Below are 57,383 nucleotides of genomic sequence, written 5' to 3' on the forward strand. Positions count from 1 at the left end.
ATGGCAACACCTACTCACGTGCGGGAGCCGTCAGCACGCGCCGCGTGCCACCCAGCCCGCCGGGCGGCGCGAATGCGGACATCGGCTTTGACGTGGGCGAGCGAGTGATGAGTGACAAGTTCGGTATGGGCAAGGTGGTGGGCACGGAAGGTGCAGGCCGCAATGCCGTGGTCAAGGTGGACTTTGGATCAGAAGGCGTCAAGCGTCTCGTATTGCGATTCAACTCGATCGAAAAGCTGTAACTGACCCTCACGCCTGGTGGACCGTGGCTGCCCTCCCGGCACGCGCATCGGCCCGCTAGGCTTGCCGCAGGCTTGACCCGAACCCCAGGGAGAGAAACGTGGAAACTAAGACCTCGAAGGTATCGATCGTTGGCGCTGGCGCCGTGGGGTCGACCCTCGCCTATGCAGGCCTGATGCGTGGCTTCGCGCGCACGGTGGCCCTGTTCGACATCAACAAGTCCAAGGTTGAAGCAGAAGCGCTGGACCTCGCTCAGGGCATCCAGTTCATGCCGGAGGCCACGGTGCTGGGCTCAGACGACGTCAGCGTTGTTGAGGGCTCCGATGTGGTGGTCATTACGGCTGGTGCCAAGCAGCAGCCCGGACAGTCCCGCATGGACTTGGCGGGAGCCACCATCGGTCTGATGGACAAGGTGCTGCCGCCCCTCCTGAAGGCCGCTCCGGACGCGATCTACATTCTGGTGACCAACCCGGTGGATGTGGTGACGCTCGCCGCGATCAAGAAGTCGGGCATGGACCCGGCTCAGATGTTCGGCTCCGGCACGGCGCTGGACACGTCGCGTCTGCGCCACCAGATTGCCGCCCAGTGCGACATCGCGGTCGGCAATGTGCACGCCTACATCGCGGGCGAGCACGGCGACTCTGAGGTTGCGCTGTGGTCGTCGGCCACGATTGGCGGACAGCCGCTGACCGAATGGCGTGGCCGCGACGGTGAGATCGTGATGGATGAGAAGTCGCGTGAGCAGATTCACCATGACGTGATGCGGTCCGCGTACACGATCATCGAAGGCAAGGGTGCGACCAACTATGCGGTGGGTGCCGCCGGTGCCCGCATCGTTGAAGCCGTGCTGGGCGACCAGCGCCGCATCATGCCCGTGTCGACCCTGATCGACTACGAGGGCGTCGGCGAAGTGTGCATGTCGCTGCCGGCCGTCATCGGTCGCAACGGCATTGAGCACCACGCTACGGTGCCCATGAACGACGAAGAACGCGCAGCGCTACTGGAATCGGCGCGTTCGATCCGCGCGACTGCAGACAAGTTCGGCGTGTAACACCACGCTCACCGCAAGGCCGGTGGGGCGGACACTTCACGTGTTCGCCCCACCGGCCTTGTGCGTGGTGGGTGTCACCACGGCAAGCCGCGTTCCGGCCCCGAGAAGGGTGAGGCCGGAGCGCCGCGCTTAGGTCAGGGAAGGTACGGGCTCGCGTTCATCCTTGCTCGCGCTGGTCCCGGAGCCCGATGCCAACGCGGCGGGCGACGGTGCCTCGATCGTGACGTGGGGGAGCCACTGCAGCCAGCCTGGGAGATACCAGTTGTGCTTGCCCAGCATGGTCATGACTGCCGGCACCAGGATCGAGCGGACCACGGTGGCGTCGATGATGACGGCGGCCGCAAGTCCGAAGCCCATCTGGGCGAACTCCGCTAGGTCGCTGAGGGCGAACCCTGCGAACACGGCCACCATGATCAGTGCCGCGCCAGTGATGAGTGAACCCGTGTGCGCAAGGCCGTAGGCCACGGATTCGCGAGTGTGCGCACCGGAGTCGTGCTTTTCCTTGATGCGGCTGAGCAGGAACACGTGATAGTCCATCGACAGTCCGAACAGCACGGCAAAGAGGAGCAGCGGGATCCAGGGGGCAATCCCGTCAACCTGGGGGAACCCGAACAGCGATGCGCCCCAACCGAACTGGAACACGGCCACCAGCATGCCGAACGCGGCCCCGGTGGAAAGCAGGTTCAGCACGATCGCCACCACGGGTACCACGACGGACCGGAAGGACACCATCAGCAACAGGAAACTGATGCCCAGCACGGCCAGGAGCACCCAGGGTGCGGAGTCCATGATGATGTCGGTGAAGTCCACCTGCTCGGCTTGTGCACCGCCGACGTAAGCAACGGTGTCGGTGTCGCCCAAATACTGCGGGATGGTGGTGTCGCGTAGGGCCACGATGGCATCGGATGCTTCGGGATCGGCGCTGTCGTACAAGCTGGTGGCGTCGATGATGGCGTCGGGGCCGATGTACTCCACGTGGGCGTCCGCAAACGCGGGGTCGCGGTTCATGTCGGCAACGAGGTTCTCCACCTCCGCGGTGTAGGACGCTCCGTCATGGATCGCTACTACAGTGTCACCCTGACCGATCCCGTAGTCCTCTCGCAGAGTGTCAACAGCGATGCGTAGGTCGTTGTCTTCTGGCAGGGAATCAAGTCCGGGAAACGCAAGCCTCATCGACGCAATCGGGGCGGCGAGGATCGCAAGCAGCAGGAAGCCCGAGACAGCCCAGGTGACGGGGCGGCGGCTCACGGCGTGCGCAATCGAGGTCCAGGCTCGCGACTCTCGTCCGGGATGGGCGGTGGGAACACGGCCCTTGTTGACGCGGTGTCCCAGCAGGGCCAGGATCGCGGGCAGCAGCGTGAGCGCGGCGGCGACGGACATGAGTGCCACGACGATGGCGCCCGCGCCCAAGGAACGCATGATCGTGGAAGGCACGAGCAGCAAGCCCATGAGCGAGATGACGACGGTCAGCCCGGAGAAGAACACCGCGCGGTTGGCGGTGCTACCAGCGATGGTGACGGCGTCCCGGACCTCATGCCCGGCGGCCAGTTCCTCCCGGAAGCGTTGCACCATCACGAGTGAGTAGTCGATGCCGAGCGCGAGTCCCATCATCGTGATCATGTTGACCACGAAGAACGACAGTTCGAAGGCTTGGCCGACCACTGCGGTCGCACCGATCGAGGTGATGATCGACACGATGGCGACCAGGATGGGGATTCCGGCGGCTGCGAGTGCCCCGAAGACGACCACCAGGATGACCAGAGCCACGCCGATGCCGATTGCTTCGCCGCGGATCAGTCCTTCCTCCGCGAGGGTGTCGAACACGACTTCTCCGGAGGCGTCGCCTACGGTGCGGACCTCGAACCCTGCGGGCGCCGCTGACTCCAGGGTGTCGAGGTAGTGCTCGACGAGCGTGCCGTCATCGCCCGGTTCGATGTCCACGCTCATCAGTGCGGAGTGGAGATCGGCTGCGACGGGGACGGGCGCATCGGCGGTAGGTGCAGAAACGGTGCCGACTCCGTCCAGGTTCTCGATGGCGGCACGGATGCCCGCCAGGGCTTCGGTGAAACGGGGGGAACCGAACTCGTGGTCGGCGGAGGCCACCACAATCGTCTCGGTGTCCGGTCCTTCGTCGGGACGATGCTCGTCAACCAGCGTGGTGGCGTCACCGGACTCGGTGGCGACCTGGACGGAGTCGTCTTGGGTGAGAACGTCGTCCAGTCCGCTTGCGGCGGCGATCGCGGCGGCCATGGCGATGAGCCATGCGGTGATGGTGAGCCACGGCCTTCGCGCGGCTGTGTGGGCTATGCGCCCCGTGAATCCTGTCGACATGCTTCCTCCTCGATGCGGGTACATGACCGAAGGTAGAAATGGGGTGGGGGTGCTGTCTGCGCGCAGGAGGGGGATTGTGGGTGGCTGGAAGAGGGGAATCGTGGTCACTCCTGCGAGGGTTGGGGCTGGCGTTGTCCCTCGTGAGGGGGAGGTGCGGTTCGGTCCCGGGAGTGTAGGCATGTCAGGGATGTCCACGGCAGGATGGGGGCTATGCGCGCACTAGGTCGGTACTTCGCTGCGACGTGGTCCCCGGTCACGTGGCGCGAAGTGACGTACATGCTTGCGGGCTTGCCCCTGGGGATCCTCTGGTTCACGTCCATGGTGACGATGTACGCGTTGGGCATCGGTTTGCTGATCGTGTGGGTGGGAGTTCCGATCTTGGCGGTCGCGCAAGTGAGCATCCGCCCTATCGCTGGGATCGAGCGGCGCTTCGCTAACACTGCGCTGTGTTCTCAGATCGAGGACCCAGGCCCCCGGCGTTACCGGGTTCACGAACCCGGCGAGCCGCCCACGTTCCAGACCATCAAACTCTGGGCTCACGAGCTGCTCCACGACGAAGTGTCGTGGAAGAACCTGGCGTGGATCATGGCGCGAGTCGTGTTGGGGCCGGTGGGCTTTGCGCTCGCGGTGTGCGCAATCGTGGTGCCCGTAGCCCTGGTGGGCGCGTGGCTGATCTCGTTCGTCGTGGTGTTGGGCATTTTCCCCCAGAACGATCCGGCGGACGCAGCCGTGATGGACATCGTGGAAACGACTGCGTTCTGGACCCTGGTGGGGACGCCGGTCGTGCTGTTCGCGGTGCCGATGTTCGCTTGGGTCAACCACTACTTTGGCTGCCTGATGTCGCTGTTCGGGCGCTGGTCCCTGGGGCCGCGTGAGGCTGACCGAACTGCCGCTGCTACCGCGCGAGCCGAACTCGCGGAAACGCAGGTGCGGGTCGACCAAGAGTTGCACGACTCGATCGGCCACATGATCACCATGAACATCATTCAGGCGGGGGCCGGGGCGCACGTGTTCGACTCTGACCCGGAGTTCGCCCGTCAGGCGTTGAAGAACATCGAGGAACGCGGGCGTGCCGCGATGGGCGAGCTCGACCGCATCATCGCGACCATCCGTGGTGACGACCCGCAACCGCGTGCACCATTGCCGGGTATCGCTCAACTTCCCGACCTCATCGCGTCCGCAAGGGCAGCCGGAATGGAAGTCGACGACCGCATCGGCCCTGCGGACGTTCCTGTCGCGCTTTCGCGCGCCACGTATGCCGTGGTCCGTGAGGCCGTGACGAACGCCGCCCGGTATGCGCCGGGCGCGCAGGTGACCGTTCGTGTCGAGAAGGTCGCCGATGCGTTGGGTGTGCAAGTCGTCAACGGTCCAGTGGAGCCCGGCGCCGCACCCCTGTCGCGCACCCGCACAGGGGAGGCGGCACGTGGACGCGGGCTTGCAGGGATTCGTGACCGTGTGGGCCTCCTGGGTGGGGTAAGCCGGTCCGGTCCTACCGCGCAGGACGGCTTCGAAGTCCTCGCGCTCATCCCCGTGGAGATGCGGTTGCGTCCCCACCCCATCGCCGACCCGGACAGCCCGTGGGCGTCCCTACGTGACAAGGTGACGACGTGAACCTGCTCATTGTTGATGACGATCCGCTGGTGCGGATGGGGTTGCGTGCCATCCTCAGCTCCGTCGCCGGGTGGACCGTGGTGGCGGAAGCGGGGGACGGGGAAGCCGCCATCGCGGCCGTGCTGCAGCATCGGCCCGATGTAGTGCTGATGGACGTACGCATGCCCGGCACCGATGGACTCGCTGCCACCCGCTCCATCGTGGATGCAGGGATCGAGACTAAGGTGCTGGTGCTCACCACCTTTGAAGTCGACGAGTACGTGTTTGAGGCGATGCGCGCCGGCGCCGCCGGCTTTGTACTCAAACGAGTGCCGCCCACCGAACTCATTGAGGCCGTACGCGTGGTCGCCGCCGGCGAGTCACTGCTGTTCCCCAGCTCCACGCGAGCCGTGATCGAACGCTTCTCCGAACCCCAGCAGCGCCACCTGCCCGACCTCACGGAACGTGAACAGGACGTGCTACGCCAACTCGCGCGAGGCCGGTCCAATCAGGAGATCGCAGGCAGGCTCTACGTTTCGGTTGAGACAGTGAAGTCCCATGTGGCGTCAATCCTCACCAAACTGGGAGTGCGCGACAGGACGCAGGCCGTGATCGTGGCCTACGAAAGCGGATTCGTCCAGCCGGGAGACGCCGCCGACTTGTAGCCCCGACGCCAGACCAGAGGTTACGAATCAGACACCTCAAGGGACTAGGCTGTGGCGAACGAACCCCGGCACGCAAAACCTGCGTGACGTTCGCGACAAGCAAGGACGCACATGGATCTCTACGAGTACCAAGCGCGCGATATGTTCGAAAAGCACGGCGTACCCGTGCTTCCCGGCATCGTCGCCGAAACCCCTGCGGAGGCAAAGGCCGCCGCCGAGCAACTGGGCGGCGGAACAGTCGTCGTCAAGGCTCAGGTCAAGACCGGAGGCCGCGGCAAAGCCGGCGGTGTTAAGCTCGCGCACTCGCCCGCTGAGGCTGAGGCTGCCGCTGAAGCAATCCTCGGGATGGACATCAAGGGCCACACCGTGCACCGCGTGATGATCGCCGCGGGCGCCAAGATTGCCGAGGAGTACTACTTCTCCGTGCTGCTGGACCGCGCCGAGCGCCGCTACCTTGCGATGTGCTCCGTTGAAGGTGGCATGGAGATCGAGCAGCTTGCTGTGGAACGCCCCGAGGCGCTCGCTCGTGTCGCGATCGACCCGCTTGTGGGCATCGACGCACCCCAAGCACGCGACATTGTCGAGGCTGCCGGCTTCCCCGCGAACCTCAAAGAAGCTGTCGCAGAAGCGCTGATCAAGCTCTGGTCTGTCTACGAAGAAGAAGACGCCACGCTGGTCGAGGTCAACCCGCTGGTGCTGACAGAGGACGGCGAGATCATCGCGCTGGACGGCAAGGTCACGCTCGACGAGAACGCCGCGTTCCGTCACGCCGACCACGAAGCACTCGAGGACAAGGCCGCCGCAGACCCGCTCGAGGCGAAGGCCAAGGCGCTCGACCTCAACTACGTGAAACTCGACGGTGCCGTGGGCATCATCGGTAACGGTGCAGGTCTCGTGATGTCCACCCTCGACGTCGTCGCGTACGCAGGCGAAGCCCACGGTGGTGTGAAGCCCGCGAACTTCCTGGACATCGGTGGTGGCGCATCGGCCGCTGTGATGGCCAACGGACTTGATGTCATCCTCAACGACCCGCAGGTCAAGTCCGTGTTCGTCAACGTGTTCGGCGGCATCACCTCATGCATTGAGGTTGCCAACGGCATTGTGGGTGCGCTGGAAACCTTGGGCGATGCAGCCACCAAGCCGCTCGTGGTGCGACTCGACGGCAACTCCGTTGAAGAGGGCCGTGAAATCCTCGCCGCAGCGAACCACCCGCTTGTGACCATCGTCGAGACCATGGACGGCGCCGCGGCCAAGGCCGCCGAGCTGGCCAACGCATAAGGGAGCAGCAGACATGGCTATCTTCATCAACTCTGACTCCAAGGTCATCGTCCAGGGCATGACTGGCTCCGAAGGCCAGAAGCACACGGCCCGCATGCTCGCCTCCGGCACCCAGATTGTGGGCGGCGTGAACCCCCGCAAGGCCGGCACCAGCGTCGACTTCGATGGCACCTCCGTGCCGGTGTACGGCTCCGTGGCCGACGCGATGGCCGCCACCGGCGCCACAGTGACCGTGCTGTTCGTGCCGCCGGCCTTCACCAAGGCCGCCGTCATTGAGGCTGTCGATGCTGGCGTCGATTTGGCCGTCATCATCACCGAGGGCGTGCCCGTCGCTGACACGGCCCAGTTCTTCGCCTACGCCCAATCCAAGGGTGTCCGGCTCATCGGCCCCAACTGCCCCGGTCTGATCAGCCCCGGACAGTCCAACGTGGGCATTACCCCTGCCAACATCACTGGTGCTGGCCGTATTGGCCTGGTGTCAAAGTCCGGCACGCTGACGTACCAGATGATGTTCGAGCTGCGCGACATCGGCTTCACCACTGCCGTGGGCATCGGCGGTGACCCGATCATCGGCACCACGCACATCGACTGCTTGGAGGCGTTCCAGAACGACCCCGAGACGGACGCGATCGTGATGATTGGTGAGATCGGTGGCGACGCAGAAGAGCGTGCCGCCGCCTACATCAAGGACCACGTGACCAAGCCGGTCGTCGGCTACGTCGCAGGCTTTGAGGCTCCTGAAGGCAAGACCATGGGCCACGCAGGAGCGATCGTGTCCGGTTCTGCCGGTACCGCGCAGGCCAAGAAGGAAGCGCTGGAAGCTGCAGGCGTCAAGGTGGGCAAGACTCCCACCGAGACCGCCGAGCTGATGCGTCAGATTCTGAACGGCTAGCGTTACCCGCCCACCCGCCCACCCGCGCGACAGTGGGACATAGGCGCCCGATGTGAACGTTCGGGCGCACCGCCATGTCCCACTGTCGCATCGGCTGAGTGCGGTCCCCAGGGGCCGCGCCAATCGTGCTCGTTCCCCAGATGCCACATGCGGGCTGGTTCGGGCCTGCCGGCTTCAGTGCACTTGTCTGGTGGCGATTGCATCTCAGTGGGCTAGTAAGGCGAGGCTGCTGTCGGGCTATCTCGATGCGCAGCCTCGAGTGTTGACGCGTGCTGCGGCCATCGGGCAATGGGGTAGGCGCGCACTGGAGGCGACAGTCGCGGCAGGCGATGTCATCCGGATCCTGCCCGGCGTCTACTGTGGCGCCCGCCACCGGGATGAACCCGTCGCGTGGGGGCTAGCGCTCAATGCGTGGCACCCCGCAGGCATCGTGACAGGGCCGCTCGCACTCCATCTCATGAATCCGCGACTCGCGCTGCCGGAGTCGGCAAGCATTCGAGTCTCCCCGGGGCTACGGCCTCGCATTCCCGTTGGGGTGTCCTGTGTGCAGGGGACGGTGACTCCGGCGCGGGCTCTTGCCCGTGGAGTGCGGACTGCCACTCCCGCCGTTGCGTTGGTGGATGCGTGGCGGTTCACTCCCGCGCCTATGCGGTCGCACCTCTTCTATGAGGCCTTGTGGGCGGGCGTGATTGCTCCCGGTTTGGTGCTCCCCGAGGTCGAGGCGTCGACGCGGCTTCCCGGCAGGGCGGCCTTGCTGCGGTTGGTTCGTGCGTGCGAGGAAGGCATCACTTCGCCGCTGGAGCGGATCGCCAAAGAAGAGACGTTCGTGGGTGCGCTGTTTGCTGAGTTTGAGTGGCAGGCGACTGTGGATCTTGGTCACCGTCGGGTGCGACCGGACATGCTGCATCGGGCAGCGAAACTGATTGTCGAGTTGGATGGCGCTCGTTATCACGGCAGTCCGCAGGCTCGAGAGGCCGATCGTGAACGTGACGTTGACCTGGCTGCGGCGGGCTTTGTGACCTTGCGATTCACGTGGAGAGACCTGACCAAGCGCCCGGCGTGGTGTCGTGCCCGGGTACGTGAGGTGATGCGAGTCCGGAGCCGGAGTCCCGACACAAGGACATGATCGACCCCGGAACGTTCACATCGAGCGCCCATGTCCCACTGTCTGGTTGGGGGCGCGCCGATCCCGGGAAACAACCCCGTTCCAGGCGACCATGGAGCCATGCCGCGTTCCTTCTCTCACGACATGCGCGCGCTTGGCGGCAAAGTCAAGCAGCTTTTTGTGGGCTACCCGGGGTGGGTAGGCGGTGTGATCGCGGGCATCCAGGGTGCACTGATGCCGTACCTGGTGGTCGTCATCTTGTCCCTCGCTGTCATCGCTTCTGACCCTGGCGCGACCACGTCGAACGGCATCGAGTGGGGCTCTGCCTTCTCCGTGGCGACCTCGGTATGGCTCATGGCGCACGGTGTGCCAGCTACCGCATCGGGTGTGACGTTCACGCTGCTACCTGCAGGGTTGACCTTGCTATGCGGGTTCGTGACTGCAGCCGGTGCGCGGCGTTTCGCTACGCGGTCGTGGATGAGTTGGGGGCTTGCGGTCGGGTCCTATGTGGCGACCGTCATCGTGATTGGCTCGTTCACGCTGGGGTCTGAACCTGATGGCGGCAGCTTGGTGGTGCGTGCTGCGACGGTGGCGGCACTGATCGCTGGGGCCGCCACTGCGGCAGGTATCTGGCGCGCCTACGGTGCGTCGTTTGAATGGGCGTTGCAGTTGCCGGATTACGTGCGCAGGGGTCTGCGCCGTGGCTTCGGCACGTTGGCGTGGGGTGTGGCCGCCGCGTCCTTGGTGTCCATTGTGGCGGTGGTGATGCACGCCGATGACATGGCCACCTGGGCAACAGGGCTGGGCGTTGACGCCATTGGGGGAGTGGTGTTGGCCATCGCACAGTTGGCGTATGCACCCACGTTCGTGGTGTGGATGTTGGCGTACCTGACGGGGACGGGATTCTCCGTGGGGGTAGGGACTGCATACTCTCCGGGCGTCGCTCAGGCTGAGGCGTTGCCCCAGGTGCCGTTGTTGGCGGCGCTGCCGGATGCGACGTGGGGGTGGCTGGCGTGGGTGCCGCTCGTCCTGGTCGCGGTGGGGGCTGCGGCCCGGTGGGTGACCCGCACTCGGGAGCGTCTGGCGTGGGCTGATGCTGCGGCCGATGCTGTGGCGCTGTCGCTCGTGACGGTGGTAGCGGCGGGTATGGCAGCGACGGCTGCTGGTGCGGTGGGGCCAGGGCGCTTGGCGCAGACGGGCCCCGATGTTCTGCCGGTGACCGCAGCGATGCTGGGGCTCACCTTGGCGGGTTATGCGGTGGTGACGGTAGTGATCGCCATCATTGATCTGTGGGCGCGACGGTCAGGTGTTGTGACGGAGTCGCGGTCGCCTAGTCAGTCGGGGATGACGACGGAGACGGTGACGACGAAGTCGGGGACGTAAGCCCGAACCGTTCGTAGATCTCTTCGACCTTGGCGTTGAGTCCGTCCTCGTAGTCCGCGTTGCACGCTTCCACGGCGGAATGCGTGACGGCCCGCGACATGCAGGTGCTGAGGTCTGTCACGATGTCGTGGAACAGCAGCAGCCCCGCGCCCACAAACATTGCGAAGCCCGCCATCGCCAGTCCGAACGTGATGGACAGGCGGAACACTCCCAGTTCTTTCTCGCCTCGTGTCAACACCAGGATGCGGATGCCGTAGAAGATCGCCACCGGCGCCGTCACGAACATGCCGTAGGCCAGTGGAATGGAGAACAGGTACAGCACTACGGTCACGCCCAGTGCGAGCATGAACATGGTGACGCTCTTGCGTGCCTTGTCGGGCACCGCAGAACGGGGAGTCTCGTCGTCGGCCACATCGCTCCTGAGGTAGGTGGTGTGACCAGCATGCCGATAGGCTCGCCTCCGTGACAAACCGGCACGTCCCCCAGCGCCTCGCCATTCTCATCTCCGGAGCGGGTTCCACCATGCGCGCAGTGCTCGATGCCGCGCAGGCAGACGAGCACTACGGAGCCCAGCCTGTGGTGGTGATCTCAGATAAACCTGACGCTGCTGGCCTGGCTATTGCGGCATCGGCCGGTGTGCCCACCGAGGTGGTGAATGTTGCTGACTTCCCTGACCGTGAGGCGTGGAACCAGGCGCTTGCCGCCACCATCGCACGCTATGAGCCTGATCTGGTGTTGTGCGCGGGGTTCATGCGGATCTTGGGCGCTCCGGTGCTGGAAGTGTTCGGGGGCAGGATCATCAACACGCATCCTGCTTTGCTGCCGTCCTTCCCGGGCGCGCACGCCGTACGCGATGCGATCGCGCACGGCGTCAAGGTGACCGGTTGCACGGTGATGATGGTCGATGCCGGAGTGGATACCGGCCCGATCATTGCTCAGGCCGTGGTTGAGGTGCGGGACAATGACACACAGGATTCCCTTCACGACCGCATCAAGGCGGTGGAGCGCGATCTTGTCGCGACGACTGTTGGCCGGATGGCTCGTGAAGGTTGGACTATCAATGGACGTCGAGTAGAGCTCGGTGGAAGGGACTGATATGACGCAGCAGGCGGTGCGCAGAGCACTGATTTCCGTATACGACAAGACGGGTATCGAGGAGCTCGCGCAGGGGCTTGCCGCTGCTGGCGTGCAGATCGTCTCCACCGGTTCGACGGCTTCACGGATTGCCGATGCTGGCGTGGAGGTGACCCGGGTTGAAGAGCTGACCGGTTTCCCCGAGTGCCTCGATGGTCGTGTGAAGACGCTGCACCCGCGCGTGCATGCCGGCATCCTTGCGGACCGTCGTCTCGACGACCACCGCGCCCAGTTGACGGATCTGGGCATTGAGCCTTTCGATCTGGTGGTGGTGAACCTCTACCCGTTCACGCAGACGGTTGCCTCGGGCGCCGGCCAGGACGATGTCATTGAGCAGATCGACATTGGCGGGCCTTCCATGGTCCGTGCCGCGGCCAAGAACCACCCCTCTGTTGCCGTGGTGGTGGACCCTGCTCGCTACACGGACGTGCTGACGGCCGTTACCGCCGGTGGTTTCACACTGGTGGAGCGGCAGGCGCTCGCCGCTGCGGCCTTCCGCCACACCGCCGACTACGACATCGCGGTCGCATCCTGGATGACGTCCGTGGTCGCTCCTGAGGAAGGTGCTGCGTTGCCGTCGTGGGTGGCTGCGTCGTTTGAGCGCGAGAACACGCTCCGCTACGGCGAGAACCCGCACCAGGCTGCGGCCGTGTACACGGATCCGTCGGTTGCGGGTGGCCTGGCCCAGGCGCGGCAGCTCCACGGCAAGGAGATGAGCTTCAACAACTACGTGGACGCCGATGCCGCCTTGCGTGCCGCGTATGACTTCAGTTCTCCTGCGGTTGCGGTGATCAAGCATGCGAACCCGTGTGGCATCGCGGTGGCGGACACGATCGCTGAGGCTCACGCGAAGGCCCACGCGACGGACCCGGTGTCCGCTTTCGGTGGTGTGATTGCCGCGAACCGTTCCATCACGGTGGAGGCCGCGGAGCAGATCAAGGACATCTTCACCGAAGTGGTGGTGGCGCCAGGCTTCGAGGACGGCGCTGCCGAGGTGCTGCAGGCCAAGAAGAACATCCGTTTGTTGGTCGTGGAGCCGCAGCCGCAGGTTGCTGAATGGCGCCGCATCACGGGCGGGCTGTTGGTGCAGCAGGCCGATGCCGTCGACGCCCCTGGTGACCCGGCCACCACCTGGGAACTGGTCGCGGGTGAGGCCGCTGACGAAGCGACGCTGGCGGACCTCGACTTTGCATGGCGTGCCTGCCGTGCCGTGAAGTCCAACGCGATTCTGTTGGCGAAGGACGGTGCTGCTGTGGGCATCGGCATGGGCCAGGTCAACCGTGTTGACTCGTGCGGTCTGGCGGTGTCGCGCGCTGGCGACCGGGTCGAAGGGTCCGTTGCCGCATCGGATGCGTTCTTCCCGTTCGCGGATGGACTGCAGACGCTGATCGATGCCGGGGTGAAGGCCGTGGTGTCACCTGGTGGGTCCGTACGCGACGCAGAGGTGATTGAAGCCGCGAATGCTGCAGGCATCACGCTCTATCACACGGGTACTCGGCACTTCTTCCACTAATGACTGCCTCGTCTGCCTCCACGCCGCCCCAGGACTCGACTGAGCCTGAGGGTGGTGTGACGGACGCCTCCGACGCCACGGTCAGCGATGAGCCGCAGTCCTTGTCGGAGTCCGATGGTGGTCCGCCCAAGATTGCTCAGACTCGACGGGCCACGGCTCTGATCGTTGTTGCGGTGATCGCTGCATGTGTGGCGGTGGGCGCGCTGTGGAATGCGCAGGCGGGCACGTTCTTGTTGGCCGGTGCCGCGTTCCTTGGCGCTGCGTTGCGGATGACGCTGCCGGCTGGGGTCGCGTTCTCCGTTCGTCGCCGGGCGGTGGATGTCGCGATCATGCTGGGGTTCGCTGCCACGCTGGCGTTCCTTGGTCTGACGACCTCGCTGGGGTAGTTTGCTGGGTCGTCCCCGCCAGCCCCGCGTTAGTTGTCGAACAAGAACGGGGCTTGCTGTCTTAGCTGTTGTTCCACCGCGGGGGTGAGGGAGCGCACATAGGTGGCGGTCAGGTGGTCGTCATCGCGGTACATCAGCACATTGCCTTGGATCACGGGGCACATGTCGAAGTTGGGGCAGATGTACTCGGTGAGATCAATGGGGAGAACCCCGTCTGGCACCGCGGGGTCTGTGAGCAGTGGGTTTTCTGCTGCGAGCACGTCCGCGGCACGCACAGAGCACGGATCATCAGTGGACCCTTCTGTGACGTCATGGGTGCCTACGCAGGTGGGGACGTCTTCCACGAAACGCGGCACGTCGCGGAACGCGATGACAGGAACGCCCGCGTCCAACACTGTCTCCCACAGCGTTATTTGGGATGGCCACACGGACTCCAGCGGGCTTGCGGGTTGAGTTTCTGTTCCCACAGTGATGAGGGCGTCGGGTTCGCGGTCAAGGATCGCGGCTGGAGCGGACTCGTTCCAGGTGCGGCACGTGCTGCTGCCGCTGAAGTTAGTGCCCGGGTCCTGCAGCCTGCAGCCGTCTTTCTCGATGACGATGAGTTCCCAGTCGTTCGCATCCGCAATGATGTCCACCGCCGTGTACCACTGTTGGATGTGGGAACCGCCGGAGATCACCACTAGGCGGGAGGGCTCCTCTGGGGCGTTCATGTCCTCGCAGTGGAGGACTTCCTCCATGCCGGGATAGTCCTGCCAATTCTGTAGGCATCCGCGTTCGTAGATGCCTGGAGGCAGGTCGAAGTAGGCATCCTCGACGGAAGGTCGGAATGGCGCGGTATACGCCTCCAGGTCCAGTTCCGGATTGTTGAGGACGGCAGCACCAGGGAGGCTGGTGGACGGTTTGACCAGTGCGTCGAGTTGCGCTTGGCGTTCCCGTTCCAGGCTGTCGGCTTTGGCGGCCGAGGGCACTGCGACTGCGGCCACCGCCAGCGCCAACACCAAAAGGGTCGTGACCGTTCTGCGACTGGGGGCGCGCAGCCACCGTGTCGCGGCATCGGCCACGGTGCGGGTGAGCACCGCGAGTCCGTAGGCCACGCCCACCACCACTATGGCGCCCACAAGGTCGATGTCGCTCTGTCCCTGCCAGGTGAGGTAGGCGATGAGGAGCGGCCAGTGCCACAGGTACAGCCCGTAGGAGTTGTCGGCGAGCGTCCGGAGCGGGCGGGCGGCGAGCGCGCGGCCAAGCGACCAGCGGGAGTCGTCCAACGCGGAGATCAGGATCAGTGCGGTCGCAGTCACCGGCACCAGGGTGAGCGCGCCCGGAAAGTGCACGCCTCCATCGATGAAGAACCCAGAGGTCACGATCACGGTGACGCCCACCCAAGATGCCGTTGTCGCGAGTGGGCCGCGAAGGTGCCACCGCATCGGCAGGAGTGCCAAGAGGACACCCACGCCAAACTCCCACAGGCGTGCGCCCATCGAGAAGTACGCCTGGGTTTGGTCGACCTGGACCGCGTACAGCGCGTATCCAAAGGAGAGGGCCGATGCCGTGGCGACGAGAGCGACGACCACGATCTGACGTATGCGGGCCGTTGTGCGGCGGGCGAACCACACCACGAGCGCTAGCGCCACGGGCCATAGCAGGAAGAACTGTCCCTGCAGCGACAGCGACCAGAAGTGTTGCAGCGGGCTGGTGTCGACTGATGCCGCGTCGTAGCCGGCTTGGGTCCGGGCAAGCTCGATGTTCTCGAGGTACAGCGCAGATGCGGCGACCTCGCGGAAGATTGACTGGGTGTGGGGAGCGGCAAAGACCCACGGAGTCGCGACGGCAACCACGGCGAGCGTGAGGAGTGCCGGGGGAGCGAGGCGAGCGAAGGTCCGAGCCCACCGCCGAGCCACCTGCCGCGCCGGATGATCGAGCGGAGTGCGGCGCATCGAACGAGTGATGAGGAAAGCGGAGATGACGAGGAAGACGTCGACGCCACCAGAGACCCTGCCGTTGCCGAACAGGTGATAGACAACCACCAGTGCAAGTGCGAGCCCACGCACGCCATGGATGGCAGGCAGGAACGTGCGATCAGCGACGGGAAGCCACGTGGCTGTTCCCTGTGCTGTGGCGGTCATGCGATGAGGCCCCCTCGCATTCGAAGGCGATGTGGTGCTTTTCTACCGTCGCTCGTGAACCTGGCGTCAGCGGGATGCTAGCAGCGCATTCGGGTCCTGCCTAGACCCTTGGGAAGAAAGAAAATGGTCCCGCACAGTGATCACTGTGCGGGACCATTTCTCCAGGCTGAGTGGCTAGCCCTCCGTGACGATGACCGTCTCTTCGATCCGTTCCACTGCGATCAGATCCTCGGTGGGTCCGAGCACGCGGTACAGCAGGCCAGCGATCGCAGCACCCACGAGTGGTGCGAGCCAGAACAGCCACACCTGCTGCAAAGCCCAGATGTCAGACCAGACGGCGATGCCGGTGGCACGTGCTGGGTTCAGTGCACCGTTGGTGAAGGGAACGGCGACCAGCACCAGGAAGCCCACCGTGAGGCCAATCGCGAACGGTGCAGCAACCGCGCCATCCTTGGCGAACACTGAGGTCACGGCCAGCACCACACCCACAAGCAGGGCCGCAATGATGACCTCGATGATGAGGCCGGCGCCCCAGCCAAAGCCGACAGGGGAGTGGTCGCCGTACCCATTTGCTCCAGCGGACACGAAGGTGCGGGTCGCTTCCGCACTGGTGTTGACAGGATGGGAATCTGCGGTGACAAAGAGGATCATCCCGGCGACGGTGGCGCCGAGTAGCTGGGCGATCCAGTACGGGGCCACATCACGACCAGGGAACCGGCCGGCAACCCACAAGCCGAACGTCACAGCGGGGTTGAGGTGCGCGCCGGAGATGCCACCGAAGATGAGCGCGGCGATGATCACGCCCAGCGCGAACCCAAACGCCACCGCAAGGGTGCCAGCGCCAATCGCGCCCGCGTAGAGAGCAGTTCCTACGCCCATGAACACCAGGATGAATGTCCCGGCCGCCTCTGACAGCATGGTTGCCAAGAGACTGGGACCGCTCGGGTCGTCTACCCAGTCGTCGCCGTCGATTTCTTCCACGATCAGCGTTTCCGTAACCTCGACCTCAGGTGCCGATTCAGGGGACTTGTCTGCCTCTGTCATCGTCCAAGCCTTTCCGTATGCGTCAGGGCACCTCATCAGTGCCTTCGTTGCATCGTGGCACGTCGGATGACTCCACGCTCGATGGCGCGGCGGTTGACAGCCGTTCCAGGTACCGCGAAAGCGGGAGAGTGGACTAGCCTGGGTCCGACGTAATTGGTCCCTACCCCCACGTGACGAGGCACTCTCAATGGCGAAGATTAAGGTCGAAGGCAAGGTCGTCGAGCTCGACGGCGACGAGATGACGCGAATCATCTGGCAGTTCATCAAGGACCGCCTGATTCACCCCTACTTGGACGTTGACCTCGAGTACTACGACCTCGGTATCGAGTCCCGTGACGCGACCAATGACCAGATCACCATCGACGCCGCGAACGCCATCAAGAAGCACAACGTGGGCGTGAAGTGCGCCACCATTACGCCGGATGAGGCACGCGTTGAGGAGTTTGGCCTCAAGAAGATGTGGGTCAGCCCTAACGGCACCATCCGCAACATCCTCGGTGGCGTGGTGTTCCGTGAGCCGATCATCATCTCGAACATTCCCCGCCTGGTGCCCGGCTGGACCAAGCCGATCATCATCGGCCGCCACGCCCACGGTGACCAGTACAAGTCGACCAACTTCAAGGTGCCCGGCCCCGGCACTGTGACTATCACGTACACCCCGCAGGATGGCTCCGCTCCGGTCGAGCACGAGGTTGTGCAGATGCCCGAAGACGGCGGCGTCGTCATGGGCATGTACAACTTCAACAAGTCCATCGAGGACTTCGCCCGCGCCTCGTTCTCGTACGGTCTGCTGCGCAACTACCCCGTCTACATGTCCACCAAGAACACCATCCTTAAGCAGTACGACGGTGCGTTCAAGGACATCTTCCAGGACGTGTTTGACCGCGAGTTCAAGGCCGAGTTCGAGGCGAAGGGCCTCACCTACGAGCACCGCCTCATCGACGACATGGTGGCCGCCGCCATGAAGTGGGAAGGCGGCTACGTGTGGGCCTGCAAGAACTATGACGGCGACGTCCAGTCCGACACCGTCGCGCAGGGCTTCGGCTCGCTGGGCCTCATGACCTCCGTGCTGATGAGCCCCGACGGCAAGACCGTCGAGGCCGAGGCCGCTCACGGCACCGTGACCCGTCACTACCGTCAGCACCAGCAGGGCAAGCCCACCTCCACCAACCCGATCGCCTCGATCTTCGCGTGGACCGGTGGACTGAAGCACCGCGGCAAGCTGGACAACACCCCTGAGGTCACCGGCTTCGCCCACACCCTTGAGGACGTCATCGTCAAGTCGGTGGAGTCCGGCAAGATGACCAAGGACCTCGCACTGTTGGTGGGACCCGACCAGGAATGGCAGACCACTGAAGACTTCCTCGCCACGTTGGACGAGAACCTCTCGGCCCGACTGGCCTAAGGACAAGGCCCGCAGGCTACTTCAGCCTGCGGGCCTTCTTCTTGTGTAGTACCCCTCCCCGTAGTTCCCATATTGAGTTCAAGGAGTCACAGAGACGTGAGCACTGCTTCCGGGAAGACCCCCGTCAACGTCACCGTCACCGGCGCTGCAGGCCAGATCGGCTACGCCCTTCTTTTCCGCATCGCATCCGGCCAGATGCTGGGCGCCGACACCCCTGTGCGTTTGCGCCTGCTCGAAATCCCCCAGGGTGTCAAAGCCGCAGAGGGTACCGCCATGGAGCTAGACGACTGCGCGTTCCCCTTGCTGGACGGCATCGACATCTTCGACGATGCCACGGCGGCATTCGACGGCGTCAACGTGGGCCTCCTGGTGGGCGCTCGCCCTCGCGGTGCAGGGATGGAGCGCGGCGACCTGCTCGCCGCCAACGGCGGAATCTTCGGCCCCCAGGGCGAAGCAATCAACGCCGGCGCAGCCGACGACGTCCGGATCCTCGTGGTTGGCAACCCCGCCAACACCAACGCTCTGATTGCATCGGCCCACGCACCCGACGTTCCTGCGGACCGTTTCAACGCGATGATGCGACTCGACCACAACCGTGCGCTCGCGCAGCTTGCCGCGAAGTCCGGTACCTCCGTGGCAGACGTCAAGCAGGTCGCGATCTGGGGCAACCACTCCGCCAAGCAGTACCCCGACATTGCGCACGCCTCCATTGGTGGACGTCCAGCAGTTGACGTCATTGGGGACGATGCTTGGGTTGCGGACACCTTTGTGCCCACCGTGGCCAAGCGTGGCGCCGCGATTATCGAGGCGCGCGGTGCGTCGTCGGCAGCGTCTGCTGCCAATGCCGCGATCGACCACGTGCACGACTGGGTTCACGGCACGCCCGAAGGCGACTGGACCTCTGTCGCGATGCCCTCCGACGGCTCCTACGGCGTGCCCGAAGGCCTGGTGTCCTCATTCCCTGCGGTTTCCCGTCACGGGAAATGGGAAGTTGTCCAGGGCCTGTCGATTGACGCCGACGCCCAGACGAAGATCGACGCCTCCGTCGCAGAACTCGTCGAAGAGCGGGACGCCGTTCAAGGGTTGGGCTTGATCTAAGCCACGTCACACGCGCAACGAGGGTCCGGAGTCACAGACTCCGGGCCCTCGTGTTGTGCGCTGGTACAACTGCGCTTACGGCAGGAACTCCATGTTGCCCCAGCCGTGGCCGAACTTCATGCTGGTGCCGAATCCACCGCTACCGTTGCCGGTGTAGAGGTAGAGATCGCCCTTCGCGTCCGTCGCGAGTACATCGACGTGGCCGTCGTTGTTCCAGTCGCCACCGCTGAAGATATTGGTGAACGCACCCCAGTTGGTGCCCACCCGTACAGGGTCTTGGGTGGAGCCGTCGGGCTCGGCACTGATCATGTAGAGATGCCCGTCGGCGCTGTTGCGGCCCAACATGTCCGCAAAGCCGTCGTCGTTCCAATCGCCCGCGAAAAACAGGAGGTCGTAGTCCGGAAGGTCGAGCGAGACCCGTGGGAGCCAGCCGCCGCCAACTGTCTTGGGATAGTAGTAATAGTCTCCCGAAGAACGGTGGCGGGTCACGATTCCACTGAGGCGTTGGCCTCCCCATTGCGACACGCCTACCAGTTGGTCGTATCCGCTCCAGCCCTGCCCGATGGTGCCGGACGCGCTGAACCCGCCGTTGCCGTTCGCGGTGTAGAGGTAGAGCAGGCCGTTGGTGTGGATCGAGACGATCTGTGGCATAGCCGTGCCATTGAAGTTGTACGCGGTTGACATGAGGCGCATGCCGTTCCAGCCGTGGCCAATTTGCTTGCCGGTTAGGCCAGAGCCGTCGGCGCGTCCGAAGTAGGCGTAGAGCCTTCCGTTGGAGTGCCGGGCGAGCATGTCGGAGTATCCGTCCGTGTTCCAGTCGCGTTGGACCAGACTGACGGGAGGGATGTTGGCGGTGGAGCCGAACCAGTCGGTGAAGATGCGCCAGAAGTTGCGGTTACCGTAAGACGAACATGAGTCGCCACTGCCGTACAGGTTGTTGAGGGCGGCGTTGTTGGGCTGGTACGGGGTGTAGTTGTACAACCCCGCGGTGGCTTGGTTGCGAATGTAGACAGCCGACGAGCCACACGAGGCCGAGGGGTGGTACAGCACTTGTTGAGTGCGTCCTGCCTGATGTGCATAGTTGCCCGGGTAGTCGCGGTACCGCTGGTATTGCTTGGCGGCAAGGTAGACCTGATTCTGGAAGCCGTAGTACTCGGTGTCGCACGGCGCAGTGTCGGGGCATCCGTAACCAGTGGCGATCTGGTAAGCGCGGCTGGTGGGTCGGGTCCGTCCCACCAGCGACTGTTCTTTTTCCAGGAGGACCAGCAGCACCTGCGGGTTGATGTCGCAGGCTTGCGCCACTTTGTAGATGATGGCGGCGGAGGTCTCGTTCGACTTACCCGCGTACGAGCTGCACTGTGAGTTCGCGCTGATGGAGCGCGTGGTCATGGTGTAGTCCTTGAGACACGGCTCCTCGCCCGCGACACAGTTGCTTCCTTTGGAGTTCAGAAAGGACTGAATCTGCGAGGTCGACATTGCTGCCGCGTCGTAGAAGGTGGCGTCGGAGATGATGTAGCCGGGGTCGAAGTCACTGCCATTGGCTGCCTGGGCGGCGGGCGTGAAGATCGCGATGACGGCCGCTGCAATGGTGAGGGAGCCCAGGAAGCGTCGCATCACGAGTTGTCTCCTGCGCGTGCGGGGTCGCTCTGGATGGAGAGTTCATGTGACTCGTAGCGCACGGTGACGGTGGTCTCGGTGTCCGCGTTGGGTACGGATAGCGGTGCGCAGAGCGTCGACTGTGCGTCGGGGATTGCGTCGGTGGTGTGGGTGCGTGAGGTCCCGCTGGACACAACGGTGAAGACGCAACGGCCGCCCTCTTCGACCACGACCGGGATGACGGCATTCGCGGTCAGGGTCCCGGCTTCGATGCCCACATAGGTGAGCACGGGTTCGATGCTGCTGACCGGCACATCGGGTTCGAGCGATGCTTCGGGCAGCGCGGACGGTGATGTCGTGGGGGATGTGGTGGTGTCTGGACTTGCCGTGGGGGAAGGGGAGGGGGAGACGTGTGCGGTCGCAGAGGCTTCCGGGGAAGCCGTGGGCGAAGGCGACGCTGACGCGGTTGCCATGGCCGTGGGATCAGCGGACGGAGCGAGTCCGGCGGCGACTGCTGGGGCCGCGCATCCTGCAAGGCTGGCGACCGCGACGGTGGCGGCGAGCGCGACCGCAAGGTCGCGTGGTGAGTGGCTGCGGTGGGGGCGCATCGGAACTCCGTGACGTATGTGAACAGTGTGAACACTGTAAGTGAGGGGAACCGTCTCGTTGACTGCGTTGGGTCGGCGTGGCGGGTGTTGTCAATCGATGCTCGACGTACATGCCTCGCTGCCACCTCTGTGCGATTCATCACGGGACGGTAACAGTTGCGCTCAAATCGATTCGAGGGACTTGCAAGATTTTCGTTAGTAACCTTTACTAACTAACTATGACGACCGAGGACGCTCAGCGGCGCTCCTCCGGATCCACGGTGGAAGTCACCACGGATCACGGAGTAGACAGCGCAGCTGCACCGCAGCGCATTAAGGCGCTTGCCGGTGCCGTGCGTCCCGGTGCCCGGGTTCGTCCCGAGCATGCGCGTCGTCACAACCGCGCGCTTGTCCTTCAATCGCTGTACCGCGCAGACGGCCTTTCCCGCGCCGATGTCGCACGGGAAGTGGGTCTCACCCGCGTCACGATCTCCGACTTGGTCTCCGACCTCATTGAAGAGAACCTCGTCGTCGAACTGGGCCTTCGCCCGGACGCCCGCCCCGGCAAGCCCGCAACCCTGCTCGACATCAACCGCACAGGCTTCGCCATCATCGGCCTGGACCTATCGAACAACTCGGTCTTCCGCGGCGTGGTGACGGACCTTGACGGTGGCGTTGTTGAGCGCGCAGAAGTGTCCGTCCGCAGCATGACTGGTGACGAGGCCGTCAACGCGGTCTTCGACCTTCTTGCCGATCTGATCAAGCGTGCGACCGCGCCCGTTATCGGCATCGGCATCGGCAGCCCGGGAATTGTGGACCTCGACGGCACCGTCGTTTCCGCTCCTAACTTGGGGTGGGCCGATGTTCCGCTCCAGCAACTCGTCGCGGAGCGCTTCGATCTGCCTACGCAGGTAGCAAACGACGCCAACATGGCAGCACAGGGGGAGCGCAGCTTCGGCGGCGCAAGCCCCGACATGATGCTGGTCCGCATCGGCCGCGGTGTAGGTTCCGGCGTGGTTGTCGGTGGCCACCTTGTGTACGGCTCCAGCTTCGCCGCAGGTGAGATCGGACACGTTGTCGTTGGCACTGACGGCGGCGAGGAATGCGCATGCGGCAAGGCCGGATGCCTCGAAACCTGGCTGTCGTCACCGCACCTCGAGTCCGTTGCCGCGGAAGGCGACGACGAGGCACGCAACGCGGCTTTGCGCGAAGCCGGAGAGCGGTTGGGTATCTCGCTCGCTCCCGTCGTCGCAGCACTGAACTTGGGCGAGGTCGTTTTGGCCGGCCCTCACAATCTTCTCGCTGGACCCTTACTTGAGGGCACCTCCGAGACGCTCCGTAGCAGGACGATGGCCGAACTCCACGGTGATCTGACGCTACGGATGACCACCCTTGGACGCGACATCGTCGTGCTCGGGGCAGTGGTCATGGTCCTTACTGGACAACTGGGAGTGTCGTAGCTCCTAGAAACCACAACGTCGTGGCCACAACAGTCACGGACGGCACACACAACAGAGAAGGAAGTAGCACAATGAAGAAGATGACTCGCGGTATCGCGGCATTTGCCGCTGCCTCGGCCGTCGTCCTCGCGGGATGCTCCTCGTCCGAGGGCGAGACCGACGAGACCACTTCGCCTGACGCCACCAACACTGCTGGCGGCGAAGCCACCGCAGCTGCTCAGGACGTCAAGCTGTGGCTCATGGGAACCGACACCCCTGACGAGCTCATTCAGTACCTGAAGGACACCTACGCTGCCGACAACGGTGGCACCCTGACGGTTGAGCAGATCGGCTGGGGCGACGCGATCTCCTCGCTGACCACCTCGCTGCCCGACTCGGCCAACACCCCTGACGTGACCGAGGTCGGTAACACCCAGGCCGCAACCTTCACCACCGTTGGTGCCTTCATGGACATCACCGACATGTACGAAGAGCTGGGCGGCGACGACCTGCTCCAGGGCTTCGTTGAGGCTGGTTCGGTTGGCGACACCGTCTACGCGCTGCCCTACTACTTCGGTTCGCGCATGGTCTGGTACCGCAAGGACCTGTACGCCGAGGGTGGCGTTGACGTTCCCACCACGCTTGCTGAAGTGACCGAGGTCAACGCCTCGCTCAAGGAGCAGGAAATCGCTGGTGCATACGTGCCCGGTCAGGACTGGCGTGACGGCATCTCCTGGATCTTCGCCAACGGCGGAGACATTGCTACCTTCGATGGCTCGCAGTGGGCCTCGGCTCTGTCCTCGGACGAGTCGGTTGAGGGCATGAAGCAGTGGCAGGAGCTCTTCACCACCGCTTCGGTCGCATCCGTGACCGACGATGACTCGAGCGCCTACCAGGCCATCAACGACGACTTCCTGCCCGGACTCCCCGCGGCAACCACGATGGCTCCGAACTGGGCCTTCTGGTCGCTCGGTGACCTCTCGGAGAACGACGAGGGCGAGCAGGTCGCAACCTGGAACGACGAGACCTTCGGTGCATACGTGCTCCCCGGCGTTGACGGCGGCGTTGCCCCCGTGTTCGCAGGTGGCTCGAACATCGGTATCTCGGCTGCAACCCAGAACGTTGAGGGTGCCAAGCAGCTCATGCAGATCATCTTCTCGGACGACTACCAGCTGATGCTGGCCGAGAACGGTCTTGGCCCGGCCAACACCACCTTCGGTGAGACCTACGCCGAGGTTGCTGCGATGGGTGACCTGTCGCTGCAGGCTGCTGAGTCGGCCAAGCTGACCCCGGCAGCACCGGGCTGGGCTTCGATCGAAGAGCAGCAGATCCTCGAGCAGTACTTCGCTGCAGTGGCAGAGGGCGGCGACGTCGCTTCGCTCGCAGTCGAGTACGACGAGAAGATCAACAGCCTCATCAACGGCTAAATCACCTCAATGACGGAGTAATCCGTCATCCCGCGTGGGGCCTGGGACTTCCGCACAAGCCCAGGCCCCACGTCATGGGGGTTTCCCCGCCCCTCCTCCCTCCACCTCAGCACCATCGAGAGGCACACCATGACAACCCCCGCGATGACGCCGAGCAGACTCGACGACTCGCCTGCCGTGAGCAAGAAGCCTCTCGGCAAGATCCTTCTCCCTTACCTGCTTGTCCTTCCCGCACTAGTCGCACTACTAGTCGGTATGGGCTACCCGCTCGGCTGGCAGGTCTTTAACTCCTTCCGCGAATACGGGCTCGCCGCCCAGTTCGGCACCGCTTCCCCCGAGTGGGTGTGGTTCGAGAACTACACCACGCTGCTGTCAGATGGCACCTTCTGGTTCATCCTGGTGAAGTCGATCGTCTTCATGGCGATCACGGCTTCGATGACGATGATCCTCGGCATTGGACTTGCCCTTCTCATGAAGGCCGTCAGCCGTTGGGCCCGCCTGACCCTGCAGATCGCCATGCTGCTGGCATGGGCCATGCCGATCGTCGCTCAGATGACGGTCTGGGGCTGGCTCATTGACAAGCGCAACGGTGTCATCAACTACGTGTTGAGCTGGATCCCCGGCGTCGACCTCATCGGTCACGACTGGCTGGTGAACCCCATCACGTTCTACGGCATCGGTTCGACGATCATTGTGTGGGCCTCGGTTCCGTTCGTCGCGCTGTCCGTCTACGCCGCGCTGACTCAGGTGTCGAGCGAAGTGAAGGAAGCTGCCTCGCTCGACGGTGCAAGCGGCTGGCAGATGCTGCGCCGCATCACCATGCCGATCATCCGCCCGGTCATCACGATCCTGTTCCTGCTGCAGCTCATCTGGGACCTGCGCGTTTACGCCCAGATCCGACTCCTGCAGGACTTCGGTGCCGGTGGTACCAAGTACGACCTGCTCGGAACGTACATCTACAGCCTCGGTATCGGCCAGAACCAGTTTGGTCTTGCGTCCGCCGCCGCCATGATCGTGATGTTCTTCACGATCGGCCTTAGCTGGTACTACGTCCGACAGCTCCTCAAGGAGGACAACTGATGAACACCAAGAAGACCACCGGGCGCCGCATTGGCGGAATCTTCGCCCTGCTGATCGCCCTCGTATGGGTGTTCCCCGTCTACTGGATGATTAACTCGTCCTTCCTGTCCTCCGCGACGCTCGCCCAGCTCACCCCCACCTGGGTGCCCTTCGGCGGAACGTTCAACAACTACAAGACCGTGATGGACCCGTCCTCCGGGTTCACGTCATCGCTCCAGATGTCGGTCACGATCACCCTGCTGTCGCTGCTGTTCTGCATCGTGTTCGCCTTCCTTGGCGCACTCGCGATCTCGCGCTTCAAGTTCCGCGGACGCAAGTCGTTCGTGGTCGCGATCATCGTGATCCAGATGCTTCCCGCGGAAGCAATGTTCATCGCTCAGTACAAGATGATCTCCAGCCTGGGCCTGCTCAACACGGTCGTCGGTATCTCGATCATCTACATCGCTACGGTGATCCCCTTCACCCTGTGGATGCTGCGCGGCTTCGTTGCCGGTGTTCCTGCAGACCTCGAAGAGGCAGCCATGGTTGACGGCTGCACCCGCTTCGGCGCATTCATGCGTGTCACCTTCCCGCTGCTGGCCCCTGGTCTGGTGGCGTCGGGTGTCTACGCCTTCATCCAGGTCTGGAACGAGTTCGCGCTGGCTTCGGTGCTGCTGACCGACGAGAGCAGCCGCACCCTGCCGCTGTGGCTGCGTCGCCTGTCCGAGTTCTCCAACGTGGGTGGATACCCCAACTGGGGCGAGGTCATGGCCGGCTCGGTTCTGGTCGCAGTACCCGTCATCATCTTCTTCCTGATCGTGCAGGGTCGTATGACCCAGGGCATGGTCGGAGGAGCTGTCAAGGGTTGATGTGTTCGGTGGTGGCGAGCCCCGCGCTCGCCACCACCTCCATCACCCCGTCCCCCCGACCAAGACAACTCGCGGCACCTGACTGCCCGGGACGTGTTCGCACGCCCGCAGGTGCCGACAAGTGGTGGAGAAGACTGTTGAAGAAGGAACTCATATGAGCGGCGTTCGCATCGGTGTGGACATCGGCGGCACGAAGATCGACGCAGTCGTCGTCGACGAAAATGCCGAGGTGCTTGGGCGCCACCGCATCGCAGTCCGCAAGGGCCATCAGGGCGTGGTCGACGCAGCCGTAGAAGCCGTCGCAACCCTGACCGCGGAGGCTGGCATCTCGGTCACCGACGCGCTGTCGATTGGTGTGGGCATCCCCGGCACTGTGACCGACGGCGTCGTGCACCATGCTCAGAACCTCGATGTCCATGAACTTGATCTCGCAAGTGCTCTACGCGAGGCCTGGGGGCGTGACGTGTTCGTGGAGAACGACGTCACCGCTGCCGCGGTAGGAGCATGGCAGATCGTCGCCCCTGAGCGCCGATCTGTGGCATACCTGAACCTAGGAACCGGCCTTGCTGCCGGCATCATCCTGGACGGCAAACTTTGGCGGGGCGCGTACGGCGCAGCCGGGGAAATCGGCTACATCAGCGTTGACCCACGCGGTCCCGAAGACCCCGAGGGAAACCCCGGCGGCCTGGAAACCTACGCCTCCGGCTCCGGCATCGTTCTCCAGTGGGGGGCAGATGGCTCGGACGCCCGCGCCATCATGGCCGCCGCTGCTAAGGGCGACCCCGCTGCCGAAGCTATCCGTGACCGTCTCTACTTTGGAGTCGCATCGGCCATCCGCGTGTTGGTCCTTGCCTACGATGTAGAAGAGGTCATCATCGGGGGCGGCTTGACCGGTCTCGGTGACAGCCTGCTTGACGGCACCACCGCGGTCCTCGACGACTGGTCGAGCAAGTCCGCATTCTTGAACTCACTCAAGCTCACCGAGCGCACCCGGATGCTCGAGGGCTACCGTCCTGTTGCTGCCATTGGAGCAGCACTGTTGGGAGTCGACAATGGCTGAAGTACTGATTGTTAAAGACAAGGACGAGGCAGGTGCCCTCGTCGGAGACCACATCGCCGCGAAGGTAAAGGCCAACCCGGCCTTCACGCTCGGCGTTGCGACCGGCTCCACCCCGCTTCCCGTGTACCGCTCGCTGGCAGGACACGCTGCCGCTGGCATCGACTTCACGGGTATCACCTGCTTTGCGCTGGACGAGTACGTGGGCCTGCCCGCGGGGCACCCCGAGAGCTACCGTGCCGTCGTTGACCGCGAAGTGACCGAACCCCTGGGCCTGGACCCCAAGCGTGTCAACGTGCCCGACGGTTCCGCCGACGGCATCGAGACCGCAGGTGAGCGCTACGAGGCCGCACTCAACGCTCACGGTGGTGTTGACCTGCAACTGCTGGGAATCGGAACCGACGGACACCTGGCCTTCAACGAGCCTGGCTCATCGTTCGGATCGCTGACCCGCGTCAAGACCCTCACCGAGCAGACTCGCGAAGACAACGCTCGCTTCTTCGACTCGATCGACGACGTCCCAATGCACTGCGTCACCCAGGGACTGGGCACGATCCTGCGTGCCGGCCACCTGGTGATGCTTGCCTTCGGTGAAGGCAAGGCTGACGCCGTTGCCGGTGCCGTTGAAGGCGCCGTGTCCGCATCGATGCCGGGCTCTGCGCTCCAGCTTCACTCGCACGCCACGATCGTCATTGACGAAGCAGCGGCGTCCAAGCTAAAGTTCGCTGACTACTACCGCCACGCACAGCGCAACAAGCCCGCCTGGCAAGGTATCTAAGCAGTACTCAAGACGACAAGGAGGCCATCATGGCGTTGCTGACAGACATCCACGGACACGGGGGTGGAGGCCACTCCTTCGGTGACTCGGTCGACAGCACTCTCGCTGCCGCTGCCGCTCACCGAGCGACTGGAACGCACGCCATGGTGGCCTCACTTGTGTCCTTGCCCATTGCGGACACGATCACCGCGATGGACACCGTGCGTCAGGCCATGGCGCAAGACGAGTCGATTCTGGGTGTCCACCTGGAAGGCCCCTTCCTGGCGCTTGAGCGTAAGGGCGCACACAAGCCCGCCAACCTCATCGATCCGTCACCCGCAGTGGTGTCGGAGTTGCTAGAGGCGGCAGACGGCATCATCAAGCAGATCACCATGGATCCCGCCAGGGAAGGTGCTCTCGACGCGATCGAGCGCTTCGTCGAGGCTGGTGTGATCGTGGCGGTGGGACACACCGAGGCTACCGCCGCGCTGTCTCGCGAAGCCTTCGACCGTGGCGCCTCGTTGTTGACCCATGGCTTCAACGCTATGAAGGGCATCGTGGGCCGTGAGATCGGTCCCGTCGGTGCGGCGATGGACGACGAGCGCGTCTACATCGAACTGATCGCGGATGGCATCCACGTCGACCCCGCGTTGATTGCGTCGATGTTCCGTGCGGCACCTGGCCGTGTAGTGCTGGTGACGGACGCCATGGCAGCCGCAGCAGCTCCAGAAGGTGCCTACATGCTGGGCGAGCTCGAAGTGGACGTCAAGGATGGCAAGGCCACCTTGAAGGGCACTGATACCATCGCTGGCTCCACGCTCACCATGACCCGCGCCATTGAGGTCTGTGTTGAGGCGGGCGTGCCGGAGGCGGATGCCGTTGCGGCCGCTTCCACGGTGCCCCGCGCGCTTCTGGGGTTGGACTAGCAGGATCGAGTCTACGAATACACGGCTAGAATCTGCCTATGTCTGATGCGCCTCTTCCCGACTTTGGGGTCGTCATCTTGACAATGGGCAAGCGTAAAAAGCGACTCGCACGCGCGATCGCTTCGGTCCTACGTCAGCGCGACGTGACGGTAGACGTCTTGGTCGTTGGCAATGGCTGGGATCCCCAAGAGTCCGTCGGCATGCCCGGTGTGCGAACTCTTGGCTTGGCGCACAACATCGGTATCCCTGCCGGCCGCAACGCGGGCGTGAACCATGTGGTGGGCCGCTATCTGTTCTTCCTCGACGATGATGCTGAGATCGTTGGCGACGACTTCCTCAGCGCCGTCCGCGCCAAGTTTGAACAGTATCCGGAGTACGGCGTACTGCAGGGACAGGTGTCCGACCGCAAAGGCAAGGAGCCCCCGTCGCGGTGGGTTCCCCGCATCGGTAGCAGGATTCCCGACAAACCCACCAAGGTGTTCTCTCTTTGGGAGGGCGCCGTGGCTGCCCGCCGAGAAGTTTTCGACGCGGCAGGCATGTGGCCTGCGGACTTCTTCTACGCGCACGAAGGCATTGAACTCGCGTGGCGTGTGTGGGAACTGCGCAAGCAGGTGATCTACGATCCTGAGCTTCGCGTGTACCACCCGGTGAAACCTCCCACCCGGCACCGCGACTACTACTTCTTGTCGGCACGCAATCGGGTGTGGCTTGCGCGCCGCAATCTGCCGTGGCCGCTCTCCGTGATCTATGCCTCTACCTGGGCTCTGTTGCAGCTCATCCGTGGTCCCAAGCAGTGGCAGCCCATCAAGGCTTGGTTCAGTGGTTTCTGGTCCGGCTGGCGCCATTGCCCACGGTCACAGCCCCGCATGGGTTGGAGGACCGTCGGCCACATCGCCCGCAACGGACGCCTTTTGGTGATCTAGCCTCGCGGACCGCGCAACTCGTTGCACCGGATCCGAGGTGATCCCCGAGGTACTTACCGGAACACGATGGTGCGGTGGCCATCGAGGAGCACGCGGTGCTCGGCGTGCCAGCGCACTGCTCGTGACAGTGCCGTCCGTTCCACATCGGCGCCAACGGCCGTCAGTTCTTCCGGGGTGTGAGTGTGGTCCACCCGCTGGATCTCCTGCTCGATGATGGGACCCTCATCCAGGTCACTGGTCACATAGTGAGCCGTGGCGCCAATCAGCTTCACACCACGGTCGTGTGCCTGGAAGTAGGGGCGTGCTCCCTTGAACGACGGCAGGAACGAGTGGTGAATGTTGATGGCGCGGCCGCGGAGTTCCTCGGACAGCGAGGGCGAGAGAATCTGCATGTAGCGTGCCAGCACTACGAGTTCAACATCGAGCGAGTCCACGAGGCTCAAGAGCTCAGCCTCAGCCTCCGGCTTCGTGTCTGCGGTGACGGGGATATGGTGGAACGGCTTGCTGTAGAAACCCGCAAGGTCGGCAAGAGTGTTGTGGTTTCCGGCCATGGCGACGATGTCGATCGGCAACGTCTTGGCTCGCTCGCGGAACAACAAGTCGTTGGCACAGTGTGCGGACTTCGACACCAACACCAAGGTGCGCATCTTGCGCCCGGCCTGGTCGAGCTTCCAGTTCATCGAGAACCGTCCACCCAGCCCGGAGAAAGCGTTCTCGATCTCATCGCGTGGTGCTGCGGTGGTGAACTCAACCCGCATGAAGAACAGTCCGGTGTCGGGGTCGCCAAACTGTTGTGACTCAGTGATGTTGCCGCCGTGCTCCGCGAGTGTCCCGGAGACGGCATGCACGATGCCGGGTTGATCGGGGCAGGAGAGCGCCAAGACGTAGCGCACAGCAGAGTCGTTCATGGGCACTCACTCTACCGAGCGTTCCGCCCCGTCAGTCCTGGGAGGGCACCTTCAAGGCGGACGAGGTCAGGATTGCGAGGGTGTGGCCAGCCACGACGATCGGGGCCGCAACGGTCAGTACTACCAATGCAACGGCGACACCGTTGAAGGAGGCGAGCGCACCTACCACCGCGAATGCCAGGAACACCAGCGTCTGCTCAACGGAGTGATACGCGCGGTGGATGGGAACAAAGTTGGCCAACGACCGCGCGCGTGCCACCCAGCCGATGGTGGGAGCCTTGATGCCGGTGTCTTCCTTGGCAAGCGGGAGTCCACCTTGCACACGTGCCAGACGGGAACCGTCGTTCAACGACTTGTTCCACAACACCAGAACGCCCAGGAGCCCACCGACAACGGCCCAACCCCAAGCCGTGGGAGAGGTCTCCAAGGCGATGCGCAGGCCTGCAGCCACAGGGATCAGAGACTCCGTGGTGGTGTGAGCAATGCGATCGAGGAAGATGCCGCGCGGGCCCATCTTGCGTGTCCAACGCGCTACCTCGCCGTCGGAGGCATCGAGGAGCATCTGTGTCATAGCCAGCACGGCTGCCAGGAGCGGTCCCCAGACGCCGGGAATCAGGAGCGCTGCGGCGGCGGCCCATCCACACAGAATCATGCCGACCGTGACAGCGTTCGCGCTGATGCCCGCGGACACGAACATGCGAGTCAGGTATGGCGAGATCGAGCGGGTGAAAACGTCCCCTGTCCAGTGTTCGGAGTTCTTGCGGCCCCGGATCTCTGGAGGTTGGCAGACCTCACGAATCTGCTCAATGGTGGGGCGTGATGGGCGCTCGTCACGGCTGGGCATAGCGCGATTCTGCCATGTGGAGTTCTCGCTTGAAGGCCTCGCTGGCTTCGACGCATGCGTCGACGAAGGCATCGGTCGCTTCTTCCGCTGACAGGCCACCTAGGTAGTAGTCGGCGAGCTCGCGAATGGTCGCCAGGTGGCCTTCGTCTGCCATAGCGGCACGCACGAGGGTCGCAGTGTCTGAAGCCTGCTCGGCGGTAATCCGGGGCACCTGGGCGTGAAGACGGGAACCGGGGGTGGGTTGCGCGTCGGCAACAACCGGGGTCGTCACGAGAAGTGCGCGGCCCTGCGAAAGCCAGTCGGAACTCATGGCCGAGACGTCGGTGATGAGGACATCGGCCCGTTCCATGGCGGCGTTGGGATCGGGGGTCACGTCAACCTCGCCCTGGGCTCCGGCCGCCGTCACGATGTCCTTGATCCTGGAGTTGGCCTCCCGGAACGCGCGATCCGAGACACCCAAACGCGGGTGCGGCCGGTAGATCACCTGGAAACCGTCATCCAGCAGCGATTGCACTAGCCGCTCTCCGTGAGAGACCGCCGATGAGTATGCGTTGGTTTCCTGCGACCCTTCCCAGGTGGGGGCGTACAGCACACTGGACCCGGTCTCGCGTTCCACCACGGACGGCAGCTGGGGGCGCCCAATGATCCGCAGGTGTGCGGCTGTGTCGAAGAACATCACCGAGGCCGCGTAGCGGTCCACGGCCGCCTGCCCCGCGACAAAGGTGAAGTCGAAGCCCTTGACTTGGTTCGAGACGGAAACAGCCTTGTCTGAGTCGCCATGGGCCAAGAACACGTGCGCGGCCTCCGTGGCTCGCAGCCCCACCATGTTGTTGTTGGCGTGGCCAACGTAAATGACGATCGAGGCATGACCGCGGCGCAACAGCGCAGAGAAGGTGCGGTTGCGCGCCACGATGATGACCGGGAAGGGAGTCTCGGCGCGCACGATCTTGGCAGTCCGGGAATCCTGCGTCACGACGGTGAGACCCATACGTTCGTCGAGTGCATCGAGTGCGCCGTACCACTGGCGCAGCTGATAGACGTTCTCGGGCGGGTCGGGGAAGAACACGACTGCCTGTGACCGGATGACGTAGCCCGTCAGCTTCTCGTCTTCCCCCAGGCCGTCGGGGATCCCACCCGGGAGCAGCCCTAAGCGACGGATGCTGGAGCCCGCAAACTTTCGAGCTTTCCCCATCAGCGACATAGTGATCCCTTCGGTCTGGGACCCAATGCCCAATCTCAGACCAGGGTAACGGGGGACATGCTTCAGGTACACCGGAAATCTGTGTGCCATGCCCGGTACTCCAAGGTTTTCGTGCCACGATGGTTCTATGAGCCAGTCAGACAGTGTGCGAATCGATGTGCTGAAGCGTGACAACGCGGGTGAGCTTCTCACTGTTCGCCGCGCGGCCTTCGTCACGGAAGCGCAGCTGTACAACGACCCCAACATCCCGGCGCTCACGCAGACGCTTGAGGAGCTCATCGTGGATCTTGAGTCGCCCGATGTCGTGACGCTGGGTGCGTGGGAAGGACACCGTCTGGTCGGCTCCATTCGCGTGGGTCTCGAAGGTGACAAGGCCACCATCGGCCGCTTGGCTGTGGTCCCGGACCAGCAGGGTCTTGGCATCGGCACCCAGCTGTTGTTCTCAGTGTTGGGTCACCTCCCTGACACCACGCGCGAGGTGTGGGTCTTCACCGGCCAGAACTCCAAGCACAACATCGCGATGTACAACAAGGCTGGCTACGAGTTCCAGTTCGACCAGGTCAACGGCGATCTCACCTACGCCTACCTGCGTAAGGTGCTCGAATCCGGCGCCATTGTTGATGACGACGCTGATATCAACGCGGTTCGCGGCGACAACTGAGTTTGCCTGAGACTCGCGCAGTCTCACAATGGAAGGGTGACGTCCCCTTCTCCTTCTCCTGACGCCACAGCGCCCGCCAAGGCTCGTTCACGCGACCTTGCGATGGATAGTGCTGCGGGCATTCTGATCTGTCTTGTGGTGTTCGGCCACGCCATCGCACCGCTGGACAGCCGCGTGGTGGAAACAGTGGAGCAGTGGCTCTACATGTTCCACATGCCGGCCTTTGTCTTTGTTTCCGGTTACCTCACTCGCTACTCGCGCACGTGGTCGCCGGTGCGGCTCGTGCTGCGACTGGGCTTCCCTTACGTGGTGTTCTCCGTGATTCATGCACTGGAGCTGGCAGCCCTCACCGGTGAGCCGGTCAGTGTCACTCTGCTGAATCCCGATTGGACGCTGTGGTATTTGCTCGCCTTGCTCGCCTGGCGCCTCGCGGCGCCGTTACTTCGCGTCGACCAGTGGATGGTCATTGTCACCGTGTTGGTCGCACTGATCGCGGGCGTATTCCCCATCCTTGACACCACCTTGTCTGCGCAGCGCATCTTTGGGTTTGCGCCGTTCTTCACCTTGGGGCTGGTGTGGAAGGACCAGTGGTGGCGTTACGTGCGCAACTGGCCCGTGCGGTTTGCGGCGCTTGCCGCCTTCGCGGGCGCGTTTGTGTGGAGTTGGTTCACCGAGGACGAGGTCTCTCGCAGGATCTTCTTCCTGCACGTGGGGTATGAGGATCTGGGTCACCCTGAGTGGTACGGCATGATCGTGCGTTTCCTGGTGATCACGGTGGGAGGTCTGTTGGCGCTGGGGCTGCTGTCGTGGATGAGTAGCTCCTACAAGCTGATGACGGGAATCGGCGCCGCCACGCTTCCCGTGTACCTGCTGCACCCGCTGTTCCTCTACCCGGGGCGTGAAGACGGATATCAGTTCCCCTTCGACGACACCGTGGCGCTCGTGGTGTTGGCGCTGGCGTCATGTTTGTTCGCGTATGTGTTCTCGAGGCCCTTCATGGTGGCACTCGTACGACCGTTCATGGACTACACCTTCTGGCGCGACTTGGGCCGCCGTGCGGTGGGCCGGCGGCGGCAGGAAGCACCCCAGGATGCGGACACCCCGTAGGGCCGATGCGCTGACGAGTCGGCCACACGGAGCCCCAAGGAGAAAAGGGCATTGGTAGGCGAGCGAAGCGTTGCTAGACTGGCGCGCGTCGCGACTGGCGCAGTGGGACACCACGAGGGAGCGGCACTTCATCTTTGAGACTGTTGGTCGTACGCCTGGGCCAAGGTCACCGGACAACCGGCGGCCCCCGCCGCCAGCAGGAGGACAACTCATGAGTACCGACTCCAGCGCCACCGCAGAGGTCATGAACGCGACCCTGCAGGACTTTGACCCAGAGATCGCACAGGTCCTTGACCGCGAACTCGACCGTCAGCGCACCTACCTCGAGATGATCGCCTCGGAGAACTTTGTTCCCCGTTCCGTGCTGCAGGCTCAGGGCTCCGTCCTGACCAACAAGTACGCAGAGGGCTACCCGGGCCGCCGCTACTACGGCGGTTGCGAAGAGGTCGACGTGGCAGAGAGCATCGCCATCGACCGCGCCAAGTCACTGTTTGGTGCCGAGTACGCCAACGTGCAGCCCCACTCCGGTGCCACCGCGAACGCCGCAGTGCTTCACGCGCTCATCAGCGCAGGCGACAAGATCATGGGTCTGTCGCTGCCCCACGGCGGTCACCTCACCCACGGGATGAAGCTGAACTTCTCCGGCAAGCTTTACGAAGTGGCCGCCTACGGCCTTGACGAGCAGACCCACCGCATCGAAATGGACCAGGTGCGTGAGCAGGCGCTGGCAGAGCGTCCCGACGTCATCATCGCGGGATGGTCGGCCTACCCCCGCCACATCGACTTCGAGGCCTTCCGTTCCATTGCGGACGAGGTGGGCGCCAAGCTGTGGACCGACATGGCCCACTTCGCTGGCCTGGTGGCTGCTGGCCTGCACCCGTCGCCGGTCCCTCACTCGGACGTGGTCTCCACCACGATCCACAAGACCATTGGCGGACCCCGCTCGGGCATGATCCTGTCCCGCGGCACCGAGTACGCCAAGAAGCTCAACTCGGCCGTGTTCCCCGGCCAGCAGGGTGGCCCGCTCATGCACGTGATCGCCGCCAAGGCGACCGCGCTGAAGGCTGCTGCCGGCGAAGAGTTCAAGGCCCGCCAGGCTCGCGTCCTCGAAGGTGCACGCATCATCGCTGACCGTCTGGTCCAGCCTGACGCCATCGAGGCCGGCATCAACGTTGTCACGGGCGGCACCGACGTTCACTTGGTGCTCGTTGACCTGCGCAACTCTGAACTGACCGGCCAGGACGCAGAAGACCTGCTGCACCAGGTGGGCATCACCGTGAACCGCAACGCGGTTCCGTTCGACCCCCGCCCGCCGATGGTCACCTCCGGTCTGCGCGTGGGCACCCCCGCACTCGCAAGCCGCGGCTTTGGTGCAGAAGAGTTCACCGAGGTTGCCGAGGTCATCGCTACTGCTCTGAAGGGCGGCGCCGACATCGATGCTCTGCGTGCTCGCGTCAAGAAGCTCGCAGACGACTTCCCGCTGTACGAGGGCCTCCAGCAGTAATGGCCCCGCAGAAGCTCGACGGCAAGGCCACTGCCGCTGCCATCAAGTCCGAGCTTGCCGAGCGCGTCGCGGTCCTCAAGGACCGCGACGTCGCTCCGGGCCTCGGCACGTTGCTCGTGGGTGAAGACCCAGGTTCCACCTGGTACGTCGCCGGCAAGCACCGGGACTGCGCGGAAGTGGGCATCAACTCCATCCGCGAAGATCTTCCCGAGTCCGCCACCCAGGAAGAGATCGAAGCCGCTGTCACGCGGCTCAACAACGATCCCGCCTGCACCGGCTTCATCGTTCAGTTGCCTCTCCCGCGCGGCATCGACACCAACAAGGTGCTCGAACTGATCGACCCCAACAAGGACGCAGACGGACTGCACCCCACCAACCTGGGGCGCCTCGTGCTGCGCACCAGCGAGCCCGTCGAGTCGAGCCTTCCGTGCACTCCCAAGGGCATCATCGAGCTCATTGAACGCCATGGCGTCGACCTCGCTGGGAAGCACATCGTCGTCGTAGGACGCGGCACCACAGTGGGCCGCAGCATCGGCCTGTTGCTGACCCGTAAGGACGTCAACGCGACCGTCACGCTGTGCCACACCGGAACCCAGGATCTGGCCTCCCACACCCGCACCGCAGACGTGATCGTCGCCGCGGCCGGTGTGCCAGGAATCATCGCTGGAGACATGGTCAAGGACGGCGTGGTGTTGGTGGACGTAGGCGTGTCCCGCGTCACCGACCCCGAAACCGGTAAGTCCAAGGTTGCCGGCGACGTTGCGGACGATGCTGTCGCCAAGTCATCGTGGTACTCGCCCAACCCTGGCGGGGTAGGACCCATGACCCGGGCGATGTTGCTGGCCAACGTCGTCGAAGAGAGTGAGAGGAAGGCGGGGATTCGCTGATGCGAGTTGCTTCGGTCAACGTCAACGGAGTCCGCGCGTCACTGCGCAAGGGCATGCTCGAGTGGATTGAGCAGACCCAACCTGACGTCATTTGCCTGCAAGAGGTCCGCGCGCCGGAAGACATTCTGACCGCGAACTTCGGCGAGGAATGGCAGGTAGTGCAGCAGGTGAGTGAGCAGAAAGGACGCAACGGCGTTGCGATCCTGGCTCGCACTGACCTCAGTGATCCGTTGGCCGGTGCCGAAGCCTTGGGCGACACCGCCCTTGCCGCCACCCACACCGGACGCTGGGTCGAGGCGACCGTACAGTCGCCTTCTGGCCCCGTCCGGGTGGTCTCCGTCTACGTGCACTCCGGCAACGTCGACAAGCCCGAGTCGATGGCCGACAAGTACGCCTTCCTTGACCTGATGACCGAACGCTTGGCTGCGCTCGCTGCCGAGTATGAGCACGTTGTCGTGATGGGTGACATCAACACCGCTCACACGAACAACGACATCAAGAACTGGAAGGGAAACCTCAAGTCTGCAGGATTCCTCCCGGAAGAACGCGCCTATCTGGACCGGTGGCTAGAAGCCGGCTGGGTCGACACGCACCGGGTCCACGCAGGAGACCAGCCCGGTCCGTACACGTGGTGGTCGATGCGTGGCAAGGCGTTCGATAACGATGCCGGCTGGCGCATCGACTACCAGCTCGCGACCCCCGCGCTCGCGGCAACAGTGGCCGATGTCCGGGTGGACCGGGCGGTTGACTACGCCTCACGCTGGTCCGACCACGCACCGCTCGTGGTCGACTACACGCTCTAACGCACGCGCTATGCGGTGAGGAACCGTGGCGTGGGGTGGCCTGCCGCCACCACCGCGTCACGGATTCTCACCGCAATGCGTTCCTTGTCGGTCCTGCGGACAAGCGCTACTGACGATCCGCCCAGGCCGGCACCAAACATCTTGGCTCCCACCGCCCCGGCCTCCCACGCCGCATCGACTGCCGCATCAATCGCAGGCACCGAGACATCGAACTCGGCCGCCAACGATGCATGGGAACGAAACATCGCTTTGCCCATCGCCGTAAAGCGATCCTGCGCCGGACCCAGTTCGCTGAGCGCGCGCTCCACTACCCGCACTCGCTCAATCTCTGACACCACGTGCCGTGCCCGCCGCCTCACCCGTGCGTCCTTCACCGCAGCAAGTGCTCGCATCGGATCCGAGCCATCCGCGATATCCCGCAAGGACGGCACACCCAGATCGCTCGCAGCCGCCGCGCACTCCTGGTAACGAGTGGAGAACTCGCCGCGGGTCGGCACAAACGGAATCCGGGATTCCGTCACCAACAGGCACAACCCATACGTTGACAGGGGGAGGGGAAACGCGCGCACAGATGGACGTCGACCGCGAAAGTCCAACTCCGTGAGATCCCCGTCTGCGCCGCACGACGCAGATACCTGGTCAATGCCGCCCACATGCGTGCCGGTGATCGCGCGCTCCGCATCGATCGTGGCGTCAGTAATCTCCGCCTGACCGCTCGGGTTGTGAAGCGACAGCCTCCACAGGGCATCAGCCATGCGCGTAGTCGCCACCAACGCCGCACCGTACCCACCCAGACCCGCGCCGACCGGGATCGACGACGTCACCGCAACGTCCAATCCACACCCGGTGTAGCCGCGCTCCGTCAACGCCCACACCGCCGCCGCGATAAACGCCGGCCAGCCGCGCGCGCCATCGACGTCTTGAACCTCGACAGAGCCCTCCCAGACGTCATCCGGGCCCTCAAGGTCAGCCGCCGCCTCATTCGCGATCCGAAGCCGCGCATCGTCCCTGGCCCGCGCTGCCACCCACACCCCGTGCGGCGTCGCGGTGGTGAGGGCCAGGCCATGGTTGTAGTCCGTATGGTCGCCCATGAGAATGACTCGGCCTGGCGCAAACCATGCACCGGCCGGTTCCTCGCCGTACGTCCGCGCAAAGAAGTCCCGCACACGGGTCGCGCCCGCGGCGGGCTCGTCCGGTACCACCCACTCGAGTGGCACCTGTGCAGACGGTGAGTCAGCCATGTGTCCCATTATCAGGACAGATGCCACATTGCGCGAGGGGACAATACGATGAGCACAGCCCGCCTTACGCGAGACCACAAGGAGTAGCCATGCCGTCCGAAACTCAGTCCACGCAGCCCGCTAAGGGGTCCGTCTTGGACGCAGTGCGCCACACCGCCATGGGTCCGCTGACCGCTGGGCTCCTCACCGGAGTCGTGGTGGGGCTTCTCCTGTCGCTGTTGGTGCCAGAAGAGGCCGGGTCGCTTGTCCTCATCGTGTTGGGTGCCATGGCGACCGCAGCGGTGGGCTTCACCGTGCGATACCTGACACTCGACGCGGGGCTGCGTGTTCAGGCCGCCGCGTTTGTTGCGGCGGCGCTGTCCGTCCACCTCATGAGTGTGGTCGGTAGCGTCAGCGGGGCAGGGATCCCCGGTGCTCAGTTCCTGGGAATCGAGTCTCCCGGCTTTGATGAGGCACTCAAGGCCGCACTGGCGACACCGCCGTTCAGCACAGGCACCCTTCTTGCGGGCGTCATCGCAGCGATCATCGTGGGCTGGGCGCCCCGCTCAGGTTCACGCTGACGCACGGCGCATCAGCCACAGCTCTACTTGCTGACGGGTGTCACTCCGAGCGAACGTCCCGCGAGACCACGCTGGCGCGCCGTGAGTTTGCGGGCCACGTCACGCATCGCCACCGCAGCAGTCGACTCGGGATCCGAAACCACCACAGGCGTGCCAGCATCCCCAGCTTCACGTGCCGTGATGTCCAACGGAACCTGACCCAACAGCGGCACCTCAGTGCCGAGCGTCTTGCTCAGCCGGTCAGCCACGACTTGGCCGCCGCCCTCACCGAACACGTGCAGACGGGAACCGTCGGCCTGCTCAAGCCACGCCATGTTCTCGATGACTCCGACCACGTTCTGTGACGTCTGGGTCGCGATCGACCCGGCACGTTCTGCCACCCCAGCGGCTGCGGACTGCGGAGTCGTGACGACCACCAACTCTGCGTGCGGCAGCAACTGAGCCACAGAGATCGCGATGTCGCCGGTTCCGGGCGGAAGGTCCAAGAGCAGCACGTCCAGGTCGCCCCAGTACACGTCTGCAAGGAACTGCTCGATGGCGCGGTGGAGCATCGGCCCACGCCACACCACCGGCTGGCCCTCGGGCACAAACATGCCGATCGAGACGGCCTTGACCTCGTGGGCGATAGGAGGAAGCAGCATGTCGTCGATACGGGTGGGCTGGCCCTCCACACCCAGCATGCCGGGAATCGAGAAGCCAAAGATGTCGGCATCAAGGACGCCCACCTTCAAACCATCGGCGGCCATTGCTGCAGCGAGGTTCGCGGTGACGGTGGACTTCCCGACACCGCCCTTACCGGAGGCGATCGCGTATACGCGGGTCATGTTGCCCGGTTGTGTGAACTGGACTACCGGCTCGGGCTTGCCGCCACGAAGCTTGGAGCGCAGATCCAAACGCTGCTCCTCGCTCATGACGCCCAACTCGATCTGCACGTCCTCGATACCGTCAACGCGTTCGGCAGCGGCCTTCACATCGTCCGTGATCCGCCCCTTCATCGGACAGCCAGCCGTGGTGAGGTCGATGCCGATCAGGGCGCGGTTGCCGTCAACGTCAACCGAGCGGACCATGCCGATCTCGGTAATAGGTCGGCGGATTTCAGGGTCGATCACCGTGGAAAGGGCGTCGCGAACAAGCTCGACGGTAGGCATGGTGACCATCGTAGGCGCTGGATGCCCACGAGCCGAACGATGGGGGATTTGCCCTGTTATCCACAGGTTTGTGCTGTGAAGTGCGCCACAGAGGGCTGTGCATATATTGTCGCTTAGCCGTCTACATGCAACGGTGTACCCAAATCGTGGTGACTGAGGGGTTCAAGGGGGCACGATGTCTGAGAAGTTGCGCGCGCAGTCGCAACCCGCGTCCGATGCTGCCCGGAAGACCCCGCACTTTGTTCCGTCTCCCCGCCATCGGCCGTCCCGAGCCCCAGAGTGGGCGGAGTTTCTTCCCGACCCACCCGGGCTTCCCCCCAGCGAGCTACCCGTCCATGACGAACCCGACGACACCTGGGGTGTGCGCTGGGCGCGCGGCCTCGTCCTGTCGATGCTGCTGGGGCTTTTGGGTGCCGTGTTCTACATCAGTCTGTTCATCCTGGTAGGGGTAGAGATTTATCCCAGCGCCATCGTGATCGGCATTCTCACTGGCGCGGGGATTCGCGCCGGGGGAGCGAAGGCAGGCTGGTCCAGCGCGGCCGCCGCCGTGCTCCTGGCGGCGGGTTTCCTCTGGGTGGGTTCTGTCGTCGGCCGCGCGTGTGTCGAGTCGATTCAGGAGACTGCGGACCCACGGGTGCTGCTCTCACAAGCTGTCGCAGACCCGGCCGCGACAACCGCGGGACTGTTCGCCGAACCCTGGATTGCGAGCGTCACCGTTGTCCTCGTGGTGTGCGGTGCGATTGTCGCCACCAACGAGTACGTCGCGCGCCGCACGCAACGTCTCTAGTCGCGCTGACGGTCCCGGTCTCGTTCGCTGGCCTCGGCTTCATCCTGCTTCAGCAGTTCTTCAAGCAAGGAACGTAGTTCAGAGCGCACAAAGTCGCGCGTTGCCGTCTCGTTGATGGCGTGACGCAACGCGGCAACTTCGCGGGCCAAGTACTCCGTGTCGGCGAGCGACCGCTCCGCACGCTGACGGTCCTGCTCGGCAGCAACACGGTCACGGTCGTCCTGGCGGTTCTGTGCCAACAGGATCAGCGGTGCGGCGTAGGACGCCTGCAATGACAGCATCAACGTCAACGCGGTGTACCCGTTCGCGGCCGAGTCAAACCGCAGGCCCTCGGGACCCCAGGTGTTCCACGCCAGCCAGACAATGCAGAACACCGTCAGGTAGATCAAGAAGCGCGTGGTGCCCAGGAAGCGGGCAATGCCTTCGGTGGCGGCTCCCATCCGGTCAGAGTCGCGCGGAGAGCGCTTCTTGAAGATGCCGAAGCGGCGCTGATCGTCATTGGGTCGGTCCAGGCGGTCGCTCATGAGGCCGCCTCCTCAGCGTCCATGTGCTCACGCCAGTCGCTGGGCAGCAGGTGGTCGAGGACGTCATCAATCGAGACCGCTCCCAGTAGCCGGTGATCGTCGTCGAGGACGGGCATCGCCAAGATGTCGTAAGCGGCCATGCGGCGCGACACTTCCTGCAAGGAATCGTGCGGAGACAATGGCTCAATCGCAGGATCGGTGTGGTTGCCGACCGAGTCGTGTGGCGGCTCGCGCAGGAGTCGCTGCAAGTGCACGAGGCCGATGTACCTGCCGGTGGGGGTTTCCAGCGGTGGGCGCACCACAAACACCATGGATGCCAAAGCGGGGGGCAACTGTTGCTTGCGTGCCAACGCCAGGCAGGTCGCGACCGAGGTTTCCGGACCCACAATCACGGGCTCGGTGGTCATCAGACCGCCCGCAGTGTCGTCTTCGTAGTGCAGGAGCTGACGCACCTGATCAGCGTCCTCTGGCTCCATCAATTCCAACAGTTCCTGCGCCTGCGCGTCGGGAAGGTCGCCCAGCAGGTCGGCGGCATCGTCGGGGTCCATCGCTTCCAGCACGTCCGCGGCACGTTCTGACCGCAGTGTGCCGAGCAGGGTGATCTGGTCTTCCTCGGGAAGCTCCTCCAGCACATCGGCCAGGCGTTCGTCGTCCAGCGCAGCGGCGATCTCCGCCGACCGCGAAGGGGACATCTCCATCAGGGCTGCCGCCAGGTCCGCCGGCTTGTGGTCCGCAAACGACTGGATCACCAGTTGTGCGCCCTGTACCTGGTCCCGGCGCAACAGACCCGTCACCTCGTCGACATCCACCACGAGGGCTTCGCCGCGACGGGAGAAGCCCAACACGCCCTTGCGACGTTCCTGCTTACGCACCCACAGTTTGGTGACTTGCCACGTGCCGCCGCGCATCGGCTCGATGGCGACATCCTCGACGTACGCGGGCTCACGGCCAGCCTTGATCGTGACGGCACGCTCCAACAGTTCCGCAATGGCGAGGGTTTCGGATGCGCGTGCTTGGAAGCGGCGCAAGTTCAGCACACCTGTGCAAATCACCTGACCGGGCGCGATGGAGGTCACGCGAGTCAACGGCAGGAACACCCGTTTGCGGCCCGGGACCTCAACAACCAGCCCTACCGCGCTCGGCGCCGCCCCGCGACGCATGAGCAACACGACATCACGCACCCGACCTACAGCGTCACCGATCGGATCAAAGACCGATGTCCCTGCCAGGCGCGCGACGTAGACCCGCTCTGCTGACTGAACCATGAGGTCAGCCTAACGGGAGCGCTCCCGGCGTCAGGGGAACGCTCCCGCGAGCGGTATGTCAAACAGGGCTGGGGTGGGCAATGGCATGCCCTGCATGCAGCACCGCTCGCCGGGCATGACTCCACCTGCGGTAGACGTTGACGCGAACCGCTCGGACCGCATGATGGACCCGTGTCTCGGTGGTGAACGACCGCCTGCCCGGTCCACGATGGCGATGCAGTTGGATAAGACGGTCGTTGTGCTCCGCGTAGTGCATCCGGAGCAACGCTTCAGGGTTGTTCAGCACGGTGTCTCCCGGGGCTGTCGTGGTCGTGCTTCTAGCCTCGCCCCCGTGGCGAGTGCGCGTACAGGCCCACGCCCGCATCCAGTGGGTCTTGTCTGGTGGGCCCACTACGGCGCACACTGGGCCTATGTCGTCTACGGCAGCGCGACTGTCCCATGCACTGTCGACGTGGAGCAGGTCCTCCGATCCGCTGTACCGACAGTTGGTGCACGCCATCCGCTCGATGGCGGAGTCCGGTGCGCTCGAGTACGGCACGGTGTTGCCGAGCGAACGTGAACTTGCCGACGAACTCCACCTGTCCCGCAACACCGTCAAAGCGGCGTATCGCGAACTGCGCGATCAAGGGTGGATCGAAACGCGCCGCGGTGTTGCGCCACGGCTCAGATTTGATGCGCGGGCGTCGTTTGCGCAGCGGCTGGGCACCTGGCAGCCCACGTTTGTGGCCGATGCCAGGGCTGAGTTGATTGACCTGGCCGTCGGTTCTCTGGAGGCGGCACCAGTGGTGAAGCAGGCGCTCATGGATCCCGCGAGCATTGACCCCGCAATCGCTGTTGAAGGGGTGGGGTTCTCTCCGGACGGTGAACCGGAGCTCGTGGATGCGGTCGTGGATCATCTGCGCGACGACGGCGTGAGCGCCGCGCCGGATCAGATTGTGATCACCAGCGGGGGGCAGCATGCACTGTCGCTCGTCATTGGCGCTGTTGCGGGTCAGCGCCGCGCGGTGGCCCTGGAGTCCGTGGTGTACGCAGGAATGTTTGACTCGCTGGCGCACAGTCGCGCGCCTTTGGTGTCGCTTCCCATGACCGCCGACGGTCTCGACGCCGCAGAGTCCGCGCGCCTTATCCGTGCGGCCTCACCCGCGATCGTGATGGTCACGAACTTCCACAACCCCACCGGCGCACTGCTTGATGCGGATCGTGCCCGGCAGATCCTGGACGCCGCGCGGGACGTTGGCGCACTCATCATTGACGACCGATGCCCCGCGCACCTGCCCGTCGGCGTTGCCGACCCGGCCCCCGCGCTCGCGGCACTTGACCCCACCGCAGCGGTCGCCACCATCGGCAGTCCTTCCAAAGTGCTGTGGGGTGGCCTGCGCATCGGCTGGATCCACACCAATGCCACGTTTGCAGCGCACCTGCGCCGCAAACGGATGGCGATCGACTTTGGTGGGTCTCCGTTCCTGCAGCGGGTGACGGCTTCGCTGCTCAGGGACCACTACCGCGCCACTGCCCGTACCGTCAGTGCGGCCACGCGCGAGCGTGCCGCTGCGGTGGTGGAGACGGTAGCGGCAGCGTCGCTGCCGTGGCGGGTGCGCATGCAGGATGGCGGTCTCAGCATGTGGGTCGAAACCCCAGGGAACGATGCGGTGCGTCTGGCCGAACGCGGCATGCGCGCTGGAGTGCGAGTCATGCCCGGTGCCTACTTTGCGACCCGTGACGGCGCGGGCGACGGCGCGGTGCGTCTGGCGTGTGTCCGCCCCGCCGCCCAGATGCGTCAAGCCCTTGACAGGCTGATCTCTGTCGCGTGATGTGCCCGCTGTTCGACGGACTGTCCGGACGTCTCACGGACTCCCGACCACACGCGTAGCATCGCCTCGACTGAGGCGTCGATGTCGTCCTGGGTGGTGGCCGCATCGGACACCGAGATCCGCATGGCGCGTGTGCCCTGCCAGACGGTGGGGCCCGCCCAGCAGGTGCCCTCCGCTTCCACCGCCCCGATCGTCGCGGCGGTCTGTGCCTCATCTCCGAACTGCACGAGCACCTGGTTCAGCACCACGGGGGCCAGGATGGTTGCCCCACCAGCGCGGAGTGCGGCTGCACATCGTCGCGCCAAGGCGCAGTGCCGGTCGATCAGGTCCGCCAGCCCGCTGCGGCCATGCGTGGCCAGCATCGCCCAGGTTTCGATGGCGCGGGCCCGCTGGGAGACCTGGATGCCACGGTTCATTTGTGCTGTCGTGTCCGTGGGGAGGTAGGCGGCCTCGGCGTTCATGGCGCGCGCCAGGTCTGCGCCGTCTCGCACGATCACGATCCCCGAGTCGTAGGGCACGGACAACCATTTGTGGGCATCGGTCGCCCACGAGTCCGCCAGTTCTACGCCTGCGACCAGGTGCTTCAGCGTGGGGCTGGCCGCAGCCCACAGGCCGAACGCGCCGTCGACATGCACCCATCCGCCGCGTTCCCTGACCCCGGGAATGATCTGCGCGAACGGATCTGACGCACCGGTGTTCACGTTGCCTGCCTGCAACAGCACCAAGGTGTGGTCGTCGGTATCGCTGGGGAACGCATCGGCCCTGACGGCACCGTCGGAGTCTGTAGGAACTCGCTCGATCTGATCCTCGCCGAACCCGGCAAGCCGCAGTGCCTTCATTGCTGACAGGTGTACCTCGTCGCCGACGATCACGCGAAGGCGAGGCGCTCCGGCCAGGCCGCGCGTGGCGACGTTCCACCCCAGCCGCTCGTACAAGGCATCCCGGGCAGTGATCACGCCGGTGAGGTTCGCTACCGTCGCGCCCCCGTTGAAGGAAGCAACCGCGGTGCGTGGCAAGCCCAAGGCCTCCACGACCCACGCGCACGTCACTTGATCCAGCACGTCGCTCACGGGCGACTTGGGTCCAGCGTTCTGATCCCAGGCTCCCGCCAGGACAGCGGCCGCACCCGCCGCAGGGTCGGTGCCGCCGGTGACGAACCCGAAGTACCGGCCGTCATTGACCACCGCAGTTGCAGGTGAGCCATAGCGATCCAGGTCGCCCAGGACGTCGCGGCCTTCACGTGGACCGTCCGGGAAAGCAGTCCGGAAGTGCTCAAGAGCGGCGACCGATGCAGGCGTGGGGTAGACCGGCCGGTCCGGCACGTTCGCAACGTAGGAGGCGGCGCGGCGGGAAGCTTCCGTGAGGAGGGAGATGCGCTCACGGCGGCGGGTGCGTGACGAGGGGTTGGTGCGGACGCGGTCGAGTGGGGAGAGGCTCATGGTCTTAGCCTGTGCCGACTGGCCCTGGGATGAAAGAGCCAGTCAGCCGGTGTCTGGCCCTTGTCTTGAGGGGCCAGTTTGCGGTCGAATGGCACCATGCGCACCACGGCAGATCAGCTCCGCGACGTCCTCGACCACTGGCAAACCGGCACCGGTCCGCTTTACCAGCAACTCGCCGATGCCATGGTGTCGCTCGCAGAATCCGGCTCCCTCGACCACGGCACCCGCCTTCCTTCCGAGCGGGCACTCGCCCAGGCGCTGCACCTGTCACGCAATACCGTCACCGCCGCCTACCAGCGCCTCCGCGACGACGCATGGCTTGACGGGCGTCCCGGCGCCGCCCCCACCCTCGGATCGCGCGCCCGCGGACTCGACGCCATGAGCCTCCACGACCGCTTCGCAAAGATCCTCCCCGGATCCCAGGCGCCCCTCGTGGGCTTGTCCTCCGCCTGCCCGCCGCCAGCGCCCTCCGTCGTGGAGGCCTTCGCCGACCCGCGTGCAGTGCTCGACGCCTCGCCCACGCTCGGCACCGGCTATGCAGCCTTGGGCGACCCCGACCTCGTTGATGTCATCGTGGAACGCCTCCGTGCCGCCGGCATCCCCGCCCACCCCGATGAAGTCGTCGTCACGAGCGGCGGCCAGCAAGCGCTGTGGCTCGCGCTCACGGAGATGGCATCCCCCGGCACCCCTGTTGCACTGGAATCCGTGACGTACCCGGGGGTGTTCGACGCGATCTCGTCCTCCGGCTCACGGCCCCTGTCACTGCCCATGGGCCCTGACGGGCTCGACGTCGAATCGGCCATCAAACTGCTCCGTGCAGCACGCCCAGACGTGGCCTACTTCACCACGTTCCACAACCCCACCGGCACCGTCATGAGCACCGCTGACGCCCTCGCCATTGCAGAATGCGCGGCCGCCACCGGCACCACGCTCGTCGACGACCGCATCACCGCAACGCTCACCCTGAACGGCAGCCCTGCGCCGCCGCTCGCCTCGCTCGGGACCGGAGCGTCCGTCATCACCATCTCCGGACTGTCCAAAGTGTTCTGGGGTGGGTTGCGCATCGGCTGGCTCCACACCAACGCCACCCTCGCCGCCCAACTCCGCCAACGCAAAGCCGCTATGGACCTGGGTAGCTCGGCCTTCATGCAGCGGGTCGCGCGCGAACTCATGACGGACTCCTACGACGAGACACTTGCGTGGCGCATCGGCTCCCTGCGTGAGTCGCTCGACGCCACCGTGGAAGCGATCCGCGAGTTTGCGCCCGACTGGCGGTTCCGCATGCCCGACGGCGGCCCCAGCCTGTGGGTCGAGGTGCCCGGCATCAACGCGGACAGGTTCGCTGCACGTGCAGCCGATGCCGGCGTACCGGTGGCGCCCGGTACGGCCTTTGAGGTGGCGCCGGGCGGGGGAGCATCTCACTTCCGCCTGCCGTTCTACCTTCCACCCGACGACATGCGTCTAGGCGTCAAGGTCCTGGCGGGCCTGGCGCCGTAGTCGAACCCGTCCCTCCTCCCTACTTTCCCGTCACATGGCTCCATTTGGTGGTTTTAGTCAACTAAGACCACCGTTTCGTTCCAGTAGGGGCGGGGACGCGCAGGTCCGCGATGCGCAGGGCTGGCCGATGCTACGGCGCAGCCAACCTCACCGACTCAAGCCGGTCCTGGGCGTCCAACGCGGCGTGCGCCACGATGACTTCGTCCGCCCCAGCATCGGCCGCAAAGTCGTTGAGCCACTGCGAAACCTCCGCTCCCGTGCCAACCGCGGTGTAGCGCATCATGTCCGCCATCTGAGCGCCCTGCTCCGAGGCAAGGAAAGCGTCGATCTCAGCGTCCGAGTACTCGGGAGTCGCGGGGCCACGCTTCATGAGCCCGCGTACACGCCACCGCCGCGCCGCGAGGAACTGCTCCTGCGCAGCGTCCGCATCGGTCGCAGCAAAGACGTTCGCGCCCGCAATGACGTACGGCTCGGGGCACTGCTCCGATGGGGTGAAGTCCCGCCTGTACGTCGCGACTGCTTCATGCAACGCGGCAGGTGCAAAGTGCGATGCGAACGCATACGGAAGCCCCACAGCCGCCGCCAACTGGGCTCCAAACAGTGATGAGCCCAGGATGTACAGCGGCACGCCGGTGCCTTTGCCTGGGGTAGCCTCCACGCCGTGCACCCGGGACTCGTCCCCCAGGTATCCCTGGAGTTCCACGACGTCTTGCGGGAAACGGTCCGATGCTTCGGGCGCCCTGCGCAATGCGCCAAAGACTGCGCGGTCACCACCTGGGGCACGGCCCAGCCCCAGGTCAATGCGGCCCGGGTGAAGCTCCGCAAGAGTGCCGTACTGCTCCGCGATGGTCAGCGGTGAATGATTCGGGAGCATGACACCGCCAGCACCCAGCCGAATCGTCGACGTATGCGCTGCCACGTGGGCGATGAGGACGCTCGTGGCGGAGGACGCGATGCGGTCAATGTTGTGATGTTCGGCGTACCAGACCCGCTCATAGCCTGCGGACTCTGCGGCCTGAGCGAGGTCAACGATGTGGCGGAACGCATCCGCCGCGGACTCGCCCGGCGCAATGGGAGCGAGATCCAGAATGGACAGAGGGACGTGCGTAGGCAATGCGGCTCCTGCTCGCTATCGACGGTGGTGTTGCCACGTCAACGGCGTGCGGTCGCGCACGATTCCCAGTGTGAGCCGAGTCTCACCTACGAGTCGTCTGCGGCAATGGCGGCAGCGTTCTCCTCGACACTCTCTTCAGGAGGCGCCACAGCAGGCTTGCCCTGGCGGGCCGCGACAATACGCACAGTCACGAGGTGAATGATGAGCGCCAGAACGAACGCACCCGCGAACAGTCCGAGCGCCGCCCACGGGTTCTCCATCAGCGTGGGGTCCACCACCATGACGCCTGCGAGCACCAGCATCGTGACGCCGGCGAAGAGCTTGAGCAGTTCGCCGTGCTTGTCCTGCATCTTGGTGGCCTTCATCGTGGCGACTGCGATACCGAAGATGATCAGTTCGTCCAGCAGGAACGGCACCATATAGGCGACGAAGAGGCCCACCGTTTCCGCGGGTCCCACACCGTTGGCGTGCAGCATTCCGGTCCACAACACAGGGAAGCCTGCGGTGCAGGGCGTCTCGAGGAGTGAAACCCCGACCGCCAGCACGATGGTCGCACCCAACGCGGGAAGCAGTGCTTTCTTTCCTGCGGCCGCACGCATCTTGGAGTAGATGCCGGGCTTATCTTCCTTACGGATCGTGAAGGATACGCCCTTGCCCATCGCAAAGTAGTCCTTGACGGACACCACGCCGAACACGCCGGCGATGACCGCGACCACCAGCTGAATCCACCCCAACATGCCCACGACGGCCAGCGCGGAGTAGAAGGCCGCCATGTACAGGGCGTACATGATCGCGGTGACAGTCAGGAAGGTAGTGCCGATAGCGAGCACGCGCCTGCGGGAGTTGGTGCGCAGCACGATGGTGAGCAGCACCGAAAGCACCCACAGGGAGCAAGGGTTGATGCCGTCGACGAAGCCGATGACGATCGTGGACATCAAGAGGGAATCTGCGGAGACAGCGACCTCGCCAAAGAGGGGCACGTCGATGACGGTTTCTGGGGCTTCCGCGGTGCATATGGTGCCGTCTTCTGCACAGGTGCCTGCGCCCGCGGTGCCGAAGACGCCCGCAGTCGGTGTCTCGCCGCGTTCCACCATTGAGATGGCGCCGGCCATGTCTTGTTCGATGGCGTCGGTCCAGCCAATCCAGACCCGGCCGTCGATGATCGTGGTGGGGACGGAGCCGGCTTCGAAACCGAGCCGTTCGGCTTCAGCGGCGAACAGGTCGCGGTTCGCGTCGTCGTTCCACACTTCGTACTGGGCGATGGTGAGGTCGGGGTGGGTATCCTCGACCGTTTCGAGCCATTCGCGTTCTTTTTCGCAGTTCGGGCAGCCGTCTCCCCAGAACAAGACCAGGTCGGCATCGGGGTCAATACCTGGGGTGACGCCGGTGTCCACGGTGGTGGCGGCATCGGCCGTCAGCGTGGTGCCTTGTGCCGCCGATGCTGCGATGGCAACCGTGTCCGCGTCTCCTTGGGCGGCGTTCGACCAAGCGGAGACAGCGTTGGCGCCCGCGGCGCCAAGGAGGAGCAGCGCCATCAGGAGGCCGGCCGCAAAGGAGCCCCAACGCGAGGCGCGGGAGGGTGCCTGCGTGGCGTGGGTGGCTGCGGTCACGACGCTCTCCTCAGGTTGTTCTTCCTGAGGTTACGAGCCACATTGCTCCATTGCGCGGGGCTTAAGTCCCTCTCGCCCTCCCGCCAAATGGCTCCATTTGGTTGTTTTAGCTAGCCAAAACAGTCAAATGGAGCCATTTGACGGGGAAGGGGCTGCGTGGAAGCGCGCGGGTTAGCGGCGGTGGCGGGCCATCCACTGCTCGACCGCGTCGGCTTCGCGAGGAAGCGCTGCGGACAGGTTTTCGACACCGTCCTCGGTGACCAGGACGTCGTCCTCGATGCGGATGCCGATGCCGCGGAGCTCTTCGGGCACGGCGAGATCGTCGGACTTGAAGTACAGGCCTGGCTCGATGGTGAACACCATGCCGGGCTTCAGCGGGCCGTCCATGTAGGTGTCGCGCTTGGCGGCAGCGCAGTCGTGAACGTCGAGTCCCAGGTGGTGGGACGTGGAGTGCACCATCCAGCGGCGGAACAGCTTGGACTCGTCGGACTGGGCTTCGGGAACGATGCCCCATTCCGTGAGCCGAGCCTCGATGACATCCATGGCGGCGTCGTGAACGTCGCGCAGGGTGACGCCGGGACGCGACACAGCGAAGGCAGCATCGGCTGCTTCCAGCACTACGTCGTACACGCGCCGCTGGACCTCGCTGAACTGGCCCGTCACGGGCATGGTGCGGGTGATGTCCGCGGTGTAGAGGGAGTCCACCTCCACGCCGGCGTCGAGCAGCAGCAGGTCTCCTGCGTGGACCTGGCCGTCGTTGGTGATCCAGTGCAGGGTGGTGGCGTGGGGGCCGGAGGCGGCGATCGTTTCGTAGCCCACGGCATTGCCTTCTTCGCGGGCGTGGCCGTCGAAGGTTGCTTCGATGACGCGTTCGCCGCGCTTGTGCTCGATCGCACGGGGAAGCTCTCCCACGACGCGCTCGAATCCGGCGATGGTGGCGTCGACGGCGTCACGCAGCTGCTGCACTTCCCATTCGTCCTTGACCAGGCGCATTTCATGCAGGGCGCGGGACACGGGCTTGTGGGGGTGGGATGCGAGGCGAATGTCGCTGGGCAGTTCGCTGAGCGGCCGGGTGGTGATTCCCGTCATGGCTTCGAACTCGGCAAGGCCGGGGCGTCGTCCAATCCAGAACTCGCCGGAGCGGGGGTCGGTGTAGAACCCGTCTTCGTCCTTGGTGGCGGGTGGCACCAGGTAGAGGGTGGCGTCGTGACCGTTGGCGGTGGGCTCCATGACGAGCACTGCGCCGGGCTCGCGGTCGGTGCCGAGCCCGGTGAGGTAGGCAAAGTCACGGTCGGGGGAGAAGCGGTAGTCGGTGTCGTTGGAGCGCACCTTGAGGTCTCCGGCGGGTGCCACGATGCGCTTGCCGGGGAACTGTGCGGAGAGCCGATGCCGGCGTTCCGCAGCGTATGGCGCTGACCCCAGGCGCTGGGTTGCGAGGTCGTCGGGTTCTGCCCAGTGTGATCCGATCCAGGTTTTGAACTCGGAGTTGTCGGGGCGCAGGGCGCGTGCCTTGTTGGACTTGTCAGAAGTGCTGTCGCTCACGTCTCTATCGTCTCATTCTCTACATCGGGAAAGTGCGAACCGGACAATTGAATGCGCCGATGTATGAAATATCGGACTACCAGCGGAAAAGTTTGACTGTGGCTCTTGTCACACGGTGTGTTGCGGGACTAACGTCCCGATTGGCCTTGCGGGGGATCTGCGGGCCAGCCGAGGGGAGAACACCATGAAACTGACACGCCTGCGCGCGTCAGCGGCTGCAGCCTGCGCCGCGACCGTGCTCACGATTGGAGTCGGGACACCGGCTCTCGCACATGACACCGCTGATACGGCTGATCCTGCGCAGATCGCCACTGCGGCTCAAGCCGCGGCCGATGCCGCCAACCAAGCTTTCATTGACGCGGACTGGGACACCGTGCGCGTTGAACTCGATACCTTCTCCGCGCTCTTGAGCCAGCTCAAGGGCATCAAGGGGGACCGGACGGCGGCGTTGGACGAGGCGCGCACGGTGCTGGCCGATGCGGTGAACGCGCTGAATCTGGCCCGTACGGAGTTCAACGCAAAGAAGTCCGCACGTGATGATGCTCGTGCCGCGCTGACAACTGTCCAGGACCAGATCGCCGCTGTTGCGGCTGACATCGCCGCAGGCGAGAGTGACCTGGCCGACCTTCAGCTGGCGTTGCCCGGCCTTCAGCAGGCGGTATCCGATCTGGAGGCTGCCCTTGCGGCAGCGTTGCTCGTGGAAGCCGATGCCCAAGGTGCCTACGACTCGGCGCTCGCGACGTTCAATGGCCCCGTTCCGACTGGAGACGGAGTGGGCGCACTGCTCACTTCGCTCGGGATCTCAGCTCCGGCGTACTCGGAGGTGGAGGGGCAGCGCGATGCGGCCCAGGCAGAGGCGGAGACCACCTCGGCGACCGCGTCGGCGCTGCGCACCGTTGCGAATGACGCTGATGAGACCGCAGATGGACTCGAGTGGGACGCGTTCACGTTCCCTGCCTTGGAGCGCTTCTACTGGTGTGGCGGTTTTTGCACCACGGATGCTTACCAAGCTGCACTGGACGCAGCATCCGAGGCACGTGAACTGGCCGATGACGCGGACGATGCTGCCGACGAGGCAGAGGCCATTGCCGTGGGCGCGGCGTTGAGGTCCGGCTGGTGGGACAGCATCGCCTCGATCGTGGACGTCGATGCCGCCCGTGCCGACGTCGATACTGCCCTGGAGGAGCTGACCGCCGCGACTGCGGCCGTCGTACTCATCGGGGGCGTGGAGAAGGACGGTTCAGTCTCGGGCACGTTGTTCGATGCGCGGGCCGCGCTTGCGGCACACGAGTCAGACATTGCTGAGCTCGAGGATGAACTGGACGCACTGGACAAGGACGTGCGCGATCTCAAGGCCCAGTTGCCGGGCTTGCGGGACAGCTTGGCCCAGGCCAAGGCTGCGTTGGATGAGGCGCGGGGCGCTCTTGATGACGCTCGCGCTGACCGCGAGACAGCACAGGGCGGCGTGGATGCCGCGCGCGCCGCTGTGGACCAGGTGAAAGCGCTGCTCGATGGCCTGGGCGCGGCAGAGGGAGATGTTGCTGACCGCCGTGCCGACCTGGCTGACCTCGAGCAGGTATGGAGCGAGGTCGTGTGGTCTGCGGGGGACAACCCGGGCGTGGTCCGGCCGGGGGATGTGGTGTCGATCTCCTTCACCATTCCTGGTTCGACGTTGTTTGCCTTGCAGAATGCGCAGGTGACGGTCCTGTCTCCGGTGGGCTTGGAGGCCTCGTGTGACGTTCCAGAAGACGGCGTGGTGGCGGCCAACGCCACGGTCTCGTGCACGGTGTCGTATGAGGTCACGGAAGCCGATGTGGCCTCAGGCACAGTGACCTTGGCCGTGGAGCTGCGGGGCTTCATTCCTTTGGGCCCGGGCAACCCGCGCGCACGTGCGGCGACCATGACCTTGATCGAGGCAACGCACCACGTTCAGGTGGATGTGGAAGCACTGCCCGTGATCCCCGCCGTTGAGCCTGTCTCGGTACCAGCCGCGGCGCCCGCTGCGACCGCGGATGAGGACCCGACGCCGACGACGACCGCTGCGGCGCTTCCGGCCACCGGAAGTGACCTTGGCCTGATGACTCCGGCAGCGATCCTGATCGCAGCCGGCGCGGCGTTGCTGTTCGTGCGTCGCCGCATGGGGGTCTGACCTCTCGCACCGGAGCCCTCGCCGCGCCCACCCATATGCGCGGCGAGGGTTCCTCCATGCCCGGCCACAGCATCGGCGCTACAGGCCTACGCTGGGATGATGCGCATCGACCTCCATACCCACTCCGCGGTGTCTGACGGCACTGAATCACCTGCGGAGGTGATGCGCCAGGCTGCTCGTGCTGGCCTGGACGTGGTCGCGCTGTGCGATCACGACTCCACTGCGGGGTGGGAGGAAGCCCGCGCCGAGGCCACCTCGCTGGGCTTGACGTGGGTGCCGGGGATCGAGGTTTCGGCGCGTTTCCACGGGACTTCGGTTCACTTGCTCAGCTACTGGCATGACCCGGCCCATCCTGAAGTGGAGGCGATGGTCGCGAGGACCCGTGATGCGCGCGTGCACCGGGCGCAAGCCATCGTGGACCTGCTAGGTCAGGATTTCCCGGTGACGTGGGCCGATGTCGTGGAACAGGCAGGCGGTGCCGTGACAGTGGGACGGCCGCACATTGCCGATGCTTTGGTGGCACAGGGCATTGTTGAGGACAGGTCTGCGGCGTTTACGGAGATTCTGCGTCCAGGTTCGGCGTACTACGTGCCGCACTACGCACCGGAAGTCGTTGATGCGGTGACGACGATGCGTGCGGCCGGGGGAGTGACCGTCATTGCGCACCCGTATGCGGGGCGCGCGGGGGCTGAACTCCCGGACCGGGCCTTCACCCGCGCGGTGCGTGCAGGGCTGGCCGGCGTCGAGGTGGACCACCGTGACCACACTCACGAACAGAGGGGCCGGTTGCGTGGATTGGCGGACCGGCACGGGCTGATTGCTACCGGCAGTTCCGATTATCACGGGGCCGGGAAGCCCAATGAACTCGGAGAAAACCTCACCTCTGTGGAAGCGTTTACGTCACTTCAGGAAGCGCGCTAGGGTCGCGCTGGAACCCCGTCCATCTCTGCTGTAAGGAACATCATGATTGCTGCTTTCTCTGTCGCCCCGTCCGGCAACGGCCGTGCAGACGGTTCTGTTCACGACGCTGTGGCGCAGGCCGTGAAGGTGGTGCGCGCATCGGGCCTTCCCCACCGCACCTCGTCGATGTTCACGGAGATCGAAGGCGAGTGGGATGAGGTGTTCGACGTGATCAAGCGCGCGACGGAGGCTGTTCAGCCGTACGGCTCGCGAGTGTCGCTGGTCATCAAGGCGGACATCCGTCCCGGCTACACCGGGGAGTTGGACGGCAAGCTGGAGCGCCTGGAGCAGGCGATCAGCGAGGACTAGTCTGCGGCGCGCTGCGAGTGGTCCGCACCGATGTGTGCAGGACAGAAGCGGTCATCCACCGCACAGCCCTCGCAGATCACCAGTTGCTTCTTGCAGGACAGGTCGTCGCAGTTTTGTAGCCGGCTGCTGTCGTCGCCGCACACGGAACATTGGGAGATCACCGCGGCCTCGTCGGTGAAGGTCATCACTTCGCGTCCGTCAAACACCCGGAGCGCACCTTCCCATAGGCCGCGGTCCCCGAAGGCTTCGCCGTAACGGACGATGCCGCCGTCGAGTTGATAGACCTCGGTGAAGCCGCGGTTGATCATGAGGGCGCTGAGGACTTCACAGCGAATCCCACCCGTGCAGTAGGTGACGACGGGGGAGTCCTTCAAGTGGTCGTACTTGCCTGACTCCAGTTCGGAGACGAAGTCGCGCGTGGTTTCGACGTCGGGGACGACCGCGTCCTTGAACCGGCCGATTTCCGCTTCGATCGCATTGCGTCCGTCAAAGAACGTGACATCACGCTCGTCGACTAGGGCATGCAACTGCTCAGGACTGAGGTGTGTGCCGCCGCCGATGACGCCGTTGGCGTCTACTTTGAGTTCTCCCGGTGCGCCAAAGCTCACGAGCTCTTCGCGGACCTTGACGCTCAACCGGGGGAAGTCATTGCCGGTTCCCTGCGACCACTTCACGTCGAGCGGCTTGAACGGCGCATACTCTCGCGTTTTGCGCAGGTAGCGCTTCACGGCGGTGATCTCGCCGCCCACGGTGCCGTTCATCCCGTCCTTGGACAGAATGATGCGGCCCGTGAGCCCCAGCGACTCACACAGGTCTCGCTGCCACAACCTCACGGCCTCAGGGTCACTGAGGGGGGTGAAGATGTAGAACAGCAGAACCTTGTGCTCAGCCATGAGGGTTACTCCGATGCTTGTGCGCTGTTGCCCTGACCGCTGCCGCCCTGACCGCCGGAACGGCGACGACGACGGCGACGCTGACCGCCGGAGCGGCCTTCACCGGTGCTGGGCTTGTCCGAGTTCACGGTGCGCGCAGGAGCGTCATTCTTGCGGTCGCCACCGTCGCGACGTTCGCCGCCCTGACGCTGAGCGCCGGAGCCACGACGGTTGCGGCCCTGGCCGCCGTTGCCGCCGCGTCCACGTCCACCAGAGTTGCCGCGTCCACGGCCCTCACCGGAGCCACCGTGACCGCCACGTCCACCGGACGGCTTCTTGCCGGTTTCGCCTAGGTCTTCGAGCTTCTCGCCTTCGAGGCCTTCGAGGGTGCGCTGCTCCTTGGGCAGACGGCCCTTGGTGCCTTCGGGAATGTCGAGGTCGTCGAACAGGTGCGGCGAGGTCGAGTAGGTTTCCACCGGCTCGGGGTAGCCCAGGTCGAGTGCCTTGTCGATCAGCGACCAGCGGGGGATGTCGTCCCAGTCCACGAACGTGACGGCGGTACCGGTCTTACCGGCACGGCCCGTACGGCCGATGCGGTGGAGGTAGGTCTTTTCGTCTTCCGGGCACTGGTAGTTCACCACGTGGGTGACGTCTTCGACGTCGATTCCGCGTGCTGCGACGTCGGTGGCGACCAGGACGTCGATCTTGGAGTGGCGGAATGCGCGCAAAGCCTGTTCGCGTGCGCCCTGGCCAAGGTCGCCG

Annotated in this window: 52 protein-coding genes and 1 riboswitch (2 of these 53 only partly in view); of the genes, 33 read left to right on the forward strand and 19 right to left on the reverse strand. The window is 64.6% G+C overall.

What is annotated here, in order from left to right; translation table 11 throughout:
• Nucleotides 1-242, forward strand: the 3' end of a protein-coding gene (pcrA, locus tag ON058_RS03675) for a DNA helicase PcrA (protein ID WP_274667661.1). The gene continues 2,407 nt to the left of window position 1, outside the view; 242 of the gene's 2,649 nt are visible here — the last part of the coding sequence; its start codon lies beyond the left edge, outside the window; its stop codon occupies nt 240-242.
• Between the two features lie 98 nt (nt 243-340).
• Complete coding sequence (locus ON058_RS03680; protein ID WP_274667662.1) at nt 341-1,291, forward strand: L-lactate dehydrogenase; 951 nt, start codon at nt 341-343, stop codon at nt 1,289-1,291.
• Between the two features lie 129 nt (nt 1,292-1,420).
• Here ON058_RS03680 and ON058_RS03685 read toward each other — a convergent pair whose 3' ends face one another.
• The gene (locus ON058_RS03685) at nt 1,421-3,622 is read right to left on the reverse strand and encodes an MMPL family transporter (RefSeq protein ID WP_274667663.1); all 2,202 of its coding nucleotides are present in this window, start codon (nt 3,620-3,622) and stop codon (nt 1,421-1,423) included.
• Between the two features lie 210 nt (nt 3,623-3,832).
• Here ON058_RS03685 and ON058_RS03690 point away from each other — a divergent pair, with 210 nt between their 5' ends.
• From ON058_RS03690 to ON058_RS03715, 6 genes are all read left to right on the forward strand, one after another.
• Nucleotides 3,833-5,233, forward strand: coding sequence for a sensor histidine kinase (locus ON058_RS03690; protein ID WP_274667664.1), 1,401 nt, complete (start codon nt 3,833-3,835; stop codon nt 5,231-5,233).
• Nucleotides 5,230-5,877, forward strand: a complete 648-nt coding sequence (locus tag ON058_RS03695; RefSeq protein WP_274667665.1) for a response regulator transcription factor — start codon at nt 5,230-5,232, stop codon at nt 5,875-5,877. The genes ON058_RS03690 and ON058_RS03695 overlap by 4 nt, the downstream gene beginning before the upstream one ends.
• 111 nt (nt 5,878-5,988) lie before the next feature.
• Nucleotides 5,989-7,155 (forward strand): ADP-forming succinate--CoA ligase subunit beta, encoded by a 1,167-nt coding sequence (gene sucC / locus ON058_RS03700; protein ID WP_274667666.1) that lies wholly within the window; start codon nt 5,989-5,991, stop codon nt 7,153-7,155.
• Nucleotides 7,156-7,168: 13 nt separating this feature from the next.
• The gene (gene sucD / locus ON058_RS03705) at nt 7,169-8,047 is read left to right on the forward strand and encodes a succinate--CoA ligase subunit alpha (RefSeq protein WP_274667667.1); all 879 of its coding nucleotides are present in this window, start codon (nt 7,169-7,171) and stop codon (nt 8,045-8,047) included.
• Between the two features lie 190 nt (nt 8,048-8,237).
• The gene (locus ON058_RS03710; RefSeq protein WP_274667668.1) at nt 8,238-9,173 is read left to right on the forward strand and encodes an endonuclease domain-containing protein; all 936 of its coding nucleotides are present in this window, start codon (nt 8,238-8,240) and stop codon (nt 9,171-9,173) included.
• Nucleotides 9,174-9,272: 99 nt separating this feature from the next.
• The gene (locus ON058_RS03715) at nt 9,273-10,535 is read left to right on the forward strand and encodes a DUF6350 family protein (RefSeq protein WP_274667669.1); all 1,263 of its coding nucleotides are present in this window, start codon (nt 9,273-9,275) and stop codon (nt 10,533-10,535) included.
• On the opposite strand, the gene ON058_RS03720 is transcribed toward ON058_RS03715, so the two are convergent.
• Complete coding sequence (locus ON058_RS03720; protein WP_274667670.1) at nt 10,483-10,947, reverse strand: hypothetical protein; 465 nt, start codon at nt 10,945-10,947, stop codon at nt 10,483-10,485. The two genes, ON058_RS03715 and ON058_RS03720, sit on opposite strands and share 53 nt — an antisense overlap.
• 50 nt (nt 10,948-10,997) lie before the next feature.
• Here ON058_RS03720 and purN point away from each other — a divergent pair, with 50 nt between their 5' ends.
• Genes purN through ON058_RS03735 form a run of 3 tightly spaced genes read left to right on the forward strand, consistent with a single transcriptional unit; the run spans nt 10,998 to nt 13,568 of the window.
• On the forward strand, nt 10,998-11,630 hold the full coding sequence (gene purN / locus ON058_RS03725) for a phosphoribosylglycinamide formyltransferase (RefSeq protein WP_274667671.1): 633 nt from the start codon (nt 10,998-11,000) through the stop codon (nt 11,628-11,630).
• Nucleotide 11,631: 1 nt separating this feature from the next.
• A complete protein-coding gene (gene purH / locus ON058_RS03730) occupies nt 11,632-13,182 on the forward strand; it encodes a bifunctional phosphoribosylaminoimidazolecarboxamide formyltransferase/IMP cyclohydrolase (RefSeq protein WP_274667672.1) in 1,551 nt (516 codons plus the stop codon).
• Nucleotides 13,182-13,568 (forward strand): DUF3017 domain-containing protein, encoded by a 387-nt coding sequence (locus ON058_RS03735; protein ID WP_274667673.1) that lies wholly within the window; start codon nt 13,182-13,184, stop codon nt 13,566-13,568. The genes purH and ON058_RS03735 overlap by 1 nt, the downstream gene beginning before the upstream one ends.
• 29 nt (nt 13,569-13,597) lie before the next feature.
• Here ON058_RS03735 and ON058_RS03740 read toward each other — a convergent pair whose 3' ends face one another.
• Both ON058_RS03740 and ON058_RS03745 read right to left on the reverse strand, forming a co-directional pair.
• The gene (locus ON058_RS03740; protein WP_274667674.1) at nt 13,598-15,691 is read right to left on the reverse strand and encodes an acyltransferase family protein; all 2,094 of its coding nucleotides are present in this window, start codon (nt 15,689-15,691) and stop codon (nt 13,598-13,600) included.
• Nucleotides 15,692-15,865: 174 nt separating this feature from the next.
• The gene (locus tag ON058_RS03745; RefSeq protein WP_274667675.1) at nt 15,866-16,735 is read right to left on the reverse strand and encodes an aquaporin; all 870 of its coding nucleotides are present in this window, start codon (nt 16,733-16,735) and stop codon (nt 15,866-15,868) included.
• A 187-nt stretch (nt 16,736-16,922) separates the two neighbouring features.
• On the opposite strand from ON058_RS03745, the gene ON058_RS03750 reads away from it, so the two are divergent.
• Together ON058_RS03750 and ON058_RS03755 are read left to right on the forward strand one after the other, a co-directional pair.
• Nucleotides 16,923-18,140, forward strand: a complete 1,218-nt coding sequence (locus ON058_RS03750) for an NADP-dependent isocitrate dehydrogenase (RefSeq protein WP_274667676.1) — start codon at nt 16,923-16,925, stop codon at nt 18,138-18,140.
• Between the two features lie 96 nt (nt 18,141-18,236).
• A complete protein-coding gene (locus tag ON058_RS03755; protein WP_274667677.1) occupies nt 18,237-19,238 on the forward strand; it encodes a malate dehydrogenase in 1,002 nt (333 codons plus the stop codon).
• A gap of 75 nt (nt 19,239-19,313) precedes the next feature.
• Here ON058_RS03755 and ON058_RS03760 read toward each other — a convergent pair whose 3' ends face one another.
• Nucleotides 19,314-20,852: a VCBS repeat-containing protein gene (locus ON058_RS03760; protein WP_274667836.1), complete on the reverse strand. Its 1,539-nt coding sequence runs from the start codon at nt 20,850-20,852 to the stop codon at nt 19,314-19,316.
• A complete protein-coding gene (locus ON058_RS03765; protein ID WP_274667678.1) occupies nt 20,852-21,442 on the reverse strand; it encodes a hypothetical protein in 591 nt (196 codons plus the stop codon). The genes ON058_RS03760 and ON058_RS03765 overlap by 1 nt, the downstream gene beginning before the upstream one ends.
• A 218-nt stretch (nt 21,443-21,660) precedes the next feature.
• Between ON058_RS03765 and ON058_RS03770 the strand changes: the two genes are divergently transcribed.
• From ON058_RS03770 to ON058_RS03805, 8 genes are all read left to right on the forward strand, one after another.
• On the forward strand, nt 21,661-22,881 hold the full coding sequence (locus tag ON058_RS03770) for an ROK family protein (protein ID WP_274667679.1): 1,221 nt from the start codon (nt 21,661-21,663) through the stop codon (nt 22,879-22,881).
• A 71-nt stretch (nt 22,882-22,952) separates the two neighbouring features.
• Nucleotides 22,953-24,287 carry an extracellular solute-binding protein gene (locus ON058_RS03775; RefSeq protein ID WP_274667680.1) on the forward strand — a complete coding sequence of 445 codons (1,335 nt, stop codon included), beginning with the start codon at nt 22,953-22,955 and terminating at the stop codon, nt 24,285-24,287.
• A 129-nt stretch (nt 24,288-24,416) separates the two neighbouring features.
• Nucleotides 24,417-25,367: a carbohydrate ABC transporter permease gene (locus ON058_RS03780; protein WP_274667681.1), complete on the forward strand. Its 951-nt coding sequence runs from the start codon at nt 24,417-24,419 to the stop codon at nt 25,365-25,367.
• Nucleotides 25,367-26,215: a carbohydrate ABC transporter permease gene (locus ON058_RS03785; RefSeq protein WP_274667682.1), complete on the forward strand. Its 849-nt coding sequence runs from the start codon at nt 25,367-25,369 to the stop codon at nt 26,213-26,215. Before ON058_RS03780 ends, ON058_RS03785 begins: the two co-directional genes overlap by 1 nt.
• A gap of 154 nt (nt 26,216-26,369) precedes the next feature.
• Nucleotides 26,370-27,275 (forward strand): ROK family protein, encoded by a 906-nt coding sequence (locus ON058_RS03790; RefSeq protein ID WP_274667683.1) that lies wholly within the window; start codon nt 26,370-26,372, stop codon nt 27,273-27,275.
• Entirely contained in the window at nt 27,268-28,050 is a 783-nt protein-coding gene (nagB, locus tag ON058_RS03795; protein ID WP_274667684.1) for a glucosamine-6-phosphate deaminase, read from the forward strand. The genes ON058_RS03790 and nagB overlap by 8 nt, the downstream gene beginning before the upstream one ends.
• Before the next feature lie 29 nt (nt 28,051-28,079).
• Nucleotides 28,080-28,955 carry an N-acetylglucosamine-6-phosphate deacetylase gene (gene nagA, locus ON058_RS03800; protein WP_274667685.1) on the forward strand — a complete coding sequence of 292 codons (876 nt, stop codon included), beginning with the start codon at nt 28,080-28,082 and terminating at the stop codon, nt 28,953-28,955.
• A gap of 38 nt (nt 28,956-28,993) precedes the next feature.
• Nucleotides 28,994-29,878 (forward strand): glycosyltransferase family 2 protein, encoded by an 885-nt coding sequence (locus tag ON058_RS03805; protein ID WP_274667686.1) that lies wholly within the window; start codon nt 28,994-28,996, stop codon nt 29,876-29,878.
• Nucleotides 29,879-29,931: 53 nt separating this feature from the next.
• On the opposite strand, the gene purU is transcribed toward ON058_RS03805, so the two are convergent.
• From purU to ON058_RS03820, 3 genes are read right to left on the reverse strand one after another with little or no spacing between them, the layout of a single operon-like run.
• The gene (purU, locus tag ON058_RS03810; RefSeq protein ID WP_274667687.1) at nt 29,932-30,786 is read right to left on the reverse strand and encodes a formyltetrahydrofolate deformylase; all 855 of its coding nucleotides are present in this window, start codon (nt 30,784-30,786) and stop codon (nt 29,932-29,934) included.
• Between the two features lie 31 nt (nt 30,787-30,817).
• Complete coding sequence (locus ON058_RS03815; protein ID WP_274667688.1) at nt 30,818-31,630, reverse strand: CDP-alcohol phosphatidyltransferase family protein; 813 nt, start codon at nt 31,628-31,630, stop codon at nt 30,818-30,820.
• On the reverse strand, nt 31,617-32,822 hold the full coding sequence (locus ON058_RS03820) for a CDP-glycerol glycerophosphotransferase family protein (protein ID WP_274667689.1): 1,206 nt from the start codon (nt 32,820-32,822) through the stop codon (nt 31,617-31,619). The genes ON058_RS03815 and ON058_RS03820 overlap by 14 nt, the downstream gene beginning before the upstream one ends.
• Before the next feature lie 136 nt (nt 32,823-32,958).
• Here ON058_RS03820 and ON058_RS03825 point away from each other — a divergent pair, with 136 nt between their 5' ends.
• The 5 genes from ON058_RS03825 (at nt 32,959) to ON058_RS03845 (ending at nt 37,793) form a co-directional block, all read left to right on the forward strand.
• Nucleotides 32,959-33,492 carry a GNAT family N-acetyltransferase gene (locus ON058_RS03825; RefSeq protein ID WP_274667690.1) on the forward strand — a complete coding sequence of 178 codons (534 nt, stop codon included), beginning with the start codon at nt 32,959-32,961 and terminating at the stop codon, nt 33,490-33,492.
• A 36-nt stretch (nt 33,493-33,528) separates the two neighbouring features.
• On the forward strand, nt 33,529-34,599 hold the full coding sequence (locus tag ON058_RS03830; RefSeq protein WP_274667691.1) for an acyltransferase family protein: 1,071 nt from the start codon (nt 33,529-33,531) through the stop codon (nt 34,597-34,599).
• A gap of 64 nt (nt 34,600-34,663) precedes the next feature.
• Nucleotides 34,664-34,767, forward strand: a riboswitch (ZMP/ZTP riboswitch).
• Between the two features lie 43 nt (nt 34,768-34,810).
• Nucleotides 34,811-36,103: a serine hydroxymethyltransferase gene (gene glyA / locus ON058_RS03835; RefSeq protein ID WP_274667692.1), complete on the forward strand. Its 1,293-nt coding sequence runs from the start codon at nt 34,811-34,813 to the stop codon at nt 36,101-36,103.
• Nucleotides 36,103-36,990, forward strand: a complete 888-nt coding sequence (locus ON058_RS03840; protein WP_274667693.1) for a bifunctional methylenetetrahydrofolate dehydrogenase/methenyltetrahydrofolate cyclohydrolase — start codon at nt 36,103-36,105, stop codon at nt 36,988-36,990. The genes glyA and ON058_RS03840 overlap by 1 nt, the downstream gene beginning before the upstream one ends.
• Entirely contained in the window at nt 36,990-37,793 is an 804-nt protein-coding gene (locus ON058_RS03845; protein ID WP_274667694.1) for an exodeoxyribonuclease III, read from the forward strand. Before ON058_RS03840 ends, ON058_RS03845 begins: the two co-directional genes overlap by 1 nt.
• A gap of 8 nt (nt 37,794-37,801) precedes the next feature.
• Here the strand turns inward: ON058_RS03845 and ON058_RS03850 are convergent, their stop codons facing one another.
• Entirely contained in the window at nt 37,802-39,034 is a 1,233-nt protein-coding gene (locus ON058_RS03850; protein ID WP_274667695.1) for a galactokinase family protein, read from the reverse strand.
• 89 nt (nt 39,035-39,123) lie between these two features.
• On the opposite strand from ON058_RS03850, the gene ON058_RS03855 reads away from it, so the two are divergent.
• On the forward strand, nt 39,124-39,594 hold the full coding sequence (locus ON058_RS03855; protein WP_274667696.1) for a hypothetical protein: 471 nt from the start codon (nt 39,124-39,126) through the stop codon (nt 39,592-39,594).
• Between the two features lie 23 nt (nt 39,595-39,617).
• Here ON058_RS03855 and ON058_RS03860 read toward each other — a convergent pair whose 3' ends face one another.
• A complete protein-coding gene (locus ON058_RS03860; protein WP_274667697.1) occupies nt 39,618-40,751 on the reverse strand; it encodes an Mrp/NBP35 family ATP-binding protein in 1,134 nt (377 codons plus the stop codon).
• A gap of 166 nt (nt 40,752-40,917) precedes the next feature.
• Here ON058_RS03860 and ON058_RS03865 point away from each other — a divergent pair, with 166 nt between their 5' ends.
• The gene (locus ON058_RS03865; protein WP_274667698.1) at nt 40,918-41,529 is read left to right on the forward strand and encodes a hypothetical protein; all 612 of its coding nucleotides are present in this window, start codon (nt 40,918-40,920) and stop codon (nt 41,527-41,529) included.
• Here the strand turns inward: ON058_RS03865 and ON058_RS03870 are convergent.
• Entirely contained in the window at nt 41,526-42,053 is a 528-nt protein-coding gene (locus ON058_RS03870; RefSeq protein ID WP_274667699.1) for a DUF1003 domain-containing protein, read from the reverse strand. The two genes, ON058_RS03865 and ON058_RS03870, sit on opposite strands and share 4 nt — an antisense overlap.
• Nucleotides 42,050-43,318, reverse strand: coding sequence for a CBS domain-containing protein (locus tag ON058_RS03875; RefSeq protein ID WP_274667700.1), 1,269 nt, complete (start codon nt 43,316-43,318; stop codon nt 42,050-42,052). Before ON058_RS03875 ends, ON058_RS03870 begins: the two co-directional genes overlap by 4 nt.
• 410 nt (nt 43,319-43,728) lie before the next feature.
• Between ON058_RS03875 and ON058_RS03880 the strand changes: the two genes are divergently transcribed.
• Nucleotides 43,729-45,129 carry a PLP-dependent aminotransferase family protein gene (locus tag ON058_RS03880; protein WP_274667701.1) on the forward strand — a complete coding sequence of 467 codons (1,401 nt, stop codon included), beginning with the start codon at nt 43,729-43,731 and terminating at the stop codon, nt 45,127-45,129.
• Here ON058_RS03880 and ON058_RS03885 read toward each other — a convergent pair.
• Nucleotides 45,096-46,568, reverse strand: a complete 1,473-nt coding sequence (locus tag ON058_RS03885) for a pyridoxal-dependent decarboxylase (protein ID WP_274667702.1) — start codon at nt 46,566-46,568, stop codon at nt 45,096-45,098. The genes ON058_RS03880 and ON058_RS03885 overlap by 34 nt on opposite strands.
• Nucleotides 46,569-46,664: 96 nt before the next feature.
• On the opposite strand from ON058_RS03885, the gene ON058_RS03890 reads away from it, so the two are divergent.
• Nucleotides 46,665-48,065, forward strand: coding sequence for a PLP-dependent aminotransferase family protein (locus ON058_RS03890; protein WP_274667703.1), 1,401 nt, complete (start codon nt 46,665-46,667; stop codon nt 48,063-48,065).
• 130 nt (nt 48,066-48,195) lie between these two features.
• On the opposite strand, the gene ON058_RS03895 is transcribed toward ON058_RS03890, so the two are convergent.
• The 3 genes from ON058_RS03895 to ON058_RS03905 form a co-directional block, all read right to left on the reverse strand.
• Nucleotides 48,196-49,179, reverse strand: a complete 984-nt coding sequence (locus ON058_RS03895) for an LLM class flavin-dependent oxidoreductase (protein WP_274667704.1) — start codon at nt 49,177-49,179, stop codon at nt 48,196-48,198.
• 86 nt (nt 49,180-49,265) lie between these two features.
• Nucleotides 49,266-50,789, reverse strand: a complete 1,524-nt coding sequence (locus tag ON058_RS03900) for a hypothetical protein (RefSeq protein ID WP_274667705.1) — start codon at nt 50,787-50,789, stop codon at nt 49,266-49,268.
• A 171-nt stretch (nt 50,790-50,960) separates the two neighbouring features.
• Nucleotides 50,961-52,331 carry an aminopeptidase P family protein gene (locus ON058_RS03905; RefSeq protein WP_274667706.1) on the reverse strand — a complete coding sequence of 457 codons (1,371 nt, stop codon included), beginning with the start codon at nt 52,329-52,331 and terminating at the stop codon, nt 50,961-50,963.
• Nucleotides 52,332-52,515: 184 nt separating this feature from the next.
• On the opposite strand from ON058_RS03905, the gene ON058_RS03910 reads away from it, so the two are divergent.
• From ON058_RS03910 to ON058_RS03920, 3 genes are all read left to right on the forward strand, one after another.
• Nucleotides 52,516-54,480 carry an LPXTG cell wall anchor domain-containing protein gene (locus tag ON058_RS03910; protein WP_274667707.1) on the forward strand — a complete coding sequence of 655 codons (1,965 nt, stop codon included), beginning with the start codon at nt 52,516-52,518 and terminating at the stop codon, nt 54,478-54,480.
• A gap of 99 nt (nt 54,481-54,579) precedes the next feature.
• Nucleotides 54,580-55,401 (forward strand): PHP domain-containing protein, encoded by an 822-nt coding sequence (locus ON058_RS03915; protein ID WP_274667708.1) that lies wholly within the window; start codon nt 54,580-54,582, stop codon nt 55,399-55,401.
• Between the two features lie 42 nt (nt 55,402-55,443).
• Nucleotides 55,444-55,749, forward strand: a complete 306-nt coding sequence (locus ON058_RS03920) for a thiamine-binding protein (protein WP_274667709.1) — start codon at nt 55,444-55,446, stop codon at nt 55,747-55,749.
• On the opposite strand, the gene ON058_RS03925 is transcribed toward ON058_RS03920, so the two are convergent.
• A complete protein-coding gene (locus tag ON058_RS03925; protein ID WP_274667710.1) occupies nt 55,746-56,642 on the reverse strand; it encodes a rhodanese-related sulfurtransferase in 897 nt (298 codons plus the stop codon). The genes ON058_RS03920 and ON058_RS03925 overlap by 4 nt on opposite strands.
• Nucleotides 56,643-56,647: 5 nt before the next feature.
• Nucleotides 56,648-57,383, reverse strand: the 3' end of a protein-coding gene (locus ON058_RS03930) for a DEAD/DEAH box helicase (RefSeq protein WP_274667711.1). Its footprint extends 884 nt past the window's final position; 736 of the gene's 1,620 nt are visible here — the last part of the coding sequence; its start codon lies off the right edge, out of view; it ends in the stop codon at nt 56,648-56,650.

Origin of the sequence: Demequina sp. B12, from assembly GCF_028823635.1 — a bacterium.
Taxonomy (GTDB): Bacteria; Actinomycetota; Actinomycetes; order Actinomycetales; family Demequinaceae; genus Demequina.

Bases quoted from the DNA above. Each gene is read 5' to 3' on its own strand.
- ON058_RS03685 (WP_274667663.1), bottom strand. From the start codon at position 3,622: ATGTCGACAGGATTCACGGGGCGCATAGCCCACACAGCCGCGCGAAGG.
- ON058_RS03690 (WP_274667664.1), top strand. From the start codon at position 3,833: ATGCGCGCACTAGGTCGGTACTTCGCTGCGACGTGGTCCCCGGTCACG.
- sucC (WP_274667666.1), top strand. From the start codon at position 5,989: ATGGATCTCTACGAGTACCAAGCGCGCGATATGTTCGAAAAGCACGGC.
- sucD (WP_274667667.1), top strand. From the start codon at position 7,169: ATGGCTATCTTCATCAACTCTGACTCCAAGGTCATCGTCCAGGGCATG.
- ON058_RS03715 (WP_274667669.1), top strand. From the start codon at position 9,273: ATGCCGCGTTCCTTCTCTCACGACATGCGCGCGCTTGGCGGCAAAGTC.
- purH (WP_274667672.1), top strand. From the start codon at position 11,632: ATGACGCAGCAGGCGGTGCGCAGAGCACTGATTTCCGTATACGACAAG.
- ON058_RS03735 (WP_274667673.1), top strand. From the start codon at position 13,182: ATGACTGCCTCGTCTGCCTCCACGCCGCCCCAGGACTCGACTGAGCCT.
- ON058_RS03740 (WP_274667674.1), bottom strand. From the start codon at position 15,691: ATGACCGCCACAGCACAGGGAACAGCCACGTGGCTTCCCGTCGCTGAT.
- ON058_RS03745 (WP_274667675.1), bottom strand. From the start codon at position 16,735: ATGACAGAGGCAGACAAGTCCCCTGAATCGGCACCTGAGGTCGAGGTT.
- ON058_RS03750 (WP_274667676.1), top strand. From the start codon at position 16,923: ATGGCGAAGATTAAGGTCGAAGGCAAGGTCGTCGAGCTCGACGGCGAC.
- ON058_RS03760 (WP_274667836.1), bottom strand. From the start codon at position 20,852: ATGCGACGCTTCCTGGGCTCCCTCACCATTGCAGCGGCCGTCATCGCG.
- ON058_RS03765 (WP_274667678.1), bottom strand. From the start codon at position 21,442: ATGCGCCCCCACCGCAGCCACTCACCACGCGACCTTGCGGTCGCGCTC.
- ON058_RS03770 (WP_274667679.1), top strand. From the start codon at position 21,661: ATGACGACCGAGGACGCTCAGCGGCGCTCCTCCGGATCCACGGTGGAA.
- ON058_RS03775 (WP_274667680.1), top strand. From the start codon at position 22,953: ATGAAGAAGATGACTCGCGGTATCGCGGCATTTGCCGCTGCCTCGGCC.
- ON058_RS03780 (WP_274667681.1), top strand. From the start codon at position 24,417: ATGACAACCCCCGCGATGACGCCGAGCAGACTCGACGACTCGCCTGCC.
- ON058_RS03785 (WP_274667682.1), top strand. From the start codon at position 25,367: ATGAACACCAAGAAGACCACCGGGCGCCGCATTGGCGGAATCTTCGCC.
- ON058_RS03790 (WP_274667683.1), top strand. From the start codon at position 26,370: ATGAGCGGCGTTCGCATCGGTGTGGACATCGGCGGCACGAAGATCGAC.
- nagB (WP_274667684.1), top strand. From the start codon at position 27,268: ATGGCTGAAGTACTGATTGTTAAAGACAAGGACGAGGCAGGTGCCCTC.
- nagA (WP_274667685.1), top strand. From the start codon at position 28,080: ATGGCGTTGCTGACAGACATCCACGGACACGGGGGTGGAGGCCACTCC.
- ON058_RS03805 (WP_274667686.1), top strand. From the start codon at position 28,994: ATGTCTGATGCGCCTCTTCCCGACTTTGGGGTCGTCATCTTGACAATG.
- purU (WP_274667687.1), bottom strand. From the start codon at position 30,786: ATGAACGACTCTGCTGTGCGCTACGTCTTGGCGCTCTCCTGCCCCGAT.
- ON058_RS03815 (WP_274667688.1), bottom strand. From the start codon at position 31,630: ATGCCCAGCCGTGACGAGCGCCCATCACGCCCCACCATTGAGCAGATT.
- ON058_RS03820 (WP_274667689.1), bottom strand. From the start codon at position 32,822: ATGGGGAAAGCTCGAAAGTTTGCGGGCTCCAGCATCCGTCGCTTAGGG.
- ON058_RS03825 (WP_274667690.1), top strand. From the start codon at position 32,959: ATGAGCCAGTCAGACAGTGTGCGAATCGATGTGCTGAAGCGTGACAAC.
- glyA (WP_274667692.1), top strand. From the start codon at position 34,811: ATGAGTACCGACTCCAGCGCCACCGCAGAGGTCATGAACGCGACCCTG.
- ON058_RS03840 (WP_274667693.1), top strand. From the start codon at position 36,103: ATGGCCCCGCAGAAGCTCGACGGCAAGGCCACTGCCGCTGCCATCAAG.
- ON058_RS03845 (WP_274667694.1), top strand. From the start codon at position 36,990: ATGCGAGTTGCTTCGGTCAACGTCAACGGAGTCCGCGCGTCACTGCGC.
- ON058_RS03850 (WP_274667695.1), bottom strand. From the start codon at position 39,034: ATGGCTGACTCACCGTCTGCACAGGTGCCACTCGAGTGGGTGGTACCG.
- ON058_RS03855 (WP_274667696.1), top strand. From the start codon at position 39,124: ATGCCGTCCGAAACTCAGTCCACGCAGCCCGCTAAGGGGTCCGTCTTG.
- ON058_RS03860 (WP_274667697.1), bottom strand. From the start codon at position 40,751: ATGGTCACCATGCCTACCGTCGAGCTTGTTCGCGACGCCCTTTCCACG.
- ON058_RS03865 (WP_274667698.1), top strand. From the start codon at position 40,918: ATGTCTGAGAAGTTGCGCGCGCAGTCGCAACCCGCGTCCGATGCTGCC.
- ON058_RS03870 (WP_274667699.1), bottom strand. From the start codon at position 42,053: ATGAGCGACCGCCTGGACCGACCCAATGACGATCAGCGCCGCTTCGGC.
- ON058_RS03875 (WP_274667700.1), bottom strand. From the start codon at position 43,318: ATGGTTCAGTCAGCAGAGCGGGTCTACGTCGCGCGCCTGGCAGGGACA.
- ON058_RS03880 (WP_274667701.1), top strand. From the start codon at position 43,729: ATGTCGTCTACGGCAGCGCGACTGTCCCATGCACTGTCGACGTGGAGC.
- ON058_RS03885 (WP_274667702.1), bottom strand. From the start codon at position 46,568: ATGAGCCTCTCCCCACTCGACCGCGTCCGCACCAACCCCTCGTCACGC.
- ON058_RS03890 (WP_274667703.1), top strand. From the start codon at position 46,665: ATGCGCACCACGGCAGATCAGCTCCGCGACGTCCTCGACCACTGGCAA.
- ON058_RS03910 (WP_274667707.1), top strand. From the start codon at position 52,516: ATGAAACTGACACGCCTGCGCGCGTCAGCGGCTGCAGCCTGCGCCGCG.
- ON058_RS03915 (WP_274667708.1), top strand. From the start codon at position 54,580: ATGCGCATCGACCTCCATACCCACTCCGCGGTGTCTGACGGCACTGAA.
- ON058_RS03920 (WP_274667709.1), top strand. From the start codon at position 55,444: ATGATTGCTGCTTTCTCTGTCGCCCCGTCCGGCAACGGCCGTGCAGAC.
- ON058_RS03925 (WP_274667710.1), bottom strand. From the start codon at position 56,642: ATGGCTGAGCACAAGGTTCTGCTGTTCTACATCTTCACCCCCCTCAGT.